The organism is Pseudoalteromonas sp. TAB23 (assembly GCF_000498075.1).
Taxonomy (GTDB): domain Bacteria; phylum Pseudomonadota; class Gammaproteobacteria; order Enterobacterales; family Alteromonadaceae; genus Pseudoalteromonas; species Pseudoalteromonas arctica.
Map to the genome: position 1 here is coordinate 1 of NZ_AUTP01000201.1, position 43,823 is coordinate 43,823.

Annotated in this window: 35 protein-coding genes and 2 pseudogenes; 10 read left to right on the top strand and 27 right to left on the bottom strand. The window is 39.5% G+C overall.

Going from position 1 to position 43,823, the window contains the following annotated elements:
* Positions 1 to 266: 266 nt before the first annotated feature.
* The 23 genes from L654_RS0110270 to rpmH all read right to left on the bottom strand — a co-directional run bounded on the left by L654_RS0110270 (position 267) and on the right by rpmH (position 22,981).
* Positions 267 to 2,060 (bottom strand): choice-of-anchor I family protein, encoded by a 1,794-nt coding sequence (locus L654_RS0110270; RefSeq protein WP_024607960.1) that lies wholly within the window; start codon positions 2,058 to 2,060, stop codon positions 267 to 269.
* A 157-nt stretch (positions 2,061 to 2,217) separates the two neighbouring features.
* Positions 2,218 to 2,823: a DUF1240 domain-containing protein gene (locus L654_RS0110275; RefSeq protein ID WP_024607961.1), complete on the bottom strand. Its 606-nt coding sequence runs from the start codon at positions 2,821 to 2,823 to the stop codon at positions 2,218 to 2,220.
* Complete coding sequence (locus L654_RS0110280; RefSeq protein WP_024607962.1) at positions 2,820 to 3,764, bottom strand: hypothetical protein; 945 nt, start codon at positions 3,762 to 3,764, stop codon at positions 2,820 to 2,822. Before L654_RS0110280 ends, L654_RS0110275 begins: the two co-directional genes overlap by 4 nt.
* A 112-nt stretch (positions 3,765 to 3,876) precedes the next feature.
* Complete coding sequence (gene glmU / locus L654_RS0110285; protein WP_024607963.1) at positions 3,877 to 5,235, bottom strand: bifunctional UDP-N-acetylglucosamine diphosphorylase/glucosamine-1-phosphate N-acetyltransferase GlmU; 1,359 nt, start codon at positions 5,233 to 5,235, stop codon at positions 3,877 to 3,879.
* Positions 5,236 to 5,520: 285 nt separating this feature from the next.
* Complete coding sequence (locus L654_RS0110290) at positions 5,521 to 5,943, bottom strand: F0F1 ATP synthase subunit epsilon (protein ID WP_007377666.1); 423 nt, start codon at positions 5,941 to 5,943, stop codon at positions 5,521 to 5,523.
* A gap of 13 nt (positions 5,944 to 5,956) precedes the next feature.
* The gene (gene atpD, locus L654_RS0110295) at positions 5,957 to 7,342 is read right to left on the bottom strand and encodes a F0F1 ATP synthase subunit beta (RefSeq protein ID WP_007585971.1); all 1,386 of its coding nucleotides are present in this window, start codon (positions 7,340 to 7,342) and stop codon (positions 5,957 to 5,959) included.
* Positions 7,343 to 7,375: 33 nt separating this feature from the next.
* Positions 7,376 to 8,236 (bottom strand): F0F1 ATP synthase subunit gamma, encoded by an 861-nt coding sequence (gene atpG, locus L654_RS0110300; RefSeq protein ID WP_007585974.1) that lies wholly within the window; start codon positions 8,234 to 8,236, stop codon positions 7,376 to 7,378.
* Positions 8,237 to 8,296: 60 nt separating this feature from the next.
* Positions 8,297 to 9,838, bottom strand: coding sequence for a F0F1 ATP synthase subunit alpha (gene atpA / locus L654_RS0110305; RefSeq protein ID WP_024607964.1), 1,542 nt, complete (start codon positions 9,836 to 9,838; stop codon positions 8,297 to 8,299).
* A 14-nt stretch (positions 9,839 to 9,852) separates the two neighbouring features.
* A complete protein-coding gene (gene atpH / locus L654_RS0110310; protein WP_007585978.1) occupies positions 9,853 to 10,386 on the bottom strand; it encodes a F0F1 ATP synthase subunit delta in 534 nt (177 codons plus the stop codon).
* Between the two features lie 16 nt (positions 10,387 to 10,402).
* On the bottom strand, positions 10,403 to 10,873 hold the full coding sequence (gene atpF / locus L654_RS0110315; RefSeq protein ID WP_004335264.1) for a F0F1 ATP synthase subunit B: 471 nt from the start codon (positions 10,871 to 10,873) through the stop codon (positions 10,403 to 10,405).
* Between the two features lie 41 nt (positions 10,874 to 10,914).
* Positions 10,915 to 11,157 (bottom strand): F0F1 ATP synthase subunit C, encoded by a 243-nt coding sequence (gene atpE / locus L654_RS0110320; protein ID WP_007585980.1) that lies wholly within the window; start codon positions 11,155 to 11,157, stop codon positions 10,915 to 10,917.
* Between the two features lie 61 nt (positions 11,158 to 11,218).
* Complete coding sequence (gene atpB, locus L654_RS0110325) at positions 11,219 to 12,076, bottom strand: F0F1 ATP synthase subunit A (RefSeq protein WP_024592268.1); 858 nt, start codon at positions 12,074 to 12,076, stop codon at positions 11,219 to 11,221.
* 15 nt (positions 12,077 to 12,091) lie between these two features.
* Positions 12,092 to 12,472: an ATP synthase subunit I gene (locus L654_RS0110330; protein WP_007585983.1), complete on the bottom strand. Its 381-nt coding sequence runs from the start codon at positions 12,470 to 12,472 to the stop codon at positions 12,092 to 12,094.
* Between the two features lie 142 nt (positions 12,473 to 12,614).
* Positions 12,615 to 13,538: a ParB/RepB/Spo0J family partition protein gene (locus tag L654_RS0110335; RefSeq protein ID WP_024607965.1), complete on the bottom strand. Its 924-nt coding sequence runs from the start codon at positions 13,536 to 13,538 to the stop codon at positions 12,615 to 12,617.
* 20 nt (positions 13,539 to 13,558) lie between these two features.
* On the bottom strand, positions 13,559 to 14,344 hold the full coding sequence (locus L654_RS0110340; RefSeq protein ID WP_004335235.1) for a ParA family protein: 786 nt from the start codon (positions 14,342 to 14,344) through the stop codon (positions 13,559 to 13,561).
* A gap of 14 nt (positions 14,345 to 14,358) precedes the next feature.
* Positions 14,359 to 14,979: a 16S rRNA (guanine(527)-N(7))-methyltransferase RsmG gene (gene rsmG / locus L654_RS0110345; protein ID WP_007585988.1), complete on the bottom strand. Its 621-nt coding sequence runs from the start codon at positions 14,977 to 14,979 to the stop codon at positions 14,359 to 14,361.
* A 15-nt stretch (positions 14,980 to 14,994) separates the two neighbouring features.
* Positions 14,995 to 16,884 carry a tRNA uridine-5-carboxymethylaminomethyl(34) synthesis enzyme MnmG gene (gene mnmG, locus L654_RS0110350; protein ID WP_007585991.1) on the bottom strand — a complete coding sequence of 630 codons (1,890 nt, stop codon included), beginning with the start codon at positions 16,882 to 16,884 and terminating at the stop codon, positions 14,995 to 14,997.
* A 428-nt stretch (positions 16,885 to 17,312) separates the two neighbouring features.
* Entirely contained in the window at positions 17,313 to 17,762 is a 450-nt protein-coding gene (gene mioC / locus L654_RS0110355) for an FMN-binding protein MioC (RefSeq protein ID WP_024607966.1), read from the bottom strand.
* Between the two features lie 1,103 nt (positions 17,763 to 18,865).
* Positions 18,866 to 20,230 (bottom strand): tRNA uridine-5-carboxymethylaminomethyl(34) synthesis GTPase MnmE, encoded by a 1,365-nt coding sequence (gene mnmE / locus L654_RS0110360; protein WP_007584209.1) that lies wholly within the window; start codon positions 20,228 to 20,230, stop codon positions 18,866 to 18,868.
* Between the two features lie 135 nt (positions 20,231 to 20,365).
* Entirely contained in the window at positions 20,366 to 22,003 is a 1,638-nt protein-coding gene (yidC, locus tag L654_RS0110365; protein ID WP_024607967.1) for a membrane protein insertase YidC, read from the bottom strand.
* An 8-nt stretch (positions 22,004 to 22,011) separates the two neighbouring features.
* A complete protein-coding gene (gene yidD / locus L654_RS0110370) occupies positions 22,012 to 22,287 on the bottom strand; it encodes a membrane protein insertion efficiency factor YidD (RefSeq protein WP_024607968.1) in 276 nt (91 codons plus the stop codon).
* 129 nt (positions 22,288 to 22,416) lie between these two features.
* A complete protein-coding gene (gene rnpA / locus L654_RS0110375; protein WP_007584204.1) occupies positions 22,417 to 22,839 on the bottom strand; it encodes a ribonuclease P protein component in 423 nt (140 codons plus the stop codon).
* Between the two features lie 7 nt (positions 22,840 to 22,846).
* On the bottom strand, positions 22,847 to 22,981 hold the full coding sequence (gene rpmH / locus L654_RS0110380) for a 50S ribosomal protein L34 (protein WP_004335215.1): 135 nt from the start codon (positions 22,979 to 22,981) through the stop codon (positions 22,847 to 22,849).
* A gap of 518 nt (positions 22,982 to 23,499) precedes the next feature.
* On the opposite strand from rpmH, the gene dnaA reads away from it, so the two are divergent.
* The 8 genes from dnaA (at position 23,500) to L654_RS0110420 (ending at position 34,873) form a co-directional block, all read left to right on the top strand.
* Positions 23,500 to 24,888, top strand: a complete 1,389-nt coding sequence (gene dnaA, locus L654_RS0110385; RefSeq protein ID WP_010555148.1) for a chromosomal replication initiator protein DnaA — start codon at positions 23,500 to 23,502, stop codon at positions 24,886 to 24,888.
* A gap of 13 nt (positions 24,889 to 24,901) precedes the next feature.
* Positions 24,902 to 26,005 carry a DNA polymerase III subunit beta gene (dnaN, locus tag L654_RS0110390; RefSeq protein ID WP_004335206.1) on the top strand — a complete coding sequence of 368 codons (1,104 nt, stop codon included), beginning with the start codon at positions 24,902 to 24,904 and terminating at the stop codon, positions 26,003 to 26,005.
* 15 nt (positions 26,006 to 26,020) lie between these two features.
* Positions 26,021 to 27,115: a DNA replication/repair protein RecF gene (recF, locus tag L654_RS0110395; RefSeq protein WP_008138030.1), complete on the top strand. Its 1,095-nt coding sequence runs from the start codon at positions 26,021 to 26,023 to the stop codon at positions 27,113 to 27,115.
* Positions 27,116 to 27,127: 12 nt separating this feature from the next.
* Positions 27,128 to 29,554 (top strand): DNA topoisomerase (ATP-hydrolyzing) subunit B, encoded by a 2,427-nt coding sequence (gene gyrB, locus L654_RS0110400; RefSeq protein WP_008172005.1) that lies wholly within the window; start codon positions 27,128 to 27,130, stop codon positions 29,552 to 29,554.
* Between the two features lie 142 nt (positions 29,555 to 29,696).
* Complete coding sequence (glyQ, locus tag L654_RS0110405; protein ID WP_007584197.1) at positions 29,697 to 30,599, top strand: glycine--tRNA ligase subunit alpha; 903 nt, start codon at positions 29,697 to 29,699, stop codon at positions 30,597 to 30,599.
* A 2-nt stretch (positions 30,600 to 30,601) separates the two neighbouring features.
* Complete coding sequence (gene glyS / locus L654_RS0110410; RefSeq protein WP_024607969.1) at positions 30,602 to 32,671, top strand: glycine--tRNA ligase subunit beta; 2,070 nt, start codon at positions 30,602 to 30,604, stop codon at positions 32,669 to 32,671.
* Positions 32,672 to 32,746: 75 nt separating this feature from the next.
* Positions 32,747 to 33,196: a hypothetical protein gene (locus L654_RS0110415; protein ID WP_024607970.1), complete on the top strand. Its 450-nt coding sequence runs from the start codon at positions 32,747 to 32,749 to the stop codon at positions 33,194 to 33,196.
* A gap of 57 nt (positions 33,197 to 33,253) precedes the next feature.
* The gene (locus L654_RS0110420; RefSeq protein WP_024607971.1) at positions 33,254 to 34,873 is read left to right on the top strand and encodes a P-loop NTPase fold protein; all 1,620 of its coding nucleotides are present in this window, start codon (positions 33,254 to 33,256) and stop codon (positions 34,871 to 34,873) included.
* 5 nt (positions 34,874 to 34,878) lie between these two features.
* On the opposite strand, the gene tusA is transcribed toward L654_RS0110420, so the two are convergent.
* From tusA to fadB, 3 genes and pseudogenes are all read right to left on the bottom strand, one after another.
* Positions 34,879 to 35,118 carry a sulfurtransferase TusA gene (tusA, locus tag L654_RS0110425; protein WP_007377644.1) on the bottom strand — a complete coding sequence of 80 codons (240 nt, stop codon included), beginning with the start codon at positions 35,116 to 35,118 and terminating at the stop codon, positions 34,879 to 34,881.
* A 316-nt stretch (positions 35,119 to 35,434) separates the two neighbouring features.
* Positions 35,435 to 36,609 (bottom strand): annotated as a pseudogene (gene fadA / locus L654_RS01000000125895) (acetyl-CoA C-acyltransferase FadA).
* Positions 36,610 to 36,613: 4 nt separating this feature from the next.
* Positions 36,614 to 38,778, bottom strand: a pseudogene (fadB, locus tag L654_RS01000000125900) (fatty acid oxidation complex subunit alpha FadB).
* A 192-nt stretch (positions 38,779 to 38,970) separates the two neighbouring features.
* Between fadB and L654_RS0110440 the strand changes: the two are divergent.
* On the top strand, positions 38,971 to 40,857 hold the full coding sequence (locus L654_RS0110440; protein ID WP_024607972.1) for a transglycosylase SLT domain-containing protein: 1,887 nt from the start codon (positions 38,971 to 38,973) through the stop codon (positions 40,855 to 40,857).
* 149 nt (positions 40,858 to 41,006) lie between these two features.
* On the top strand, positions 41,007 to 42,329 hold the full coding sequence (gene pepQ, locus L654_RS0110445; protein ID WP_008171989.1) for a Xaa-Pro dipeptidase: 1,323 nt from the start codon (positions 41,007 to 41,009) through the stop codon (positions 42,327 to 42,329).
* Positions 42,330 to 42,405: 76 nt separating this feature from the next.
* Here pepQ and L654_RS0110450 read toward each other — a convergent pair whose 3' ends face one another.
* Positions 42,406 to 43,728 (bottom strand): IS4 family transposase, encoded by a 1,323-nt coding sequence (locus L654_RS0110450; protein ID WP_101162806.1) that lies wholly within the window; start codon positions 43,726 to 43,728, stop codon positions 42,406 to 42,408.
* Positions 43,729 to 43,823: the final 95 nt, after the last annotated feature.

Sequence of the window (43,823 nt, forward strand, 5' to 3'; positions counted from 1 at the left end):
GAGTAGTTCGTGCCTCGCTATGCGTTGGCGTTTCCTGTCTCAGTGGGGTCGCATTATAGGGAGATTCGAGCGGGGGTCAATGTTTTATTTCAGCTTTTTGACAATTAAATGAATTTAGTATGAAAGCTATACAAATAAAGGGCTGCAGGATACTTTTAGTTTAAAAAACACTCATAATTTATGTATCAATTGATGATGTATTAGTAAGGTTTAAACTAAGCTGTATGTTAAACAAACAACACACAGCTTTATTTAAAATTAAAGATTTATTTAGATGCTATTTCCCATACGGCAATAGAGCCTGATATTTCATTTCCAACAATTAAGAGTGGATTTCCTGTTGCACTTTGCTCTGCTGAAACGAATACCATTCCTTCAGGTGCCAAATCGCCTGTAATATTCGCTCCTTTAATTAAGCCTCTATTATAGAAGTAGTCTTCAAATTGCACATTGTATGGATTAGTAATGTCGTAAGCCATAATACCGCCCATACGTTCTAATCCAACAAAAGCAAATGTACGATCGTCAATTTTACCAATAGTCAGCGCTTCAGGCTCTGCGCCTTTATCATCTGAACGTGAGTCACCTTTGTTTTCATCTTCATTATTATTAAATGATTCACCATGCACAGATGCTGTTATACGTGCTATATCGTCACCTGAATCAAAAACCACCAGCCCATTGCTATCCCAAATAGTAAAAGAACGTGCGCCATAGCCGTAAAGCGATTCGTATTGTCCGTCGTTATTGGTATCGCCTTTTATTGTTGTTACTTTTAAGCGACCAATATCATCATCGTCATTATTTAAGTAATCAAAATTAGCAGCAAGCGTTAAGTCTTCAACGCGGCTTTCATCTATATAAGCTAAGCAGCCATCGTCTTTATCGTAATCAAGTCCGCCCTTTGCTGTGCAGTCTGCTTCATCAGCTGTATCAAAAAAGTATTCTCTTGCGTCACCTTCGTTGGCAGTAGCTATAAAGTTAGCGCCTTTCCAACTAAAGCTTGAGATAGTATCGGGCTGGTACATACCATAGAGCCCTGGGTATGATTTAAAATTAACGCCGCCATCTTTATCTGAGGCATCAAGTTGTAAGCTTGACCAATCTTTAAAGCCTAAGCCCTTTAGCTCAAAGCTGTTGTCTTGTAGGTTAACTATTGCAAGTGCATTGTTTTCTTGAATAGATACATAAGCATATTTGTTATCTTTAGAAATGCTAACGTACTCGGGCTCTAAATCCATAGCTACTGTGGTATTTATTAGATTACCGTTAATAGTACGACCATTTGGGTTTGCAAAAACGACCCCTTGCGCTTCTAGTTCGGTTTGTTTGTTGTTATAGGCTTTAAAATCAATATTTATTGCTGTATCGGCTATTACATTATTTGTTATATCGATAATACTAATAGAACCTTCAGGATCTACGCTGTAGTCGCCACTTGGTTCACCTTCGTTAGCAACCACTGCCTTTGCGCCATCATGGGTGAACGTCACCATGTCTGGTAAAAATCCGACTGTAACATTTTTAATAAATACAGGTGAGTCGCCGCTTATATCGTAAAAAGCAATTTGACCTGTATCACCCGTGCTTTCAGCAGCCATTGCCACTGCAAGTAGATTGTTATTTTCATCAATAGCAATGCTGTTTGCATCGCCTTGGGTATGCTCGTTTAAAGGCAACGTAATAACGGATGTTAAATTTGTGCCGTTTATAACCCCTTCGTTATCTTTAACGAGTGCGGCAGTATCAAAGGTGTCGGCGGGTAAAATATTAACAACAGCGTCATCACCTGAACTGTTAATAGCGTAAATCCATTTTTTAGATGCTTGATATGCAACTATTTCAGCTGCACCTTCTGGGCTTTGTGCATTTAATACACCTCTACCCACAAGGTTAATATTTAATGCTGAATTGGCATTTATACCATTTAACCCATTAGTCCCACCTGTGCCTTGTTCTCCCTGTAATCCTTGAGAGCCGTTTTGGCCATCGTCACCATCAAGTGAGCAACCAGTAAGAACAGATATAAGTGACAGCGCAATAATTGATTTTTTAAACATGTGATTTTCCTTAGTATTGTATTTGCTAAATATCAACACACAGGCATGACAAGATTATGGCAATTTTATTTTGATTAGCTTTCGGCAATAAAAAAGCGAGTGTTAAACTCGCTTGCAGCTAAGGAGTAGCTTATTACCCATGAAATCAGCTTTGTAGCTAAAAGCTATTAATATGTTCATTACGCCTTTTTCGAGTTTCTTTTATAAACTCTTTTAGCTCATCAACAGAAGGTTCAATACCTTGTTGGTTTTTTTGCTCGAACCAATCGGCTATATCACTGATTATGACAGAGCCATCTTGCAAGCATAACTGATCGTTTTTTAGCCAAACATCAGGCGCTCGAAGTGAGGATCCTGTATACCAACGACAATAAGTGTAACCTTTGCTTTTTAAATTAGACTCTATGACAAGATTCGTCGGGATTGATAGAATTAATAAAATAATTAAACCTACAACTGCACTTTTAAATGCATTAATTAAAGTTAACTTTATATCAAACCCCAAAAAACGCTGTAAAGTCGATAAAAACGTTAGAAATAAGCAAGGTAATAATAAAAAAGATAATAGTATGGTGGCTTGCTCTTTGATAAAAAATTGAGGCTGACTAACTAAAAATATAGTTTCCACTTCGGAAAAAAAGTTTAAGGCTATTTTGTAGCACAGTCCCCCACTAACAATTAACAAGAAAAAAACAGATGCTAATTCTTTCATATTTGCAAGAGATAACTTTTTATCTGCTTTTTTCCATTCTAAAAACTTCACAAGTTATAAGACCTAGTTTTTTTAAACATAGGAACTCCAAAGGTTTCATGTAAAAATTCATTTGGATTTTCTTTATATTCGCTATTAATTTTTTGCGCTCCAGCCTTAATTTTAACTACACCACTCTGTATCTTATTTTCAATATTTCTTAACTCATCAGAAAGTACTTTTACATAATCACTGGTATCCGAAAATGCAATTGAAAAAGCCACCCCAACGATTACAACAACCAACAAGGGCACTAATACTGTACCAGCAATTATTGTTGCTAAACCTGCTGATGCTGCTGATGCGACACCTAATATTGTACTAGTAGTCACAATAGCAGCTCCAACTACAGCCATATCCACGGCTACACCTGCCACTAAGTCATGCCATGTTTTTTGATCGTTTAAAAGGTAGTCTGTAGCATGAAATGTCACTGAAATTACTAGAGTGAGCACAAACCCACCCTTCATAGCTTTTGCAGCTTCTAATTTACCGACACCGATAGTAAAAAGTTTGGGGTTACTTGCTAAATAACGAGTACCCGTTAAATGAGCTCGGATACCAGGGTATGAAGACATTATAATAGCGGGGGAACCATTATAAACTTTAATTTTAAACTTACCGAAAACATTACCTTGGCGCTGCATTGCAGCCGCTATAATGGCTAATGCCTTCATATCATCAAATAAAGGGTATAACCCACCTCCTGTCTTTAATGGATCTTTAATTCGTTTCCATTTACTTGATAGTGAATTATGCTCTTCCAGTAACTCATCAAGCCAATCAACCACTTCTGAACGAGATTTACCTTGCTTCATCTTTACAGAAATAATGTAGTCTACAAACTCTGCAGAGTTCATTTGTATCAGCGTGTGATTGTTACCTGATAGAAGACTTTTAATTTGATTTTGACGTTGCCTTTCGGCAATAGCACGGCGAGCATATGCAGACATAAGAGTTCCTTGAGTGTATTTTTTAATCCGTTAACCATAAGTTTAAATAATAGTCAAAATATAAGCAATAAAAAAGCGAGTATATAACTCGCTTTAAAAAGGTGTTGGCTTATTATTTTTTAACTGGGCGTTTCCAACCTGTTAAATTACGCTGTTTAGAGCGTGCTATTGCTAATTGGTCATCTTCAACGGTACTGGTGATCACAGAGCCTGCACCAATTGTTGCTGTTGCGCCTATATTTACTGGGGCAACGAGTGATGAATTAGAACCAATAAAGGCATTATCGCCAATAATAGTTTTTGCTTTGTTAACACCATCGTAGTTACAGGTAATAGTGCCAGCGCCAATATTCACTTTTTCGCCAATTTCAGCATCACCTAAATAACTTAAGTGGTTGGCTTTAGAGCCTTTACCTAGTCGGGTTTTTTTCATCTCAACAAAGTTACCAATGTGTGAGTCTTCTTCCATTACAGCGCCTGGGCGAAGGCGAGCATAAGGACCAAGCGTACACTTATCTGCAACTGTGGCATCTTCAATCAGTGTATTAGCTTTAATAATAACGTTATCACCAATACTACAATTTTTAAGGACACAGTTAGGACCTATTTTTACATTATTACCAAGAGTGACTGTGCCTTCAAAAATAACGTTTACGTCGATAAGTACATCTTCACCGGTGGTAACTGTTCCTCGCACATCAATACGCGCAGGGTCAGCAAGTGTTGCGCCATTTAACATTAACTCTTCTGCTTGCCATGCTTGGTAAGCGCGCTCTAAGCCTGCAAGTTGTACGCGGTTATTTGCGCCCTCAACTTCCATTGCATGGTCTGGCTGAGCTGAAGTGATTTCTACGCCTTCACTGTGAGCCATTGCAACGATATCTGTTAAGTAGTACTCGCCTTGTGCATTATTGTTAGATAAGTTACCTAACCATGTTTTTAATAGCTTACCGTTAACAGCCATAATGCCTGTATTTACTTCGTTAATAAGTAACTGCTCTGGACTTGAATCTTTTTGCTCAACAATACCGACTAACTTACCACCGGCACGAAGCATTCGACCATAGCCATTTGGGTTTACCAAATTTACCGTTAATATAGCTAAACCATTTTTAGGTGTTGCGGCTAATAAACGCTCTAGTGTTGATTGCTTTGTTAGTGGTACATCACCGTATAAAATTAATACCGTGTCTTCATCATTAACATGAGAGTTGGCTTGCGCTACTGCGTGGCCAGTACCAAGTTGTTCAGCTTGAAGTACCCAATTTACATTGTTATCGGCAAGTTGTTGTTGTAATAGTTCGCCGCCGTGTCCGTAAACTAGGTTTGTAGTCGTTGCACCTAATGCCATCGCATTATCAATAACGTGCTGTACCATTGGTTTACCTGCAACTTTGTGCAAAACTTTAGGTAGAGCAGAGCGCATACGAGTACCTTTACCCGCAGCAAGAATAATAGTTGTTAGAGCCATTAAAACAATTTCCTTTTTTCGTTGTTTTAGCTAAATAAGTCTTATGTTTGATCAGAAGATTACGTAAATCACTTCTTGTGCAGATACTCAGTAGGTTAGTTTATTAGTACTGAATCTTGACTGAAAAAACACACTTAATTGAATGGCGTTATTGTAGCGAGGATTCCTGCAGGATATAAGTGTAAAAGTGTAGATAATAATCGGACTAAGGTATTTAGTGTAAATACAAAAGTAACAGGCACAAAAAAGCCCACTTAAAGTGGGCTTTTTACAAACCGGATAGGCTTACTTGTGACGTAATTGCTGAATTACGCGTAACTGAGCAACTGCTTCTGCCAGTCGCGTAGCCGCTTGCTGATAATCAAACTCAACAGCTGACGAATTCGCCATATGTTCTTCAGCTTCACGTTTAGCTTTTTGTACAGAATCTTCATCTAAATCTTCACCACGAACCGCAGTATCTGCAAGAATCGTGATGTGATTTGGTTGAACTTCTAATGTACCGCCAGCAACATATATCACATCTTCGTGACCAAATTGCTTAACTAAACGTACCATACCAGGTTTAAGGGCAGTTAGTAGTGGAGCATGGCCTAGGTTTACACCCAGCTCGCCTTCACTACCAGATACTTGAATCGATTCAACAAGACCAGAGAACAAACTCTGCTCAGCGCTTACTACGTCAAGATGTACAGTCATAGCTGTCATACTACCCTCCTAGTTACATGCCTTTGGCTTTTTCTTGAGCTTCTTCGATAGAGCCAACCATGTAGAACGCTTGCTCTGGCATATCATCAAATTCACCGTTTAAGATGCCTTTAAAGCCAGAAATTGTATCTTTTAGTGATACGTATTTACCAGACGCGCCTGTAAACACCTCTGCCACGAAGAATGGCTGAGATAGGAAACGTTGGATTTTACGTGCACGAGATACAAGTTGCTTATCTTCGTCAGAAAGCTCGTCCATACCTAGGATTGCAATGATGTCTTTAAGTTCTTTATAACGCTGAAGAACTGTTTGAACGCCACGTGCTGTATCGTAGTGCTCTTGACCAATTACTTGTGGGTCAAGTTGACGTGAAGATGAATCAAGTGGGTCTACCGCTGGGTAGATACCAAGTGATGCGATATCACGTGAAAGTACTACTGTTGCGTCTAAGTGAGCAAAGGTAGTTGCTGGAGATGGATCCGTTAAATCATCCGCAGGTACGTATACCGCTTGGATTGATGTAATTGAACCCGTCTTAGTAGAAGCGATACGCTCTTGAAGCACACCCATTTCTTCAGCAAGTGTAGGCTGGTAACCTACCGCTGATGGCATACGACCAAGTAGTGCAGATACTTCTGTACCAGCAAGAGTATAACGGTAGATGTTATCTACGAAGAAAAGTACATCGCGACCTTCATCACGGAACTTTTCAGCCATAGTAAGACCTGTTAACGCTACGCGTAAACGGTTACCTGGAGGCTCGTTCATCTGACCGTATACAAGCGATACTTTATCAAGTACGTTTGAATCGTTCATCTCATGGTAGAAATCGTTACCCTCACGTGTACGCTCACCAACACCTGCGAATACTGAGTAGCCGCTGTGCTCGATTGCGATGTTACGGATAAGTTCCATCATGTTTACAGTTTTACCAACACCGGCACCACCGAATAAACCAACTTTACCACCTTTAGCAAACGGACATACAAGGTCGATAACCTTGATACCAGTTTCTAAAAGTTCAACTGAACTTGATTGCTCTTCGTATGAAGGTGCTGCACGGTGAATAGACATACGGTCTTCTTCGCCGATTGGACCCGCTTCATCGATTGGCTCACCAAGTACGTTCATGATACGACCAAGTGTTGCTTTACCAACTGGAACTTGAATCGATTCACCTGTATTCATAACTAAAGCACTACGACGTAAACCATCAGTAGTACCCATAGCGATAGTACGCACTACACCGCCACCTAGCTGTTGTTGAACTTCTAGAGTCAAACCAGCTAAATCGCCATCTGTTACTCTTAGTGCGTGGTATACCGCTGGCACGCTATCTTGTGGAAATTCAATATCCACAACGGCGCCGATAATTTGGACGACCTTACCTAAACTCATGTCTATTCCTCTCGTTAATCTTTACCCGAAGCATTAAACTGCTGCTGAGCCAGAACAAATCTCACTAATTTCTTGTGTGATTGCTGCTTGGCGAGCCTTGTTATAAACAAGCTGTAGCTCGTCCATAAGGTCACCTGCGTTATCAGTTGCAGCTTTCATTGCAACCATACGAGCAGCCTGTTCAGAGGCAGCATTTTCTACCACACCTTGGTATGCTTGAGACTCAATAAAGCGTACTAACAAAGACTCTAAAATAGCCTCTGGATTTGGCTCGTATAAGTAATCCCATGTGTGAGCAGATACTTCTTCTTCAGCTTTTGGCAAAGGGAGTAACTGATCTATAATTGGCTCTTGCCTCATGGTATTAACGAATTTGTTATATACCAAGAATAAACGGTCTATTTTGCCTTCAGAAAATGCATCAAGCATAACTTTTACAGGACCAATAACGTCTTGTACTGAAGGTTTATCTCCTAGGCCCGCTTTTTTAGCGAGTAGTTGACCACCAAAACGTTGAAAGAAGCCAGCTGCTTTACTACCTAAAGTAGCAAATTCAGCATCAACACCTTTTTCTTTCCACGCTTTAACATCAAGTGCAACTTTCTTAAACTCGTTTGAGTTTAGACCGCCACACAGACCACGGTCTGTAGAGATAACAATATAACCAACTCGTTTCACTTCACGATCTTTTAAGAACGGGTGAGTAAAATCAAGATTTGCTTGAGCAACACGACCAATTACTTCACGTAATTTGTCAGCGTATGGACGGCTTGAAGCAACGCGTTCTTGCGCCCTTTTCATTTTAGACGCAGCAACCATTTCCATTGCGCTAGTGATCTTTTGAGTATTTTTAATACTCCCGATCTTGCTTTTAATCTCTTTTCCGCTGGCCATGACTCTCTCTCCGAATCAAGGTGTGCTTTAGTTTCCTAAAGCGCACCATTAATAACTAAATTACCAAGTTTGCGTAGACTTGAACTTCGTTAGAAGTTCTTTAAGCTGCGCTTCGATCTCGGCATTCAAGTTACCAGTTTTATTGATTTGAGCCACAAGCTCTGCGTATGTGCTATTTGCATACGAAAGTAAAGCTGCTTCAAAGTCACCGATTTTCGCGATTTCGATGTCTTGAAGGAAGCCTTTTTCAGCAGCAAATAACGACAAAGACATATCAGCAACAGACATTGGCGCATACTGTTTCTGCTTCATTAGCTCTGTTACACGCTCACCATGCTCAAGTTGAGCACGAGTTGCATCATCAAGGTCAGACGCGAACTGCGAAAACGCAGCTAATTCACGGTACTGAGCTAGGGCTAGACGAATACCGCCACCTAGTTTCTTAACGATTTTAGTTTGTGCAGCACCACCAACACGCGATACCGAGATACCAGCATTTACTGCCGGACGGATACCTGAGTTGAATAAGTCAGTTTCTAAGAAGATCTGACCATCGGTGATAGAGATAACGTTAGTCGGTACGAACGCAGAAACGTCGCCGCCTTGAGTTTCAATGATTGGCAATGCCGTCAATGAACCAGTTTTACCTTTCACTTCACCATTAGTGAACTTTTCAACGTAATCTGCGTTTACACGCGATGCACGCTCTAAAAGACGAGAGTGAAGGTAGAATACGTCACCTGGGTATGCTTCACGGCCTGGTGGACGCTTAAGTAGTAATGAAATTTGGCGGTAAGCAACTGCTTGCTTAGACAAATCATCATATACGATTAATGCGTTTTCACCACGGTCACGGAAGTATTCACCCATAGTACAGCCCGCGAACGGTGCTAAGTACTGAAGTGCCGCAGATTCAGAAGCAGATGCAACAACTACGATAGTATTTGCTAGTGCACCATGCTCTTCTAATTTACGAACTACGTTTGCAATAGTAGATGCTTTTTGACCAATCGCAACGTACACACACTTAACGCCTGTGTCTTTTTGATTGATGATTGCATCGATTGCTAGTGCAGTTTTACCTGTTTGGCGGTCACCAATGATAAGTTCACGTTGACCACGACCAACTGGAATCATCGCATCAATAGATTTATAACCAGTTTGAACTGGCTCATCTACAGATTTACGCTCGATTACACCTGGTGCAATTTTTTCTACAGGTTCAAACCCGTCGTTATCTAGAGCGCCTTTACCATCGATTGGAGCACCTAGTGTGTTTACAACACGACCAAGTAAACCAGGACCAACAGGAACTTCTAAAATACGACCAGTTGTATATACTTTTACGCCTTCAGTAAGGTCAGCGTACGGACCCATTACTACTGCACCAATTGAGTCGCGCTCAAGGTTTAGTGCGATAGCATAACGGCTGCCAGGAAGCTCAATCATTTCACCTTGCATACAGTCAGCAAGACCGTGGATGCGGATGATACCGTCAGTAACAGATACAATAGTACCTTCGTTACGAGCTTCACTTACAACTTCGAACTTCTCAATACGTTGTTTGATCAGATCTGAAATTTCAGTGGAATTAAGTTGCATGCTCTTTTTCCCAATTACGATTGTAGTGTTGTAGCTAAGCGGTTTAATTTACCGCGAATAGTACCGTCGATTACAGTGTCGCCAGACCTAATAATAAGTCCACCAACCACTGACGCGTCTTCACTACAATTCAGCTTAACTTTGCGTGCGAAACGTTTTTCAAGTGCCGCTACCAATGACTCTTGTTGCGCAGCAACAAGAGGAGTTGCAGAAATCACATCTACTTCGATTTCTTTATCGTATTCTGCTTTAAATTCAGCAAATAACTGTGCAACTTCAGGTAGAGCTGTCAAACGTCCATTTTCAGCCATCACCTTAACTAGGTTCTGACCTTGTTCGTTGAGCTGCTCAGCACAAAGTTGAATAAATAATTCAGCTTGTGCAGTAGCTGTAGGCATACTCGCTAAAACAGACGATGCTTGCTCATTGCTGGCTACATGGCCTGCAAAGAACAACATATCATTCCAGCTTTCTAGAGTGCCTTTCTCAACGGCAAGTTCAAAAGCCGCTTTAGCGTATGGGCGAGCGATAGTAGTCAAATTAGACATGCTCATACCCTCCTAATTACAGCTCAGCGACAAGTTTTTCAACGATGTCACTATGTGCGGCTTGATTAATTTCACGCTCTAAAATACGTTCTGCGCCAATCACTGCCAGAGTTGCTACTTGCTTACGTAGTTCTTCTGTTATGCGATTACGTTCAGACTCAACTTCAGAGTGCCCTTGAGCAATGATACTTTCACGCTCTTGTTGACCACGAAGTGTTTCTTCGTCAACAATTAGCACTGCACGCTTTTTAGCTTGATCAATGATATCAGCCGCTTGAGCTTTTGCATCTTTAAGCTGTTCAGCAGCTTTCTTTTGCGCAAGTTCTAAGTCTTTTTCGGCTCTATCAGAGGCAGCTAAACCATCTTCGATTTTTTTCTGGCGAGCTTCAATTGCACCGTTTAGTGGTGGCCATACGTATTTCATACAAAATAATACGAACACCGTAAACGCAATCAATTCACCGATAAGAGTGGCGTTTAAATTCACAACCGCTCCTCCTTAAATAGTAAGCTGTTCAAAGAATAAAATTAAAGTACGAACAACAATACCATAGCGATACCAACACCAATCATTGCTACAGCATCGATTAGACCAGCAAGAATAAACATCTTAACTTGTAGCGAAGGTGCAAGCTCAGGTTGACGCGCACATGCTTCAAGGAATTTACCGCCCATGTTACCAAAACCGATTGCTGTGCCGATTGCACCAAAACCGATTAGTAAAGCTACTGCGATGTATTTTAAGCCTGTTAATAATTCTAAAGCTTCCATTTATTTCTCCAAAGTTTCAATTGTAAAGTTAAAAGTAAAAGTAAAATTGTAAATCTAAAAATTAGTGATTATCTGAACTTGCCATGCTTAGGTATACAATCGTAAGCATCATGAATAAGAATGCTTGCAATGTAATAACTAGAATGTGGAATACAGCCCAAACAAAGTGCAACGGTAGTTGCATAAAACCGATAGCGCCGATCAAGATGAAAATCAACTCACCAGCATATAAGTTACCAAACAAACGTAGTGCTAATGAAAACGGTTTAGAAACGAGTGCAATCAGTTCAAGTAATAGGTTAAATGGTATCAAAATAATTTGAACGAACACGTTATTTGAGTTGAACGGATGAAGCGTTAACTCTTTAATAAACCCGCCAATACCTTTTATTTTGATTGAAAAGCCAACCATTAGTATAAATACACCCAGCGCTAGCGCTGAAGTCATATTAATGTCAGTCGTTGGTACAATTTTCATGTACACATCGTGTGAATCCATACCAAATGCAGTCTCACCAACGAAACCTGCAAATGCTGGAAGGAAATCAACTGGTATTAAATCCATTAAGTTCATTAAGAACACCCAAACGAAAATCGTTAAGGCTAATGGTGCAATAAGCTTGCTTTTACCATGGAAAGTATCGCGTACGTTGTCGCCAACAAATTCTACGATTATTTCAATAAAACACTGAAATTTTCCAGGTACACCTAGTGTTGATTTTTTAGCGGCACTACGAAAGATCCATAAAAATATAAGACCTAAACCGATAGACCATGCAAGGGTATCTATATGCCATGTCCAGAATCCACTGTCCGTACATGCTTTATTGAAGGCGAGACCTGTATCGGTCGAACACATCTTAGCATTGGTCAAATGGTGCTGGATATGGCCAGATAGAGTAACTTCTTCTGCTGCCATGTTATATCCCAAAAGTTAATGTTTAAAAAAAACGGGTGCGAACAATCCAGTAAAGAGCGCCAGTATATAAGTACTAAAAAAGGGTAATAAAATTACCGGAAAATGCTTCAGTACTAGCGCAAACAATACAATTGTTAGCATAAACTTTAATCCGTTGCCGCGTTTCAACGAGGCATACGCTTGATTTGCTCGACTTGCACCCATATATCTGAATGCATAGAGTGCAAATACAAAGTGCGGAAGTACTGCTACAGCTCCACCAGCGAGTGATGAAAGCGAGGCATTGACTCCCGAACTAAAAAAAATAATTACAGCAGCAACTAATGCTACAACACCCTGAAGGCAAATTAACTTTAATACGGCAAGTCGATATGGACTCGCTAACTTATCAGTCACGTTTAGTTAACCTTTATTGCGTTCTAATTGTTAGGGTGTGAAAACTGGCGAAATTATACTTAATCCTGCCAGTTTTGCAACTTGAGTAGATGCTTTGTAACACGAAATAGCTACAAATGTCCCTTTTTAGACATGTAGAAAACTAATGGTGGGTATTGTCGTGATTGATACGATTTAAAATGCCGTCAAGTTCATCTAGGTTAGTATACGAAATAACCAGTTTACCTTTGCCTTTTTTATTGTAGTTAATCTCTACTTTAGCACCTAGATTTTCAGCGAGTTGTTGTTCTAACTGCTTAACATCTGGATCTTTTTCGGTTATTTCTTTAGCAGGTAAAGGTTCTAAAATTGAACGTACGAGCTTTTCAGTTTCTCGAACTGTTAATGCTTTAGCTACAGCTAAACGAGCAGCATCTGACTGCGCTTCACCTTCAAGGGCTAACAGGCAACGAGCATGGCCCATTTCAATATCGCCATGTTCTAACAGAATTTTTACATCACTATTTAAGTTATTTAAACGCAGTAAATTAGTTACAGTCGTACGTGATTTACCCACTGCATCTGCTACTTGCTGATGTGTTAATTCAAATTCTATTAGTAAACGATTAAGTGCAACTGCTTCTTCCATGGCATTTAAATCTTCACGCTGAATATTTTCTATCAGTGCAATCGCAACGGCAGCTTCATCAGGTACATCTTTAATAATACAAGGCACTGTTTCAAGCTTAGCTATTTGCGCTGCGCGCCAACGACGCTCACCAGCAATAATTTCAAAGCTATTGTGTGCAATAGGGCGCACAACAATAGGTTGAATAATACCTTGTGAGCGAATAGAACTAGCAAGCTCTTCTAGCGCCTCTTCAGACATGTCTTTACGAGGTTGGTATTTACCAGAGTGTAAAAACTCTATTGGGAGTTTTTGTAATTCACTATTATTAGCCGCGGCATTTTGCACAGCCTCAGAAACGTTTGATGTGTCTTGTTCCTTGCTTGGGCTTGGTGCAGGCTTTGACGAACTTAAAAGTGCATCGAGTCCTCGGCCTAAACCTCGTTTTTTAGCAGACATGTTATTTTTTTACCTCAAAGTTAGGCGACAACGGACGCTGTTTTTTCTTTTCTGCGTAACATTTCACCAGCGAGTGCTAAATATGCTTTAGCGCCACTTGATGCCCGGTCATAGTACATAGCAGGAGTACCAAAACTAGGTGCTTCAGCTAAACGAACATTACGCGGGATCACCGTACGGTATACTTTATCGCCAAAATGTTGTTTTAATTGTTCTGATACATCATTTGCCAAACGGTTACGCGGGTCGTACATAGTACGAAGTATGCCTTCAATTTGTAAGCTAGGATTCACTAACTTAGCAAGCTGCGTAATCGTATCCATTAATGCGGTTAACCCTTCAAGTGCATAATACTCACACTGCATTGGCACTAAAATAGAATCAGCTGCGGCCATTGCATTAACAGTTAACATATTTAGAGAGGGTGGACAGTCGATAAAAATAAATTCGTACTGGTCCTGAATTTTTTCAAGTGCATTACGTAAACGCACTTCACGGGCAAATAATTCCATCAATTTAACTTCTGCAGCGGTTACATCACCGTTTGCAGCAATCATATGGTATTCGCCAGACGTTTCTTTAATGATAACGTCTTCTATAGGTTTATCTTCAATAAGTAGGTCGTAAATAGTTGGCACGTCGCCATACTTATCTACGCCACTACCCATAGTCGCATTACCTTGCGGATCGAGATCAATTAACAGCACTTTACGTTTCGTTGCAGCCATAGACGCAGCGAGGTTAACAGCGGTTGTAGTTTTACCCACTCCACCTTTTTGATTTGCTAATGCGATGACTTTTGCCACTGTGTCTCTGATCCCTAGTCTTTAGAAAGAATAATTAAATGTCGTTGTGCATCCAAATTAGGTACTTCTAATGCAATTTTTTGCTCAAACTTAACGCCTGCAGGTAGTGACTCTAGCTCTTCGCTAGGGAACACGCCTTTAAGTGCTATAAATTTACCCGAATGATCGATTAAGTGCGAACACCAGTCAACCATATCTTGTAATGAAGCAAAAGCACGACTTAGTACGCCGTCTAATTTAACACTTGGTTGATATTCTTCAACTCTTGACTGAACCGGGGTTACATTATCAAGACCAAGCTCATGTTTAACATGCATTAAAAATCGTACACGTTTACCTAAGCTATCTAATAACACAAAATGTGTATTAGGTAATGCAATTGCTAATACGATACCCGGTAATCCAGGACCCGTTCCAACATCAATATAATGATGACCGGGTAAGTGAGGCGCAACAACTAAGCTATCCATAATATGCTTAATCATCATTTCTTCAGGTAAGCGTACTGAGGTTAAGTTATAAGCCTTATTCCACTTATTCAATAACTCGACGTAACGAACTAGCTGTTGCTGTTGTTTTTCTGTTAGCGCAATATCAGTTTGCGCTAACAATGTAGTTAATTGTTGCTGTAACACTATGTACCCTTACCGTTACGCGGATTTGCGTAATAAGCCTTGCTTCTTCAGATACACTAATAATAGCGAAATCGCCGCTGGGGTGATACCAGAAATACGCGATGCTTGACCAATAGTGTCAGGACGCGACTCAATAAGCTTGGCAACTACCTCATTTGACAAACCAGATACGGTTTTATAATCAAACTCTTTTGGTAAAATTGTTTGCTCATGACGAAGCTGTTTGTTGATCTCATCTTGTTGACGCGCAATATAACCTGCGTACTTAGTATGGATCTCAACTTGTTCAAGTGCCGCTTTGTTTGTAAATTCAGATCCTAATCCTTCTATAGCCATAAGATCGTTATAACGAATCTCTGGGCGACGAAGTAATTCTTCTAAACTTGCTTCACGTGTAAGCGGTGTTTTCAGTAATGCATTTACTTGATCTACAACGGCGTGATCTTTATGAATCCACGTATCTTTAATGCGTTGCTTCTCTTTTTCGATTACTTCCATTTTTTCGTTAAATGCCTGCCAGCGTTCGTCATTAACTAAACCTAGTTCACGGCCTTTTTCAGTTAAACGAATATCAGCATTATCTTCACGAAGTAATAAACGGTATTCGGCACGACTGGTAAACATACGGTATGGTTCTTTTGTACCCAGTGTTGCTAAGTCGTCGATTAATACGCCAACGTAAGCTTCATCACGACGTGGTGTCCAAGAATCTTTGCCTTGCACTTTTAGTGCAGCATTCATACCTGCAATTAAGCCTTGTGCACCCGCTTCTTCATAGCCGGTAGTACCGTTAATTTGACCCGCAAAAAATAAACCTTCAATAAATTTAGTTTCTAAAGATTGTTTTAAATCACGTGGATCAAAGTAATCATATTCAATTGCGTAACCAGGTCGACAAATATGTGCATTTTCAAAACCTGTAATCGATTGCACAATTTCAAGTTGTACATCAAACGGTAAACTAGTCGAGATACCATTTGGGTATAATTCGTATGATGTTAAACCTTCAGGCTCAACAAATATTTGATGTTTATCTTTATCTGCAAAACGAACAATTTTATCTTCAATTGAAGGGCAGTATCGTGGACCAATACCTTCAATAACACCTGAGTACATAGGTGAGCGATGTAAGTTTTTACGAATAACATCATGTGTTTTTTCGTTTGTGTAAGTTATGTAACACGGTATCTGTTGTGGGTGATCTGATTGTTTACCCATAAACGAAAACACAGGAGTTGGTGTATCACCTGGCTGTGCTTCCATTTTTGTAAAATCAACAGTACGTGCATCAATACGTGGCGGTGTACCTGTTTTTAAACGATCAACTCTAAATGGATGTTCACGTAAGCGATCAGCTAAAGCGATTGAAGGAGGATCGCCTGCACGACCGCCTTTATAATTTTCTAAACCAATATGAATTAAGCCGCCTAAAAAAGTACCCACGGTTAAAACAACACTTGGTGCACTAAAACGTAAACCCATTTGAGTTACTACGCCAGTAACACGATCGTTTTCAACAATAAGATCATCACATGATTGTTGAAAAATCTTAAGGTTATCTTGGTTTTGTAATGTTGTTTGAATAGCCGCTTTGTACAAAGCACGATCTGCTTGTGCTCGAGTAGCACGAACAGCAGGTCCTTTTGAAGAATTTAGTGTACGAAATTGGATCCCGCCTTTATCAATGGCCTGTGCCATTGCACCACCAAGCGCGTCGATCTCTTTTACCAAATGACCTTTGCCAATCCCACCAATTGCTGGGTTGCAAGACATTTGACCAAGGGTATCCATATTGTGAGTCAGTAGCAGGGTATTCATCCCCATACGGGCAGCTGCTAATGCGGCTTCAGTGCCAGCATGTCCACCACCTACTACGATAACGTCAAAATTTTCGTGAAAAATCATTAATGGGATCCTACTTAAATCAAACCGGTAAACTTCAAAAGGGAGCGTATTCTACCTAGAAATTGGCAGAAGATAAATGATTAAACAAAGGGCAAGATCTAAGTATGTGATCTCTAATAATATAAAGGATCTTTTAAAGAGATCTTTTATTACTATTACTACTACTGATCGACTTTTCTGTTGATAAGGTTTAGATCTTCATTTAAAACATGAAATTAGATCAGATCTAAAGGTGTTAATATGATCGGATCATCCAGCAAATAAGCTCTGATCAAAAAGGCACTTTATGCACAGGGTTGAATCAGTTGGATCTTATCCCATGGATAAGCATGCTTTAAAACGCAGTTTATTCAATCTTTATCCACAAAACCTATTAAATTATTAGTAAATTGTGGGTAACTTTATATATAACTTTTTACTTGATCTATCTATTTTATGCCTGTTTGAGCTATCCAAGAGTCTAACCATGTTAATGCAGTGTCTTCTGGTAGTGCTTCATCGAGAATATTAAGCTCTAAACGTTCTGCTACTTTTATAGCGCCTTTTTGAGTTAATAAGGCATCTATATTACGTCCTGCTAGGTTATAAGTGTCATAACTAGTGTCGCCTAAAGCGATTACTGAATATTTTAATTCAGATAAATCATCTGCTTGAGTTACATCTTCAACAAAACTAATAAGATTTTCAGGGTAATCACCTGCACCATAAGTTGATGTGCAAATTAACCAAATGGTATTTTGCTGATCAATATCGCTAAATTCAGGTTGATCATGTAGTTGCGTAGTAATACCACGGTTATTAAGCGCGTCGCTTAATTGCTCTGCAACATATTCGGCTGATCCCATTTGGCTGCCGACAATAAGATTTACTGAACTCATGAATATTAGTGATCACATTGGTTTTAATTGCCGCCTATGATAACTGAGTGAGGATAACAGTAAAGTTAAGAGTGCTTTTTTGTATAACTATTTTTGCGGTAATTTTACACTCATTCAAAACTGTGTCTTTAAGTTGTTGATAATATAGTGTTTAACAAATTATCTTTAAATGTAATCTTCTGATCAAGTTGTTGATAACAGTGGGGAAAGCTCTGCTTAAACTTTTTTTTAGGTTGTTTTATATTCGCTAAGTTATTGATATTACTTGTCAGTAAAAAATTAAATTGTAAATATCTCAATTAAAAATACATGTTGATCATAATGTGGATATAAAGCCTGTTGATAACCTTAAATTTAGATCGAAAATAATTTTTAAAAATGATCTAATAAAGGAGATCTAATGAAATTAATTAAAAATAAGTTCATAAATAGTTAAATTTCAATTGATCATGAGGTTTTTGCGGCTGATTTACCTAGTTTTGGTATTTATTTGAGCTGAAAATTAGGTATTGTGGATAAGTGATCTCGGTATTTTTAATTTTATGCGAATTTAGAGCTGCTATTTTTATTAATTTTGCTGGTGGAGTAAGCAGATCAAAAGTTTTGAATACTTAGCAGTTGAGTTATTTTATTTAAAAATCACAGTGATCATCAAATTATATGTTGTCAAAAGTAAGCTTTTTAGAGTACTAATCAGTGTTTTTTAGCTCTTTAATTGAGCGAATAGCATCATTTTTTGCGTGTATGAGGTGTGTTTTAGTGCATTTTTGTGCGCTAAAGTAAGGATAAGGAAGCCATTTATAACTACTTTTTGTATGACATATAACGCTATTAAAGCGTGCGGTTGTTTAAAAATGTATCGATTTTAACCTTAATAATAGTGTGATTTGTGCTATTAATTCCTCAATAAGCACTTTCACTATTGTCTACTCTATATAATCAGACCTCTCTTAGCACGTAATAAAGATAGTTTTGGATATGATTTTATTGGCAGTAATTTGCAGACATCAGGTGTACAAATACATATTTTACAGCAGAATATTTTACATAAAAAAAGAGCACCTAAGTGCTCTTATAATAAAAATATATCTGTAATAGGGTGTTTATTTACCAATACAAAACGAGCTAAATATTTTGCCAAGTAAGTCGTCTGAGGTAAATTCACCTGTAATTTCATTCAAATACTGCTGTGTTAAACGCAGTTCTTCAGCGAGTATTTCACCAGCAATGTGCATTTCTAATTGTGTTTTACCCGTTTCTAAATGATACGCAGCACTTTCTAGTGCATCTAAATGACGACGGCGCGCCATAAAGCCACCTTCTGTTGCGCCTTGAAAGCCTATACAAGCTTTTAAATGCTCGCGAACAAGTTCAATACCGTCAGCATTTTTAGCACTTAAGCTGATGACCGGGTATTGTTGCTCTTGCTCCATTCCGACTATGTCGCCCGATAAATCAGCTTTATTTCTGATGACCGTAACCCCCATACCTTCTGGTAATTTTGCCATAAATTCAGGCCAAATTTTGTGCGGGTCAGTATCTATAGTATCAGTGCCATCAAGCATAAATAAAACGCGATCGGCTTGGTTTATTTCATCCCATGCACGCTCAATACCTATTTGTTCTACTCTGTCTGGGCTTTCGCGTAGGCCTGCTGTATCTATAATATGCAGTGGCATACCATCTATATGTATATGCTCTCGTAGTACGTCGCGAGTGGTACCGGCTATTTCTGTTACGATTGCGGCTTCACGACCGGCTAGAGCGTTAAGCAGGCTTGATTTACCCGCATTAGGGCGACCTGCAATAACAACACGCATACCTTCGCGCATGATGCTGCCCTGCTTGGCTTGGTTGGTTACAGTGTTAAGCTGAGTAATAATCGCGTCTAAGTCGCCTGACACTTTACCATCTGATAAAAAATCAATTTCTTCATCAGGAAAATCTATTGCCGCTTCTACATACATACGTAAGTGAATTACTTTTTCTACGAGTGTTTCTATGTGCTTAGAAAATTCACCTTGGAGAGACTGTAGGGCGCTTTTAGCGGCTTGCTCGCTCGTAGCATTAATTAAGTCGGCGATGGCTTCTGCTTGTGTTAAATCAAGCTTGTCATTCATAAATGCGCGCTCAGAAAATTCACCAGGCTTTGCTAAACGAACGCCCTCTATTTTACTAATTTCTTTAAGTAACATATCCAGTACTACAGGACCGCCGTGGCCTTGTAATTCAAGTACGTCTTCACCAGTAAATGAGTTAGGACCTGCAAAGTAAATGGCAATACCTTGATCAAGTTGCTCGCCAGCAAGGCTTTTAAATGGCACATAATCGGCGTAGCGAACTTTAGGTATTTTACCTACTACTTTTTCGGCGACACTTTTAGCAAGGCTACCTGAAACGCGAATAATACCAACACCACCACGTCCTGGTGCTGTTGCTTGTGCTGCAATTGTATCTTGATTGATCATGCTATTAATTTGCCAACGATGAGTAACTTTATGCCCGTATTGTAACCTATCGATTTATTTGTAGCGAATAGCTGTGGTGAAAAACAGGCAATAAAAAAGGCGACCGAAGTCGCCTTTATATAAGTAGGAGCTTAGTTAGCCTCTTACTTTAATTCCTTTCTTTTCCATGCCACGGTAGATGATTAACATCTGGACAATAGAAATAAGGTTAGACACTAACCAATAAAGAACTAAACCAGATGGGAACCATAAGAAGAATACAGAGAAGATAACCGGCATAAAGGTCATCATTTTTTGCTGCATTGGATCAGTAACCGTCATAGGTTGTAGCTTTTGCGTCACAAACATACTCGCACCAAATAATATTGGCAATACGTAGTACGGGTCTTTCGCAGAAAGGTCAGTTAACCAAAAAATGAATTCAGCATGGCGAAGTTCAGTAGACTCTAAGAATACGTAGAACAAGGCTAAGAAAATTGGCATTTGTAGCAAAATAGGGAAACAGCCACCCATTGGGTTAACTTTTTCTTTTTTGTACATTTCCATAGTTGCTTGGCCGAACTTTTGACGGTCATCACCAAACTTTTCTTTAAGGGCTGCCATTTTAGGCTGTAGGGCACGCATTTTTGCCATTGAAGTGTATTGCGCTTTAGTAAGTGGGTACATTAACGATTTAACGATAATAGTGATGGCAATAATTGCTACACCCCAGTTACCTAAAATGCTGTGTAGCCATTTTAGCAATACAAATAAAGGTTGCGAGATAAAAAATAACCAACCGTAGTCTACGGTTAGGTCTAGGTCTGGGTGAATCGCTTCAAGAATATCTGACTCTTTCGGGCCCATATAATAAGTAGCAGTTAATGTTTGCTCACTACCAGCTTGAATATTTACAGCGGGATCTTTAGCACCAATAATAGCGGCATTACTTTTTGTAATTAAGCTATAAAGTGTATTTGATTGATCCTGCATTGGAACCCAAGCACTTACAAAGTAATGTTGAATAAAGGCAACGTAACCACCTTGTGTGCTTTTATTTAGGTTTTTATCAGCCATATCTGAAAAACTATACTTTTCGTATTTTTCTTCATCAGTACCGTATGCAGCACCTAAATAGTTTTGATCAACCATGCTACCTTTTTCTTGTACGGTACGCTTAATTTGCGTGTATAGCTGTACTTGAAGAGGTGCGCTGGTAGTGTTGTTAATTTTGTATTCTAAGCCTACGTCATACTGACCTTTTTTGAATACATACGTTTTAGTAAAACTAACACCATTACTATCAGTAAACTGAAGTGGAACGCGAAGCTCATCACCCGTTAAGGTATATGATTTTTGTTCGGTACTATAAGTAGGGCGACCATTAGCTGATCCGTCAGGGCCATTTAAACCAATTAAGCCACTTTGTGAAAAGTATTGTTTGCCACCATCAAGCTGACCAAGAAGCATATAAGGCGTGTCACTGCCTTTTGTCTCTTCGTATTGAAGAAGGTCTGTTTCAACAATGTCACCGCCTTTGGTGTCAATTTTAACTTTAAAAACGTCAGTTGTAATTTCAATAACTGAACGCTTAGCTAAAGTTGCTGAAGCAGGTAACTCTGAATCTGACGATGAAGGAATATAATCATCCGACTCTGGTGAATTTGCTTGTAGTGTTTGTGTTGTGGCACTTGGATCGACTTTAGGCTTGTTGTAATCATTATCCCATTCTTGGAACAATAAAAACGACACTAGCATTAGGCCAATTAATAAAAACGTGCGTTGCGATTCCATAACAGCTCTTATTTCTCGTGTTGGTGGTTAATATGGGTTAATTTTTCAGGAACGGGGTCGTCTCCGCCTGAATGTAAAGGATGGCATTTTAATATGCGTTTTAAAGCTAACCAACTACCTTTTACCGATCCATGCAATTTAATTGCTTGAATAGCATAACTAGAACAGGTTGGATTAAAACGACAATGCGGACCTAACAGCGGGCTAATCCACTTTTGATAACCGCGGATAAATAACACTAAACAAAACTTCGGTAAAGCAACAAGTGGTTTAAGTAACCTCATGATGTTTATGCCCCTACTTAAGTTTAGTGAGATAGATATCATGTATTTAAAGACTCAATTAGAAAATTTAAATGCATGATTAAAAGGTGAGCTAAAGATACATTAATTAACCCTGCAATTCTATTGCAATTAGGTTTGTTTGTTAGATTTAGCTGATTTGTTTGGGCGTTTCTTAAAAGGTGGCGGTTTAGGTGCACCTGGTTTACAGCGTTCGTTAATTTTTCGCCATAATTTAGTAAGTTGTTTGGTTATTTCTTCATTAGACTGCTCATCAATACCATTTTTAACCATAAGCACAATATCAATATTATCGATGCTGTGTTGATTTAAACGAAAACTTTCGCGAGCGAGACGTTTAATACGGTTTCGTTGGCATGCCTTTTTTACACGTTTTTTAGCAACAGTAAGACCTAACCGAGGTTTTTCTTGGTCATTTGGTTTAGCTAATAGAGTAAAGAAAGGAGTTGCAGCCCGAGCGGGTTCATTAAATATGCGAGAGTAATGCGAGGGAGTTAACAGACGTAACTCCCTGCCAAAGCTAAAGTCTTCCACTTATAAATTAAGCAGAAAGAACTTTGCGGCCTTTAGCGCGGCGACGTGCTAATACTTTACGGCCATTTACAGTTGCCATGCGAGCACGGAAGCCGTGTGCACGTTTGCGTTTTAAAACGCTAGGTTGAAAAGTTCTTTTCATAACAATCTCATCCGATCGGTTAAAGTTAAAACATCCTATACAGGTCGCGATCCTGGCATAGGTGCCATTGCGAGCGCGAGATATTATAGAGTAAGTAATGTAAAGTCAATCATAATTACGTTAAGGGTATATAACCCACCTACTACTATATAAGAGATCATATAAGGCGATCTGTTAGGATCATCATAAATAAGAAGTTTTCCACAGCCCCTGTATAAAAAGTGAATAAAAGCGGGGGAAAAGTAAATTGGATCGTAAATTTGGTTCGCGATCTTGGTGTTATTTTGTTATGATCTCCTCTCAGGATCTAAAATAAAAACTGTTTTAAATCAGCTTGTTAATGATTTTATACATCGATATCAACAATTTTATAAAAATCAATCTTTTACTTGTGGATAAAGTGTCTTCATAATACGCGGTCTTGGGTCGCTTATTGGACCATTTGAACGCAATAAATGTATGATTTATAATCATTAATGATGTGCGGGAATAAAAATTATATCTCTGGGAGTTTAACTGTGTATCTGTCGGTTTGGCAAAGTTGTTTATATGTATTGCAAGATGAGCTGCCTTCGCAGCAATTCAGTATGTGGGTAAGACCGCTACAAGCAGAAAGTACCGAAGATACCTTGACGATTTATGCACCTAATCGCTTTGTGCTTGATTGGGTGAGAGAAAAGTACCTAAATAGAATTAACGAATTACTAGTAGAGATTTGTGGTGTTGAAGCACCAAAACTACGTTTTGATGTAGGTAGTAAACCTTTATTAAATGCACAAGCTGCACCGGTTATAGAAACTCAATCGGCACCAAGTGCACACGCTTCAGCAAAACAACAGCCTCGCGAGCAAAAGCCAGTTGTTGAACCTGCACCTAAGTCAGGTTACAAATCTAACATTAAAGAAAACTATACTTTTGATAGCTTTGTTGAAGGTAAATCAAACCAATTAGCAAAAGCTGCGGCCACACAGGTTGCCGACAATCCTGGCTCTGCTTTTAATCCTGTATTTATATACGGTGGCACTGGTTTAGGTAAAACTCACTTATTACATGCAGTAGGTAATGGCATTATGGCAAATAAGCCAGATGCTAAAATTGTTTACATGCATTCAGAACGCTTTGTTCAAGACATGGTAAAGGCACTTCAAAATAATGCGATAGAAGAATTTAAGCGTTATTACCGTAGTGTTGATGCATTAATGATTGATGATATTCAATTTTTTGCTAACAAAGAGCGTTCACAAGAAGAATTTTTTCATACCTTTAATGCATTGCTTGAAGGCAACCAACAAATTATTTTAACCTCTGACCGTTACCCTAAAGAGATTGAAGGGGTCGAAGACAGGCTAAAATCACGTTTTGGTTGGGGATTAACAATTGCGATTGAGCCACCAGAGCTTGAAACACGCGTTGCTATTTTAATGAAAAAAGCCCAGCAAAGTAAGATTAACTTACCACACGAAGTTGCTTTTTTTATTGCCAAAAAATTACGTTCAAATGTTCGTGAGCTAGAGGGTGCACTTAACCGTGTAATCGCTAATGCGAACTTTACCGGTCGTCCTATTTCAATCGATTTTGTAAAAGAAGCGCTACGCGATTTACTTGCCTTGCAAGATAAACTGGTTACCATAGACAATATTCAGCGCACTGTTGCTGAGTACTATCGAATTCGTATATCAGACCTGTTATCTAAGCGCCGCAGCCGCTCTATAGCGAGGCCGCGCCAAGTAGCTATGGCGTTATCTAAAGAATTAACTAATCACAGCTTACCTGAGATTGGTGACGCATTTGGTGGACGCGATCATACGACCGTATTACATGCATGTCGTAAGATAAAATCACTACGTGACGAAAGCCACGAAATTAAAGAAGATTACCAAAACTTAATAAGAACATTGTCATCTTAGGGCTGACTTTATTATGCAAATAACAATATCAAGACAACAATTTTTAAAGCCATTGGTGCAAGTGTCGGGCGCAATAGAGCGCAAACACACGTTGCCAATTTTATCTAACGTTTTGTTAGTGGTAGAAAACGGACAACTTTCAATGACGGGTACTGACCTTGAAATTGAACTAGTTTCTGGCGTATTTGTAGGTGATGATATTGCCGATACAAAACTAACGTTACCCGCTAAAAAGTTACTCGATATTTGTAAAAGTCTACCAGATGGTTCAGACATTACTTTAAGCTTGCAAGAGCATCAATTACTTTTAACCAGTGGTAAAAGCCGTTTTTCATTGACGACTTTATCTGCTGATGATTTTCCTAATTTAGAGCAGTGGGACGGAGAGGTTGAATTTCAACTAACTCGTTTAGAGCTTCGTAAGTTACTCGAAAGCACGCATTTTTCGATGGCAAATCAAGACGTACGTTATTACTTAAATGGTATGTCGTTTGAAGTAGATAATACCGATATAAAAACAGTAGCAACAGATGGTCACCGTTTAGCTATAGCGCAAAAGCAATTAACGCAATCGCTTAATACACAACGTCAATTAATTATACCTCGCAAAGGTGTGCAAGAAATTATGCGCCTTATGGTAGCTGACGATGAATTGGTAACAATTCAGTTTGGTGCTAACCATATCCGTATTATTGATATTGAGTTTACATTTACAAGTAAACTGGTTGATGGGCGTTTTCCAGATTACCGTCGTGTATTACCACGTGGTGGCGACAAAGTAATTACAGCTAACCGAGAATGGTTACGTAATGCGTTCCAACGAGTGTCTATTTTATCTAATGAAAAGTTTCGTGGCGTACGCTTAAACTTATCAAATGGTTTATTAAAAATTACGGCCAACAACCCAGAGCAAGAACAAGCTGAAGAAGTTGTTGAAGTAAGTTACGAAGGTGCTGACCTAGAAATAGGGTTTAACGTGTCTTACGTATTAGACGTACTAAACACATTAAAAACAGAAGACGTACTATTTACATTAGCCGACTCAAACAGCAGTGCATTAATTGAAGGTGCAGGCGATGAAGAAGCAATGTACGTTGTTATGCCTATGCGTTTATAAGACTATAAATACATAATGAGCTTAAGTCATTTGAGCCTCAAATATTTTCGTAATATTGAGGCGCTGACGCTAGAACCAGTTAACGGCGTTAATATAATATATGGTGAAAATGGCAGCGGAAAAACCAGCCTTTTAGAGGCTATCTATTACCTTTCTCACGGCAAATCTTTTCGTACTCCAAAACACAAAAGTATTATCGCGCATCAGCAAGAGCAGTTTGTAATTCACGGGCGCAAAACAATACACGACTTATCTATTCCAATTGGTATTAGTAAAACTCAAACGGGTGAAACTAATTTAAAAATTCAAGGTAAGGCGAGCCGTAAAATATCCGAACTAGCTCAACTCATGCCAGTGCAAATTATTACACCAGAGAGTTATTCTTTATTTTTTGGTGGGCCTAAAGAGCGCAGAAAGTTTTTAGATTTAGGTTTGTTCCACGTGGAACATGAGTTCTTTTTTTTATGGCAATCGTTTAATAAAGTACTTAAACAACGTAATGCATTGTTAAAAACTAAGCCCAAGAATTATTTTGACCAAATTAAGTTTTGGGACAAAGAATTTGTTAGACTGGCTGAAGAAATAAATAAATTAAGATTGGCGTATATAAGTAGGTTTAAGCAGCAGTTTTTTGATAAAATGTGCGCAGAATTAACGCTTGTACGTGATTTAGAAATGACCTTTAACGCAGGCTGGAAAGAGACCGAATCTCTTGCAGATGCGTTAGAGCAAAACTTTGAGCGAGATGCTCGCCAAGGGTTTACAAGTAAAGGCCCTCATAAGGCCGATTTTAGTTTTAGTGTCGCTGGCAACAGCGTGGAGAATACATTCTCACGCGGTCAATTGAAGTTACTATTATATGCGTTAAAAGTTACGCAAAATAGCTTAATTGAGTCAGAGACAGATAAGCAATCTATATTGCTAATAGATGATCTACCTTCAGAGTTAGGCGAAGATACAAAAGAGAAAGTGGGACAATTACTTGCTCACTGCAGTTCTCAAATTTTTATCTCTTCAATTTTGTCTGAAAGTATTTCTGCTGTGGTGGAACCCATGCAACGAGAACTACAAATGTTCCACGTGAAACATGGCAACCTAATAACAAGATAAGTGGGATTAACCATGTCTGAGAATTATGACTCGTCGAGTATTAAAGTACTTAAAGGATTAGACGCAGTAAGAAAGCGTCCTGGAATGTATATTGGGGACACCGATGATGGCACAGGCTTACACCACATGGTGTTTGAGGTCGTTGATAACTCGATCGATGAAGCCTTAGCAGGTCATTGTGATGATATTTATGTAACGATTCACTTAGACGGTTCTGTCTCAGTACGAGATAACGGTCGTGGTATTCCAACTTCTATCCATGAAGAAGAAGGCGTATCAGCAGCCGAAGTTATTATGACGGTACTTCATGCCGGTGGTAAGTTTGATGATAACTCTTATAAAGTATCAGGTGGCTTACACGGTGTTGGTGTTTCTGTTGTAAATGCACTTTCAGAAAAGCTAAAACTTACAGTTCGCCGTGAAGGTAAACTTCATGAGCAGTTTTACACTATGGGTGTTCCAGATGCACCTTTAGCTGTTATTGGCGAATCGGACACGACAGGTACAGAACTGCGTTTTTGGCCAAGTGGTGAAACATTCACAAACTTAGATTTTCATTACGAAATTTTAGCTAAGCGTTTACGCGAGCTTTCATTCCTAAATTCAGGTGTGAGCATCATTTTAAATGATGAACGTGAAGAAAATAAATCAGACCACTTTAAATACGAAGGCGGTATTCAAGCTTTCGTTGAATACTTAAACCGTAATAAAACACCTATACATAAAGGTGTATTCCATTTTACTCACGAACGTGAAGAAGATGGTATTAGCGTTGAAGTATCAATGCAGTGGAATGATGCATACCAAGAAAACATTTACTGTTTCACAAATAATATTCCACAACGTGATGGTGGTACTCACTTAGCCGGTTTTAGATCAGCGCTAACACGTACACTTAATAACTACATGGAAAAAGAAGGCTTTAACAAAAAAGCTAAAACAACCAGCAATGCTACCGGTGATGATGCCCGTGAAGGCTTAACGGCTGTTGTAAGCGTTAAAGTTCCTGATCCTAAGTTCTCATCGCAAACTAAAGACAAGCTTGTTTCAAGTGAAGTTAAGTCTGCAGTTGAACAAGCAATGGCTGAAAAATTCACTGAGTTTTTATTAGAAAACCCAACTGATGCCAAAATTGTTGTAGGTAAGATTATTGATGCCTCACGTGCTCGTGAAGCGGCGCGTAAAGCCCGTGAAATGACACGTCGTAAAGGTGCAATGGACTTAGCAGGCTTACCTGGTAAGCTAGCTGATTGCCAAGAAAAAGATCCTGCCCAATCTGAACTATATATAGTGGAAGGGGACTCTGCTGGCGGATCAGCCAAGCAGGGACGTAACCGTAAAAACCAAGCTATTCTTCCGCTTAAAGGTAAAATCTTAAACGTAGAAAAAGCACGTTTTGATAAAATGTTATCTTCGCAAGAAGTAGCAACACTAATTACTGCATTAGGGTGTGGTATTGGTCGTGACGAATATAACCCTGAGAAATTACGTTACCATCGCATTATAATCATGACCGATGCGGACGTGGATGGTTCTCACATTCGTACGTTACTATTAACATTCTTCTATCGCCAAATGCCTGAAATTGTAGAACGCGGCTATATTTACATTGCTCAACCACCACTTTATAAAGTGAAAAAAGGTAAGCAAGAGCGTTATATTAAAGATGACCCTGCATTAGTTGAATACCTAACATCGCTTGCTCTTAATGGTGCAGCGTTGTATGCAAGTACAGATGCACCTGCTCTTGAAGGTGAAGCACTAGAAGAAATCGTTCACGATTATCAAAACACAGTTAAAGTAATTGAGCGTTTAAAGCGTAAATACCCTAACACGGTAATGGAACGCTTAATTTATCAGACAGAATTGAAAACTGATGACCTTTCAGATGAAGCTAAAGTAATTGCTTGGACTAAAGTGTTGGTTGACGACCTAATTGCACGTGATGAAGATGCGACTATTTTCCATGCTGGTACAGAGCATGATGCTGAGCGTAATATGTATTACCCGGTTGTGAATATTCGTCAGCACGGTGTAGATAAAGCACACGTACTTCACTATGACTTTATTGCGTCACGTGACTACCAACGCATTGCTGTGACTGGTACTAACATCGCAAACATCCTTAGCGAAGGTGCATATATTCAACGTGGTGAGAAAACAAAACCTGTTGATAACTTTGTGGATGCTTTGGAATGGTTGATCACAGAATCGAAGCGCGGGATCTATATTCAACGCTATAAAGGACTGGGCGAAATGAACCCAAGCCAGCTTTGGGAGACCACAATGGATCCTAGTGCTCGTCGTATGTTACAAGTAACGATCGAAGATGCTGTTGGCGCGGATCAATTATTTGCGACCTTAATGGGTGACCAAGTAGAGCCTCGTCGTGAGTTTATTGAAAAGAACGCACTACGTGTAGTTAACTTAGACGTGTAAAAAATATTGCTTACATAGAAAAAGGAGCCTAATGGCTCCTTTTTTATTTTCTTCAATTACACAAACTGCTTAAAACCTGAGTGTACACACGGTATACTAAGGGTAATTTTCACGCTACTTCTTAGATAGTAAAAAGCCAAATATGCAAAAATATGACGTAAAAACCTTTCAAGGTTTGATCCTGGCTTTACAGGATTATTGGGCGCAGCAAGGCTGTGTCATTATTCAACCACTTGATATGGAAGTGGGCGCAGGGACATTTCACCCGCAAACTTTTTTAAAGTCTATTGGTCCAGAGCCAATGGCGAGTGCATACGTGCAACCGTGTCGTCGTCCTACCGATGGCCGCTACGGTGAAAATCCAAATCGCTTACAACACTACTACCAATTTCAGGTAGTTTTAAAGCCATCGCCAGATAACATCCAAGAGCTTTATTTAGGCTCTTTAGCGGCTATGGGTATCGATACACTAACTCACGAAGTTCGCTTTGTAGAAGACAACTGGGAATCACCTACGTTAGGTGCGTGGGGCCTAGGTTGGGAAATTTGGTTAAACGGCATGGAAGTAACGCAGTTTACCTACTTCCAACAAGTTGGTGGTATTGAGTGTTCACCAGTAACGGGTGAGATCACTTACGGCCTAGAGCGTTTAGCAATGTACATTCAAGGCGTAGATAGTATTTACGACTTAGTATGGGCAGACGGTCCACTAGGGCGCGTAACCTACGGCGACGTGTTCCATCAAAATGAAGTAGAGCAGTCTACTTACAATTTTGAACACGCAAACGTAGAAGACTTATTTGCTCAGTTTGATAAATGTGAAGCAGAGAGCCAAAAGTTAATTGAAGCAAACTTACCACTACCGGCTTACGAGCAAGTAATGAAAGCATCGCATGCATTTAACTTACTAGACGCACGCCACGCAATTTCGGTAACCGAACGTCAACGTTATATTTTACGCGTTCGTGCGTTATCAAAAGCGTGTGCACAAAGTTACTATGACAAACGCGAAGCGCTTGGTTTCCCGCTGTGTAAGGATAAGTAAGTATGTCAGCACAAAATTTATTAGTAGAAATTGGCACAGAAGAGTTGCCACCAAAAGCACTGCGTAAATTAGCAGAAGCGTTTGCTGCAAACTTAACTGCAGAGCTTGAAACACTAGAATTAGCACACCAAGGCGTAAGCTGGTATGCATCGCCTCGTCGTTTAGGTTTACAAGTAAAAGCGCTTGAAGCTAAGCAACAAGACAAAGAAGTTGAAAAACGCGGCCCAGCAACTAAAGCCGCATTTGACGGTGACGGTAACCCAACAAAAGCAGCAATGGGTTGGGCACGTGGTTGTGGTATTGAAGTAAAAGATGCACAAACACTCGAAACAGACAAAGGCGCATGGTTATTGCACATTGCTAAAGTAGCAGGGCAAGAAACTAAAACGCTAATGACAGGTGCAATTACTAAAGCGTTGGCTAAATTACCAATTTCTAAACCAATGCGTTGGGGCGCGAATAAAACACAATTTATTCGTCCTGTGCATACGGTAACTATTTTGTTTGGTAATGAGTTACTTGAAGGTGAGATCCTTGGTAAGAAAATAACTAACCAGCTTCAGGGTCATCGTTTTCATCACCCAGAAAAAATTAGCATAAACCATGCGGACGACGTTTTTGACGTACTTAAATCTGCTTACGTTATTGCCGATTACGAACAACGTAAAGCGCAAATTCGTACGCAAATAGAAGATGCTGCAAAAGCAGTTAATGCTGTTGTTGCTATGGATGAAGATCTACTAGAAGAAGTAACATCACTTGTAGAGTGGCCAGTTACTTTAACGGCAACATTTGAAGAAGCATTTTTAGATGTACCAGCCGAAGCGTTAATCTATACTATGAAAGACGATCAAAAATACTTTCCGTTATTAGATCAAAATGGCAAACTTTTAAATAAGTTTTTGTTTGTGTCTAACATAGAAAGTAAAGATCCAAGTGTGGTTATTTCTGGTAACGAAAAAGTAGTGCGCCCGCGTTTAGCCGATGCACAGTTCTTCTTTGAAACAGATAAAAAGAAAACACTAGAAAGCCGATTAGAATCGCTTGATAGCGTATTGTTCCAAAAGCAACTTGGTACGCTTAAAGATAAGTCTCAGCGTATTAGTGAGCTTGCAGGTTATATTGCTGAGCAATTAGGTGCTGATAAAGTGCTAGCACAGCGTGCAGGCTTATTAAGTAAAACTGACCTAATGACTGAAATGGTAATGGAATTTACCGACGTGCAAGGTGTAATGGGAATGCATTACGCTCGCCACGATGGTGAAGCCGAAGAGGTAGCCGTAGCGCAAAACGAGCAGTACATGCCACGCTTTGCAGGCGACAACTTACCTACAAACTTAATTAGCTGTGCAGTAGCGATTGCTGATAAGTTTGACACGCTGGTGGGTATTTTTGGTATAGGCCAAGCACCTAAAGGTGACAAAGACCCATTTGCTCTTCGTCGTGCTGCTATTGGTGCACTTCGCATCATGGTCGAAAAAGAACTACCACTTGATATTTTAGACCTAGTAGCTAAATCGCAAACATTGTTTGGCGACAAGTTAACTAACTTAAATGTATCAACTGACGTATTTGAATTTATGCTAGGGCGTTTCCGTGCGTGGTATCAAGACGAAGGTATTGAAGTAGACGTAATTCAAGCAGTGCTTGCACGTCGTCCGACTAAACCTGCTGATTTTGATCGCCGTGTTAAAGCCGTAAGCCACTTCCGCACATTAGATGCAGCAGAAGCGCTTGCAGCAGCTAATAAGCGTGTAGGTAATATTCTGGCTAAAAACGACATTACCAGCCAAGGTAGTGTTGATGAGAGCTTATTAAGCGACGACGCCGAAAAAGTATTGGCATCACAAGTAGCAAAATTTGCCACTGACCTTGCACCACTTTACGCAGATGGAAACTACCAAGAAGCATTAAGCCAATTGGCAGGTATTCGCGAAAGTGTTGATAACTTTTTTGACAACGTAATGGTTATGGCCGACGATGAAGCTGTTAAGCAAAATCGTCTTGCGCTATTAAGCCAGCTAAGCGGATTGTTTTTAGGTATTGCAGATATTTCTGTTTTACAAAAATAACACCGATTAACAATTTTAAAAGCCAGCGTTTTGCTGGCTTTTTAGTTTTCACTGTATGCAAAGGAAACCCCATTGATGATTTCTATAAAACGAATTTTAACCTTAGCAATTGCTGGTTTACTTACTGCCTGTACAAGCCAAATTTCGATTAACGATGTTTTACCACAGCAAGAGCTTGACCGCACAATTTACTTACGTGGCGACTTTACACTGTGGGATGCAGAACCCCAGTATCAGTTTGCGCCAGTAGGCCCTGCGCTTTATCAAGCACAAGTTAAATTTTCGACGCCTGGTAAAGTGTACGAATTTAAAATAGCCGATGTCGATTTTAGTGAAGGTTACAACTGTGGTTACAGCGACGCACAACCAGCAGGGCAAAGCCTAACACTCGGCCAACCAGCTATCGCAGACTGTAATACTATTTATAACTACTTTAGTTTCACACCAGCAATAAAAGGCATATACATAGTAAGTATTGATTATAGTGACTACGACAAGCCACAAGTGACGATAACGAAGAAGTGATAGCTGTATTTTTAAAGCAGCCCGAGTGAATTAATGGATTTGTGACAAGGACGTTGTATGAAAATTAAAGAATGGAACGAAGAAATAAAAATTGATGATATTACTTATCCTGCTGATCAACTAAATAGAAAGCAAGATGCAGAACTGCTGACTAAAATCCTTGTTCGTCGCTCAAACGCAAATAGAACAAAGACTAATAAATCTTCTTACGTAATTAACATTAATGCTGAGTGGGGCGCGGGTAAAACTTACTTTGTAAAACGTTGGGCTGAAGATTTAAAGCATGAACACCCAGTTGTTTATATAGATGCTTGGTCGAATGACTTTATGGATTCCCCCATAATTACTGTACTAGCTGAAATTCAAGAGCAGCTTCTAAAAACAGTTAATCAAAGTTGCTTAAGTAAAGAAAAGAAAAAGCGTTTTAAAAATATAGGTATATCTGTATTACCAAAAATTTTAGCAGCATTGGTTAAGCGATATGGTGGCTTTGATATTGAAGACCTATTTGTAGACGAAAACTCTGACACAGATACTTCGTCATCAACACAAAACAATAAACCATTAGATTTGTCAGCTGCTATGGAAGCAATGACTACACAAGCGTTTAAAGAGCATAATGACTATAAGAAGGGAGTAAAAGAGCTAAAGGGCACTATTAAAGAGTTAGTAAAATACTCGATTGAAAAGCCAAAAGGAGGCTTGCAAGCAATAACTCGAAGTTATCCTGCGTTTATATTTATAGATGAGTTAGATCGATGTCGACCAACTTATGCCGTAGAAATGCTTGAAGCGATAAAACATATTTTCGATATTGAAGGGCTAGTGATTGTGGTATCAACTCATACGGAAGAGTTACAGCATACGATAAAAGCTTTGTATGGAAATGACTTTAATGCTGATAATTATTTAAGGAGGTTCTTCGATACAAAATACCATCTAGATGTTGGGATTTCCGCCAGTTTACTAGAAGCAAACTGTGATTTTACTGTATTAGATAATCAATATCTTGAACAAAAAAGCATTTTACTGTTTCCGCTTTTATCTCAAGGGGATGATATAAAAAGACAACTATCTTCGTTTATCGCTGAAATTTCTAATTGGCAAAATTTAGCACCTAGATCAGCTATACAATTAGCAGATAGATTACTTACAAGTATAGAGTTAATTGGCGAAGAGAAAACAGTAGATATTCTGGTTCTACTAATCTTACTTTGCTTATATATGTTCAATAAACCTCAATATGACTATGTGTGTTTGATCTTCAAAGATAACCCGTTTGTTATTAACAATAGAGTTACTGACTTAAAGCTTTCAGCTAAAGAGTTAAATTTGTCTGGATACTTGAAGGAAATGATCAACTCTGCCAAGCTCTTAGGCGGGAGCAAACAGTCACCTATTTCAGATGCCTATGAGCGACAAACACTTATGAAGCATTTTTCAGAGTTTTCAAAGATGGATCTTTTTACTTATCTTCGTAGCTTTCAAAATGTATTAAAAAGAGGTGACAATATAAAAAAGACTAACTACTTAAATACGTTTGGTTATGATGGGAGAGGCGTTATCAGTGAACCTCAGCTATTAGAAGCTCACATGACATTCTCCGGAGTAAATAGTTTTACTGCAAATGATTACTTGAACCTAATTGGCTTAACAAGTAAATTTGCTGATAATTAATAACTTTAAAGCCCTTTCTTCACCACATACCTATACGGTGCTTCTTCTGCATCTTTAGCCACCAGCGTATGATCCATAAACGTACAAAAGCTCGGAATGTCGCGAGTTGTTGACGGGTCATCAGCAGTTATTAATAACGTTTCACCATCACTCATTTTACGAATAGCAGCACGTACCATCATTACTGGCTCTGGACAGCGAAGGCCTATGGCATCTAATTGGTGATCGGGATTATCAAAGCTCATAATAAATTGACCTGTTTAATTAAAGTGATTGCTGCGTACGCGAGTGCTTAGGTATAGCAATTAATAAGTTTGGCAGTTTAACGCAATTTCAAGTGTAATTTAACTATTTTACTTATCTTAATATGCCCATTTTATTTGAAACTTTATTGCTTCAAAAGACTTTATTTAATAATACGCCCGATCACATAATTACGCTGTTACATGCTTGTTTGATAAAGGGTCGTTTTCACTTAATTAAAGCTAATAAAAAAGGCGAACTGAATAAAATCAGTCCGCCTTTTTAATCACCAAGATGGTTTTACATGTTTAAAACTAATTAGTCTTGAACACGTTCAAATACAGTGGCAATGCCTTGGCCTAAACCAATACACATAGTTGCTAAACCGTATCGTACATTTTTATCTTCCATTAAGTGAATAAGCGATGTGCTAATACGCGAACCCGAACAACCCAGAGGGTGACCAAGTGCGATTGCGCCGCCATTTAAATTCACTTTTTCGTCAACAACATCCATTAACCCTAAATCTTTCATTACAGGTAATGATTGTGCTGCAAAGGCTTCGTTAAGTTCTACTACGCCTAGGTCATCAATTGTAATACCGGCTTGAGCAAGTGCTTTTTTACTTGCTGGTACTGGGCCGTAACCCATAATTGATGGATCGCAACCAGCGACTGCCATTGCTTTAATGCGCGCACGAATTGGTAAGCCAAGTTCTTTTGCTTTCTCTTCGCTCATTACTAACATTGCAGATGCGCCGTCAGAAAGTGCAGAAGACGTACCGGCTGNGCTGTTACCGTACCCGATGCAGGATTAAACACAGGGCGAAGTTTTGATAGGCCTTCTACTGTTGTTTCAGGGCGAATTACTTCGTCGTCTTCAACTAAGATAAGCGAACCATCTGCTGCGTGACCTTCCATTGCTAAAATTTCGCGACGGAAACGGCCTTCAACAGTTGCAGCTTGTGCACGTTGATGTGAGCGATAAGCAAATTCATCTTGTTGCTCACGGCTAATGCCATGAAGCGTTGCAAGGTATTCTGCTGTTAAACCCATTGAGCCTGATGCTTGTGCAATCGTTGTTGCAAGGCCTGGGTGAAAGTCGTTGCCGTGAGTCATAGGTACGTGACCCATGTGCTCAACACCACCAATTAGGTAAGTGTCGCCAGCGCCTGTCATTATTGCGCGTGCAGCGTCATGCAATGCTTGCATTGACGATCCACATAAACGGTTAACCGTTACAGCAGGTACGCTGTGTGGGATACCGGCAAGTAATGCTGCGTTACGTGCTACGTTAAAGCCTTGCTCTAATGTTTGCTGTACACAACCCCAATAAATATCGTCAATTGATGCTGGATCAACTGCTGGGTTGCGATCAAGTAAGCCTTTCATTAAATGTGCGCTTAAGTCTTCAGCACGTTTATGTTTGAATACACCACTTTTAGAGCGACCCATTGGTGTGCGGATACAATCTACAATTACTGGATTATTCATGATATTAACCTTCCACCTTATAGAAAACACGACCTTCTTCGGCCCACTTGCGAGTTTGCTCAGATACTTGGTAAATCGCACCTAGGTGAGCGTATTTGTCTGCTGCTGCAACAAAGTTAGCTAAACCAGTTTGATCTAAGTAACGGAACGCGCCGCCTCTAAATGGAGGGAAACCAACACCGTAAACTAATGCCATATCTGCTTCTTGCGGAGAGGCAACAATGCCTTCTTGCAAACACAGTAGCACTTCGTTAATCATTGGAATCATACAACGGTCGATGATTTCTTGTTTATCAAATTCTTTTGATGCGTCTGTAATTGGGCTTAGTAGCTCAACTGCTGTCTCGTCATGAGACTTTTTAAGACGACCGCGACGATCTGTTTCGTATTTGTAAAAACCGGCTTTGTTCTTTTGACCAAAACGTTTTTCGTTGGCAAAAATAGTCACAGGGTCTTTATCAGCACGCGCCATACGCTCAGGGAAACCGTAAGCCATTACGCCAGTACAATGGAATGCTGTATCAATACCTACAACATCAAGTAAGTAAGCCGGACCCATAGGCCAGCCAAATACGTTTTCCATTACTTTATCTACTTTTGCAAAGTTAGCGCCTTCAACCACTAATTTGCTAAAACCTGCAAAGTAAGGGAATAAAACACGGTTTACAAAAAAGCCTGGGCAATCGTTAACAACAATTGGCGATTTACCTAATTTAAGTGCGTAATCAACTACTGCATTAATTGTTTTATCTGAGGTTTTTGCGCCACGGATAATTTCTACTAATGGCATTTTTGGCACAGGGTTGAAAAAGTGCATACCACAGAAGTTTTCTGGCTTATCTAGCGCTTGTGCTAGTAAATCAATACAAATAGTTGATGTGTTTGAAGTAAGTACCGTACCTTCTGGCATGGTCTTTTCAAGATCAGCGAGTACTGCTTGCTTAACTTTAGGGTTTTCTACAACGGCTTCAACAATAATGTTGGCACTTTGTAGGTCTGACGCGTTAAGTGTTGGCTTAATTTTGCTAAGTGTTGCCAACATTTTTTCCATTGGCATGTGGCCACGCTTAACTTTTGCGCCTAATAACTTAGACGCTTCACCCATACCTAAATCAAGCGCATCTTGTTGGATGTCTTTCATTATAATAGGTGTGCCTTTATAAGCAGACTGGTATGCAATACCGCCACCCATAATACCAGCCCCTAATACAGCGGCTTNGCTTGTTTAATTTCTACATCGCTTTGTTTAGCAAATTTACGTGCTTTACCTTTAATGTATTGGTCAGCTAGGAATATACCTGTCTGTGCAGCTGCTTCTGGTGTACGTGCTAATTTAGCAAAGTTAGCATTTTCGATTGCCATTGCTTCATCGCGAGTACAGTTTGCCGCTGCTTTAATAGTACGTACAGCCATAACCGGTGCAGGATAGTGGCCTTTGGTTTTACCCATTACCATACCTTCTGCCATAGCAAAGCTCATGCCTTGCTCAACACGGTTTAATTTAAGTGGCTGTAGTTTTACGTTACGTTTTGCTTGCCAATCTAGCTTGCCAGAAATCGCTAGCTCAAGTGTTGATACACTTGACTCTAAAAGTTTGTCAGCACTAACTACCGCGTCAAACGCACCTACTTTAAGGGCATCTGCTGCGCGGTTTTCTGCGCCTGAGGTAATCCACATCATCGCGTTATCGGCGCCAATGATACGTGGTAAGCGCACTGTGCCACCAAACCCTGGCATTATGCCAAGTTTAACTTCTGGTAGGCCCATTTTAGCTGTTTCGCTTGCCACGCGATAATCGGTAGCAAGTGCCCACTCACAACCACCGCCAAGTGCCATACCGTTTATAGCGCTTAGAGTTGGGAATGGTAAATCTTCGATTGCATCAAAAACGTCGGTTGCGTTTTTGATCCACACTACTAATTCTTCTTCAGGTTTAGTAAATGTAGGTAAAAATTCGAAGATATCGGCACCAATAATAAAGTGGTCTTTATCACTGGTAAAAATCATGCCTTTGATATCAGTATTGGCAGCTAATTCTTTTAATGCTGCTGCGCAATCTGAAAGAGTTTTTTGAGATAATGTGTTTACAGAACCTGCAACACAAAACTTAAACTCGGCGATGTTTTCCTTTAGGAAGCTAACTTCAAAGGAATCGCTTTTATATAACATTATTATTCTCCCTAGTTGACGAACTAAGACTGGTACGATGAGTTTGCATTTCAATCAGTGTGCTTGCTTTAAATTAAAAATGCAACGAAAAATTTAACTCGGTTACAATCGACTGGTTAAAATATAGCTGGTTTGGTGCTAAGGTGGTTGAAAAGTTTTTATTCACTACTTTAATTTTTATTAAAGGACATTATGAAAAAATATTTACTAAGTGTTGCGGCAGCTGCATTCATTTTCCCTCTTCACTCTGCCGAGGCAAGTATCGATAACGATGCCTTTTTAGATGCCGAAAAAAAAGTAAGGTATGGAAGTTACCAAGACTTTAAACAAGCGGTTAGTAACCTAAATCATCCGTTAAAACCGTATGTTGAAAAAACATATTGGCAACGTCACCCGAGTATTAAGCATCAGGCAGAGATAGAAGACTATTTAAATATATATCAGCATACACCGCTTGAGTGGCCTGTGCGCAAAGCGTGGTTGGAGTATTTAAAAGAGAACAATGAAAAAGCGGCGTACATACGCAACTACCGTGAAACTTCTAATACTGGGCTTACCTGTACTTATTTAGATTTTCAGCTCGACTTGGGCGCGCCTGAAAAGGCGATTCTAAATCAGGTGACCGACTTATGGGCCGTTGGTAAATCGCAACCTAATGGCTGTGATAGTTTGTTTTCTACGTGGCGTAAAAAAGGCTACATGGAAGAAGAAACGGTTTGGAAGCGTGTAACACTTGCTGCACAAGGCGGGACGCAAAGCTTATTACCTTACTTAAAAACTTTATTGCCAAGTAAGGATCGTTACTTAGCTGATTTATATCTAAAAGTGCGAAAAGATCCAAGCACGGCAGCTGGATTATATCGATATAAAAATAAGTCGGCTAAAGAAGGCCAAATAGCAATTTATGGTGTTAAGCGTTTGGTTTGGCGCGATAAAGAGCTTGCTTTAAAAGCATGGGAAAAACTAGAAAAAATATTTAAGTATAGTGATGAAGATAAAGCTGACGTGTATTACACCTTTGCGTTGTCACTTGCTTCAAGCGGGCATAAGCAAGCGAGCTTTTGGCTAAATAAAGTGCCGAAAGAGCGATTAGACAGCAAGCTTATTCAATGGCAACTGGGCAATATGCTCAAAACCCAAGATTGGGAAGGGATTGCTGCGTTTTTTACAGGAAAAGAGGATTTAAGCCTTGGCCAGCAATATTGGTTAGCTTATAGCTATGCACAACGTGGCGAACAACAAAAAGCAGACGATATTTGGAAAAAAGTAGCGGCTAATCGTGATTATTACGGCTTTTTAGCAGCAGCACGTTTAGGTTTGCCCGTTGATTTAAATAATCAACCTTTAGCAGTCGATAAGGTGCTTGTAGATAAAGTAAGTAATGCACCTGGCTTTAAGCGTGCAAAAGCACTTTATGATATTGAGCGCTTTACGTCGGCGCGCCGTGAGTGGAATTATTTAACGGATACGTCTAGCGATGAAGAAAAGCTAGCAGCATCACAACTATCTACCGATTTAGGTTGGCACGACAGTACTATTTTTACTTTAGCAAAAATTAAAGCGTGGGATAACGTAGAGCAACGTTTTCCGTTTGCGTTTCAAGATGTTTTTGAGCGCTACAGTAAACGTAGCAAGATAGATATTGCCTGGAGTATTGCTATTGCAAGGCGCGAAAGCTCGTTTGCGCCAGATGCACGCTCGCATGCTAATGCGCGTGGTTTAATGCAGTTATTACCTAGTACTGCTGAGTATGTAAATAAAGGCAGTGTGACAAGTAGTCGTTTATATCAACCTAAAACAAATATTAGGTTAGGTACTAGTTACTTACAATACTTAAAAAAGAAAAACCATGGCAATGAAGTGCTGGCAACAGCTTCTTATAATGCAGGATATCATCGTATAAAGCGTTGGTTACCTGATGACGCTATTCCGGCTGAGTTATGGGTAGAGCTTATTCCGTATCGCGAAACCCGCGATTACGTAAAAAATGTATTTGCGTACAGGCAGGTTTACCATACAAGAATGGGCCGAGAAGGTAATGTATTAGCGCCGCTACTCGAAATGAAAATGGGCGGTTGAATATATGATACCAATCGACCAATAACTTAACACGATTGGTATAGGTATTAATAAGGGGGATGTTTACATGTTAAATATCCCCCTTTTTTGAGCGCTTAGTGTTTAAGTGGTAGACTCAGAGCAAGTTAAATTTAACAGATGGATTAACAATGGATAAATTAGCCGTTTTATACGCCGAACATATTGCAACACTTCAACAGCGTACTCGTACAATTTGTAATAGCGAAGGGTTAGAAGGATTAGTAATTCATTCAGGCCAAGCTAAGCGCCAGTTTTTAGATGATATGTATTATCCATTTAAAGTTAATCCACAGTTTAAAGCGTGGTTACCGGTTATTGACAATCCTCATTGCTGGATTGTGGTAAATGGCAGCGACAAACCAAAACTAATATTTTATCGTCCAGTAGATTTTTGGCATAAAGTACCAGACGAGCCTCGCGACTTTTGGGCTGAGTACTTTGATATAGAGCTATTACTTCAGCCTGATCAAGTTGAAAAGTTATTACCATACGATAAAGCTAAATACGCTTACATGGGCGAATATATTGAAGTAGCGCAAGCACTTGGTTTTAGTATTATGAACCCTGAGCCTGTACTTAACTATTTTCATTACCACCGCGCTTATAAAACGCAGTACGAACTTGAATGTTTACGCAACGCTAACCGCATTGCAGTAGATGGGCATAAAGCTGCACGCGACACATTCTTTAATGGTGGTAGCGAGTTCGATATTCAGCAAGCGTACTTAATGGCAACACGTCAAAGCGAAAATGAAATGCCGTACGGCAACATTGTTGCGCTTAACGAAAACTGCGCTATTTTGCATTACACCCACTTTGATCCAAAAGCGCCACACACTCATAACTCATTTTTAATTGATGCTGGTGCAAACTTTAATGGTTATGCCGCTGATATTACTCGTACGTATGATTTTAAAAAGCAGGGTGAGTTTGCTGAGCTTGTACAAGCTATGACAGTTCAACAAATAGAGTTAGGTAAAGGTTTAAAGCCGGGTATGCTTTATGGTGACTTACACGTTGAGTGCCATAACCGTATTGCACAAATACTCAGTGACTTTAAAATTGTTAACCTACCCGCTGAGGAAATTGTTGAGCGTAAAATTACCTCTACTTTCTTCCCGCATGGACTAGGGCATCACCTAGGTTTACAAGTGCATGATATGGGTGGTTTTATGAGTGACGAAAAGGGCACACATCAGCCATCGCCTGAAGGGCATCCGTTCTTGCGTTGTACTCGCCTGATTGAAAAAAACCAAGTATTTACTATTGAGCCAGGTTTATATTTTATTGATTCACTGCTTGGTGATTTAGCGCAAACCGATAATAAGCAGTTTATTAATTGGGAAAAGATTGAGTCATTTAAACCATTTGGCGGTATTCGTATTGAAGATAACATTATTGTTCACGAAGATAGCTTAGAGAATATGACACGAGATTTAGCGCTCGATTAATTCTAGTTAACACTAATTAGTTTATACACGTTAAAATACGTACATTATTTAAAGGGGCCTTTTGGCCTAATGCCAGTCAGTTAAGCTGACTGGCATTTTTCTTTTTATGGGGATACTTAGATGGTTTTGGCTTAACCCATCGGGGGTATCTTCTATCCTCTCGTCTAGCTGGAAGCTTAAATAAGACCAGTGTATTGAGTAAGTGCTGCCAGTGTATTGGAATGTTCCCTGGACTCATTATAGATACTGACGAGAAATACTGAATGACAGCCATCGAACTGCTAGAGAAACTAAGCTGGTTAGGCCATATCCCTGTAACTGTCGCCGCCATCGTCATTATTCTTCGTATTAAATTATAGGCGAGTAACACGCCCCATAGCTCCTGACGCACCATGTCTGGACGCTTGCTTCTTAAATGGTATGCGCTATCAAGCATGGTTTGTTTGATTTCTCTAAACCCAAGTTCTATCTCCCAACGATGACAATATAATTCAACAATTTCATTACCTGGATAACGCAATCTATCCGTCATCGAGGTTAATATACGGTAGCTTTTGCCCTTTATTGTTTTACTGATTAATCTCGCTTTAATCGTTTCAGGAACATCGGGAAAGTTTTTTTGTGCATGCTTTGTTGTTTTCAATTCAATGATATGGTCATTTTTACCCGCGCTGGAGATGATTTCATACTGTAAGTCGGGCCTTGCTGGTATCAGCCAGTGCCTCATCTTCCCAGTTTGGTGCCAACGATTTAACAGGCCTAAAGAATAATATCCTTTATCAAACATAGTCAGTGAATTATCTGGTGTACGTTCAATTAAACGCTCAGCTAATTTCATCTCGTTGGTTTTATAGTTATCAAACTCGCTACTGAGCAGTTGATGGCTGGTCAATTCCATATGACAGACCATGCGTATTTGAGGAAAGGCTGTATCACCGTATTGGTTGCTACCAGAAGAGAAGGCTTTACGATTATCAGGCGTGTCGGCTGTTCGCCACACAACACCGTCAACAGCTAATAGGTTCAAGCCATTCCATGTTTCGAATGACTGTTGCTTATACATTGATTGAGCAGATTTATTGAAAACGTGTTTAACGGAATCATCACCTAACCTTTGTCTCGCTTGTACCATCGCACTTGGAGCAACGAGTTGGTTCTTGCCAGGTAACATGATATCTAGCTTATTAGCGATATTCCAAACCGATTCTTTTCGAAACAATGCCATGCCAATAACTGACCACAAAACGGCCTCAAGCGGTAACCTTCGCTTACGAACGGTTGCAATCCCAGCTTGTTGAAAACCTTGTTCAATGATTTCAGGGTCAAGAATTTCTGATAATTTTTCAAAGGTATGGTATCGGCTGCTTTCTTCAAGTGTTGCTTGCAGTGCTTGTTCTATATTCACAAAAAAATCCGTAGTTAGTTTCCTAACTACGGATTTTGCATGATCGTTTGGATCGGTCAACCGGTCATTTTCTTAACTGATCGGCATTA

Excerpts from the sequence above, each read along its gene's own strand:
- glyQ (WP_007584197.1), top strand. The coding sequence starts at position 29,697 with ATGCAAAAATATGACGTAAAAACCTTTCAAGGTTTGATCCTGGCTTTA.
- atpE (WP_007585980.1), bottom strand. The coding sequence starts at position 11,157 with ATGGAAGCTTTAGAATTATTAACAGGCTTAAAATACATCGCAGTAGCT.
- recF (WP_008138030.1), top strand. The coding sequence starts at position 26,021 with ATGAGCTTAAGTCATTTGAGCCTCAAATATTTTCGTAATATTGAGGCG.
- mnmE (WP_007584209.1), bottom strand. The coding sequence starts at position 20,230 with ATGATCAATCAAGATACAATTGCAGCACAAGCAACAGCACCAGGACGT.
- atpH (WP_007585978.1), bottom strand. The coding sequence starts at position 10,386 with ATGTCTAATTTGACTACTATCGCTCGCCCATACGCTAAAGCGGCTTTT.
- atpD (WP_007585971.1), bottom strand. The coding sequence starts at position 7,342 with ATGAGTTTAGGTAAGGTCGTCCAAATTATCGGCGCCGTTGTGGATATT.
- tusA (WP_007377644.1), bottom strand. The coding sequence starts at position 35,118 with ATGAGCTTTGATAATCCCGATCACCAATTAGATGCCATAGGCCTTCGC.
- atpG (WP_007585974.1), bottom strand. The coding sequence starts at position 8,236 with ATGGCCAGCGGAAAAGAGATTAAAAGCAAGATCGGGAGTATTAAAAAT.
- mioC (WP_024607966.1), bottom strand. The coding sequence starts at position 17,762 with ATGAGTTCAGTAAATCTTATTGTCGGCAGCCAAATGGGATCAGCCGAA.
- L654_RS0110415 (WP_024607970.1), top strand. The coding sequence starts at position 32,747 with ATGATTTCTATAAAACGAATTTTAACCTTAGCAATTGCTGGTTTACTT.
- gyrB (WP_008172005.1), top strand. The coding sequence starts at position 27,128 with ATGTCTGAGAATTATGACTCGTCGAGTATTAAAGTACTTAAAGGATTA.
- pepQ (WP_008171989.1), top strand. The coding sequence starts at position 41,007 with ATGGATAAATTAGCCGTTTTATACGCCGAACATATTGCAACACTTCAA.
- L654_RS0110270 (WP_024607960.1), bottom strand. The coding sequence starts at position 2,060 with ATGTTTAAAAAATCAATTATTGCGCTGTCACTTATATCTGTTCTTACT.
- rpmH (WP_004335215.1), bottom strand. The coding sequence starts at position 22,981 with ATGAAAAGAACTTTTCAACCTAGCGTTTTAAAACGCAAACGTGCACAC.
- glyS (WP_024607969.1), top strand. The coding sequence starts at position 30,602 with ATGTCAGCACAAAATTTATTAGTAGAAATTGGCACAGAAGAGTTGCCA.
- mnmG (WP_007585991.1), bottom strand. The coding sequence starts at position 16,884 with ATGATTTTTCACGAAAATTTTGACGTTATCGTAGTAGGTGGTGGACAT.
- L654_RS0110420 (WP_024607971.1), top strand. The coding sequence starts at position 33,254 with ATGAAAATTAAAGAATGGAACGAAGAAATAAAAATTGATGATATTACT.
- atpA (WP_024607964.1), bottom strand. The coding sequence starts at position 9,838 with ATGCAACTTAATTCCACTGAAATTTCAGATCTGATCAAACAACGTATT.
- atpB (WP_024592268.1), bottom strand. The coding sequence starts at position 12,076 with ATGGCAGCAGAAGAAGTTACTCTATCTGGCCATATCCAGCACCATTTG.
- dnaN (WP_004335206.1), top strand. The coding sequence starts at position 24,902 with ATGCAAATAACAATATCAAGACAACAATTTTTAAAGCCATTGGTGCAA.
- L654_RS0110280 (WP_024607962.1), bottom strand. The coding sequence starts at position 3,764 with ATGTCTGCATATGCTCGCCGTGCTATTGCCGAAAGGCAACGTCAAAAT.
- yidC (WP_024607967.1), bottom strand. The coding sequence starts at position 22,003 with ATGGAATCGCAACGCACGTTTTTATTAATTGGCCTAATGCTAGTGTCG.
- yidD (WP_024607968.1), bottom strand. The coding sequence starts at position 22,287 with ATGAGGTTACTTAAACCACTTGTTGCTTTACCGAAGTTTTGTTTAGTG.
- L654_RS0110335 (WP_024607965.1), bottom strand. The coding sequence starts at position 13,538 with ATGTCTGCTAAAAAACGAGGTTTAGGCCGAGGACTCGATGCACTTTTA.
- L654_RS0110290 (WP_007377666.1), bottom strand. The coding sequence starts at position 5,943 with ATGACAGCTATGACTGTACATCTTGACGTAGTAAGCGCTGAGCAGAGT.
- glmU (WP_024607963.1), bottom strand. The coding sequence starts at position 5,235 with ATGGCTCTAACAACTATTATTCTTGCTGCGGGTAAAGGTACTCGTATG.
- L654_RS0110440 (WP_024607972.1), top strand. The coding sequence starts at position 38,971 with ATGAAAAAATATTTACTAAGTGTTGCGGCAGCTGCATTCATTTTCCCT.